Source organism: Blautia sp. AF19-1 (genome assembly GCF_003479155.1).
GTDB classification, from domain to species: Bacteria; Bacillota; Clostridia; order Lachnospirales; family Lachnospiraceae; genus Fusicatenibacter; species Fusicatenibacter saccharivorans.
Window position 1 is genome coordinate 1 of the sequence record NZ_QUGQ01000024.1, and the last position, 57,671, is coordinate 57,671.

General features: G+C 48.1%; 53 protein-coding genes and 3 pseudogenes (1 of these 56 running past the window's edge). 26 read left to right on the forward strand and 30 right to left on the reverse strand.

All coding sequences use genetic code 11. The features are described 5' to 3' along the window. Together DWX26_RS14230 and tnpA (DWX26_RS17760) are read right to left on the reverse strand one after the other, a co-directional pair. The coding region (locus tag DWX26_RS14230) for an IS200/IS605 family accessory protein TnpB-related protein (RefSeq protein WP_118601659.1) at positions 1-1,149 on the reverse strand (1,149 nt) is incomplete at its 3' end. A gap of 19 nt (positions 1,150-1,168) precedes the next feature. Next, positions 1,169-1,390: pseudogene (gene tnpA / locus DWX26_RS17760) on the reverse strand (IS200/IS605 family transposase); the annotation flags it as partial. A gap of 374 nt (positions 1,391-1,764) precedes the next feature. On the opposite strand from tnpA (DWX26_RS17760), the gene DWX26_RS14240 reads away from it, so the two are divergent. Beyond that, positions 1,765-2,976 (forward strand): IS110 family transposase, encoded by a 1,212-nt coding sequence (locus DWX26_RS14240; protein ID WP_118601660.1) that lies wholly within the window; start codon positions 1,765-1,767, stop codon positions 2,974-2,976. A 170-nt stretch (positions 2,977-3,146) separates the two neighbouring features. Here DWX26_RS14240 and DWX26_RS14245 read toward each other — a convergent pair whose 3' ends face one another. After that, positions 3,147-3,917: an ATP-binding protein gene (locus DWX26_RS14245; RefSeq protein ID WP_117762263.1), complete on the reverse strand. Its 771-nt coding sequence runs from the start codon at positions 3,915-3,917 to the stop codon at positions 3,147-3,149. Between the two features lie 168 nt (positions 3,918-4,085). Between DWX26_RS14245 and DWX26_RS14250 the strand changes: the two genes are divergently transcribed. Further along, the gene (locus tag DWX26_RS14250; RefSeq protein ID WP_055221747.1) at positions 4,086-4,733 is read left to right on the forward strand and encodes a TetR/AcrR family transcriptional regulator; all 648 of its coding nucleotides are present in this window, start codon (positions 4,086-4,088) and stop codon (positions 4,731-4,733) included. Here DWX26_RS14250 and DWX26_RS14255 read toward each other — a convergent pair. After that, positions 4,655-5,281, reverse strand: coding sequence for a DUF3786 domain-containing protein (locus DWX26_RS14255; RefSeq protein WP_118601661.1), 627 nt, complete (start codon positions 5,279-5,281; stop codon positions 4,655-4,657). The two genes, DWX26_RS14250 and DWX26_RS14255, sit on opposite strands and share 79 nt — an antisense overlap. A 230-nt stretch (positions 5,282-5,511) precedes the next feature. On the opposite strand from DWX26_RS14255, the gene DWX26_RS14260 reads away from it, so the two are divergent. The 7 genes from DWX26_RS14260 to DWX26_RS14295 all read left to right on the forward strand — a co-directional run bounded on the left by DWX26_RS14260 (position 5,512) and on the right by DWX26_RS14295 (position 12,021). Beyond that, positions 5,512-5,961, forward strand: a complete 450-nt coding sequence (locus tag DWX26_RS14260; protein ID WP_118601662.1) for an Rrf2 family transcriptional regulator — start codon at positions 5,512-5,514, stop codon at positions 5,959-5,961. 574 nt (positions 5,962-6,535) lie between these two features. Further along, the gene (locus DWX26_RS14265) at positions 6,536-7,429 is read left to right on the forward strand and encodes a DegV family protein (protein WP_118601663.1); all 894 of its coding nucleotides are present in this window, start codon (positions 6,536-6,538) and stop codon (positions 7,427-7,429) included. 334 nt (positions 7,430-7,763) lie between these two features. After that, on the forward strand, positions 7,764-8,315 hold the full coding sequence (locus tag DWX26_RS14270; RefSeq protein ID WP_055221761.1) for a stage V sporulation T C-terminal domain-containing protein: 552 nt from the start codon (positions 7,764-7,766) through the stop codon (positions 8,313-8,315). A gap of 265 nt (positions 8,316-8,580) precedes the next feature. Next, positions 8,581-9,525 (forward strand): ABC transporter permease, encoded by a 945-nt coding sequence (locus tag DWX26_RS14280; RefSeq protein ID WP_118601665.1) that lies wholly within the window; start codon positions 8,581-8,583, stop codon positions 9,523-9,525. 77 nt (positions 9,526-9,602) lie between these two features. After that, positions 9,603-10,406: an ABC transporter permease gene (locus DWX26_RS14285; RefSeq protein WP_022462692.1), complete on the forward strand. Its 804-nt coding sequence runs from the start codon at positions 9,603-9,605 to the stop codon at positions 10,404-10,406. Between the two features lies 1 nt (position 10,407). Then, entirely contained in the window at positions 10,408-11,286 is an 879-nt protein-coding gene (locus tag DWX26_RS14290) for an ATP-binding cassette domain-containing protein (protein ID WP_118601666.1), read from the forward strand. 3 nt (positions 11,287-11,289) lie between these two features. Further along, entirely contained in the window at positions 11,290-12,021 is a 732-nt protein-coding gene (locus tag DWX26_RS14295; protein WP_117510043.1) for an ABC transporter ATP-binding protein, read from the forward strand. Between the two features lie 2 nt (positions 12,022-12,023). Here the strand turns inward: DWX26_RS14295 and DWX26_RS14300 are convergent, their stop codons facing one another. Beyond that, positions 12,024-13,007 (reverse strand): dipeptidase, encoded by a 984-nt coding sequence (locus DWX26_RS14300; RefSeq protein ID WP_118601667.1) that lies wholly within the window; start codon positions 13,005-13,007, stop codon positions 12,024-12,026. Between the two features lie 285 nt (positions 13,008-13,292). Here DWX26_RS14300 and DWX26_RS14305 point away from each other — a divergent pair, with 285 nt between their 5' ends. The 5 genes and pseudogenes from DWX26_RS14305 (at position 13,293) to fucO (ending at position 18,036) form a co-directional block, all read left to right on the forward strand. Further along, the gene (locus tag DWX26_RS14305) at positions 13,293-14,690 is read left to right on the forward strand and encodes an alanine/glycine:cation symporter family protein (protein WP_117762264.1); all 1,398 of its coding nucleotides are present in this window, start codon (positions 13,293-13,295) and stop codon (positions 14,688-14,690) included. Between the two features lie 120 nt (positions 14,691-14,810). Beyond that, positions 14,811-15,947 (forward strand): annotated as a pseudogene (gene codB, locus DWX26_RS14310) (cytosine permease); the annotation flags it as partial. Positions 15,948-16,082: 135 nt separating this feature from the next. Further along, positions 16,083-16,664 (forward strand): TetR/AcrR family transcriptional regulator C-terminal domain-containing protein, encoded by a 582-nt coding sequence (locus tag DWX26_RS14315; RefSeq protein WP_022462686.1) that lies wholly within the window; start codon positions 16,083-16,085, stop codon positions 16,662-16,664. Positions 16,665-16,669: 5 nt separating this feature from the next. Next, complete coding sequence (locus DWX26_RS17955) at positions 16,670-16,777, forward strand: DUF6783 domain-containing protein (protein WP_416388165.1); 108 nt, start codon at positions 16,670-16,672, stop codon at positions 16,775-16,777. Between the two features lie 110 nt (positions 16,778-16,887). Continuing rightward, positions 16,888-18,036, forward strand: coding sequence for a lactaldehyde reductase (gene fucO / locus DWX26_RS14320; RefSeq protein ID WP_055267142.1), 1,149 nt, complete (start codon positions 16,888-16,890; stop codon positions 18,034-18,036). Positions 18,037-18,274: 238 nt separating this feature from the next. Here the strand turns inward: fucO and tig are convergent, their stop codons facing one another. Further along, positions 18,275-19,510, reverse strand: coding sequence for a trigger factor (gene tig, locus DWX26_RS14325; protein ID WP_158580616.1), 1,236 nt, complete (start codon positions 19,508-19,510; stop codon positions 18,275-18,277). 243 nt (positions 19,511-19,753) lie between these two features. On the opposite strand from tig, the gene DWX26_RS14330 reads away from it, so the two are divergent. Continuing rightward, positions 19,754-20,209 carry a hypothetical protein gene (locus tag DWX26_RS14330; protein WP_055221777.1) on the forward strand — a complete coding sequence of 152 codons (456 nt, stop codon included), beginning with the start codon at positions 19,754-19,756 and terminating at the stop codon, positions 20,207-20,209. 148 nt (positions 20,210-20,357) lie between these two features. Here DWX26_RS14330 and DWX26_RS14335 read toward each other — a convergent pair whose 3' ends face one another. The 8 genes from DWX26_RS14335 to DWX26_RS17765 form a co-directional block, all read right to left on the reverse strand. Continuing rightward, positions 20,358-20,810, reverse strand: coding sequence for a DUF1934 domain-containing protein (locus tag DWX26_RS14335; protein WP_022462143.1), 453 nt, complete (start codon positions 20,808-20,810; stop codon positions 20,358-20,360). Positions 20,811-20,849: 39 nt separating this feature from the next. Continuing rightward, the gene (gene murI, locus DWX26_RS14340; RefSeq protein ID WP_055221779.1) at positions 20,850-21,674 is read right to left on the reverse strand and encodes a glutamate racemase; all 825 of its coding nucleotides are present in this window, start codon (positions 21,672-21,674) and stop codon (positions 20,850-20,852) included. A 197-nt stretch (positions 21,675-21,871) separates the two neighbouring features. Beyond that, positions 21,872-22,618 carry a stage II sporulation protein R gene (gene spoIIR, locus DWX26_RS14345; RefSeq protein WP_117510034.1) on the reverse strand — a complete coding sequence of 249 codons (747 nt, stop codon included), beginning with the start codon at positions 22,616-22,618 and terminating at the stop codon, positions 21,872-21,874. A 96-nt stretch (positions 22,619-22,714) separates the two neighbouring features. Further along, complete coding sequence (locus DWX26_RS14350) at positions 22,715-24,451, reverse strand: GerAB/ArcD/ProY family transporter (protein WP_118601670.1); 1,737 nt, start codon at positions 24,449-24,451, stop codon at positions 22,715-22,717. Between the two features lie 3 nt (positions 24,452-24,454). Further along, the gene (locus DWX26_RS14355) at positions 24,455-25,987 is read right to left on the reverse strand and encodes a spore germination protein (RefSeq protein ID WP_118601671.1); all 1,533 of its coding nucleotides are present in this window, start codon (positions 25,985-25,987) and stop codon (positions 24,455-24,457) included. Between the two features lie 145 nt (positions 25,988-26,132). After that, positions 26,133-26,846, reverse strand: a complete 714-nt coding sequence (locus DWX26_RS14360; protein ID WP_055221789.1) for a GntR family transcriptional regulator — start codon at positions 26,844-26,846, stop codon at positions 26,133-26,135. Further along, positions 26,833-27,714 carry a 4-(cytidine 5'-diphospho)-2-C-methyl-D-erythritol kinase gene (gene ispE, locus DWX26_RS14365; protein ID WP_118601672.1) on the reverse strand — a complete coding sequence of 294 codons (882 nt, stop codon included), beginning with the start codon at positions 27,712-27,714 and terminating at the stop codon, positions 26,833-26,835. Before ispE ends, DWX26_RS14360 begins: the two co-directional genes overlap by 14 nt. 340 nt (positions 27,715-28,054) lie before the next feature. Continuing rightward, complete coding sequence (locus DWX26_RS17765) at positions 28,055-28,198, reverse strand: DUF6783 domain-containing protein (RefSeq protein ID WP_319638357.1); 144 nt, start codon at positions 28,196-28,198, stop codon at positions 28,055-28,057. Between DWX26_RS17765 and DWX26_RS17770 the strand changes: the two are divergent. From DWX26_RS17770 to DWX26_RS14380, 3 genes and pseudogenes are all read left to right on the forward strand, one after another. After that, positions 28,157-28,285, forward strand: a pseudogene (locus DWX26_RS17770) (DUF6783 domain-containing protein); the annotation flags it as partial. The gene DWX26_RS17765 and the pseudogene DWX26_RS17770 overlap by 42 nt on opposite strands. Further along, positions 28,282-29,025 carry an AzlC family ABC transporter permease gene (locus tag DWX26_RS14375; protein ID WP_022462149.1) on the forward strand — a complete coding sequence of 248 codons (744 nt, stop codon included), beginning with the start codon at positions 28,282-28,284 and terminating at the stop codon, positions 29,023-29,025. The pseudogene DWX26_RS17770 and the gene DWX26_RS14375, both read left to right, overlap by 4 nt. Beyond that, entirely contained in the window at positions 29,015-29,317 is a 303-nt protein-coding gene (locus DWX26_RS14380) for an AzlD domain-containing protein (protein ID WP_330423017.1), read from the forward strand. The genes DWX26_RS14375 and DWX26_RS14380 overlap by 11 nt, the downstream gene beginning before the upstream one ends. Positions 29,318-29,377: 60 nt before the next feature. On the opposite strand, the gene DWX26_RS14385 is transcribed toward DWX26_RS14380, so the two are convergent. Then, complete coding sequence (locus tag DWX26_RS14385; RefSeq protein WP_118601674.1) at positions 29,378-30,907, reverse strand: alpha-N-arabinofuranosidase; 1,530 nt, start codon at positions 30,905-30,907, stop codon at positions 29,378-29,380. A gap of 245 nt (positions 30,908-31,152) precedes the next feature. Here DWX26_RS14385 and DWX26_RS14390 point away from each other — a divergent pair, with 245 nt between their 5' ends. Beyond that, positions 31,153-32,442: an L-cysteine desulfidase family protein gene (locus tag DWX26_RS14390; protein ID WP_117762092.1), complete on the forward strand. Its 1,290-nt coding sequence runs from the start codon at positions 31,153-31,155 to the stop codon at positions 32,440-32,442. Positions 32,443-32,577: 135 nt separating this feature from the next. Then, complete coding sequence (locus tag DWX26_RS14395) at positions 32,578-34,248, forward strand: AAA family ATPase (RefSeq protein WP_118601675.1); 1,671 nt, start codon at positions 32,578-32,580, stop codon at positions 34,246-34,248. A 421-nt stretch (positions 34,249-34,669) separates the two neighbouring features. Here DWX26_RS14395 and DWX26_RS14400 read toward each other — a convergent pair whose 3' ends face one another. The 6 genes from DWX26_RS14400 to DWX26_RS14425 all read right to left on the reverse strand — a co-directional run bounded on the left by DWX26_RS14400 (position 34,670) and on the right by DWX26_RS14425 (position 39,950). Then, positions 34,670-35,296, reverse strand: a complete 627-nt coding sequence (locus DWX26_RS14400; RefSeq protein ID WP_117762094.1) for a GntR family transcriptional regulator — start codon at positions 35,294-35,296, stop codon at positions 34,670-34,672. 214 nt (positions 35,297-35,510) lie between these two features. Further along, positions 35,511-35,942: an RrF2 family transcriptional regulator gene (locus DWX26_RS14405; RefSeq protein WP_055226207.1), complete on the reverse strand. Its 432-nt coding sequence runs from the start codon at positions 35,940-35,942 to the stop codon at positions 35,511-35,513. A gap of 147 nt (positions 35,943-36,089) precedes the next feature. Continuing rightward, positions 36,090-36,458: a prenylated flavin chaperone LpdD gene (locus DWX26_RS14410; protein WP_118601676.1), complete on the reverse strand. Its 369-nt coding sequence runs from the start codon at positions 36,456-36,458 to the stop codon at positions 36,090-36,092. Beyond that, positions 36,452-37,027 carry a UbiX family flavin prenyltransferase gene (locus tag DWX26_RS14415; RefSeq protein WP_117762096.1) on the reverse strand — a complete coding sequence of 192 codons (576 nt, stop codon included), beginning with the start codon at positions 37,025-37,027 and terminating at the stop codon, positions 36,452-36,454. The genes DWX26_RS14410 and DWX26_RS14415 overlap by 7 nt, the downstream gene beginning before the upstream one ends. Positions 37,028-37,044: 17 nt before the next feature. After that, positions 37,045-38,445, reverse strand: a complete 1,401-nt coding sequence (locus DWX26_RS14420) for a subtype B tannase (RefSeq protein ID WP_055267175.1) — start codon at positions 38,443-38,445, stop codon at positions 37,045-37,047. Between the two features lie 35 nt (positions 38,446-38,480). Then, positions 38,481-39,950 (reverse strand): UbiD family decarboxylase, encoded by a 1,470-nt coding sequence (locus tag DWX26_RS14425; protein ID WP_055267177.1) that lies wholly within the window; start codon positions 39,948-39,950, stop codon positions 38,481-38,483. A 159-nt stretch (positions 39,951-40,109) separates the two neighbouring features. Here DWX26_RS14425 and DWX26_RS14430 point away from each other — a divergent pair, with 159 nt between their 5' ends. Further along, a complete protein-coding gene (locus tag DWX26_RS14430) occupies positions 40,110-40,991 on the forward strand; it encodes a LysR family transcriptional regulator (protein WP_118601677.1) in 882 nt (293 codons plus the stop codon). Between the two features lie 146 nt (positions 40,992-41,137). Here DWX26_RS14430 and DWX26_RS14435 read toward each other — a convergent pair whose 3' ends face one another. The 6 genes from DWX26_RS14435 to DWX26_RS14460 form a co-directional block, all read right to left on the reverse strand. Continuing rightward, a complete protein-coding gene (locus DWX26_RS14435) occupies positions 41,138-42,445 on the reverse strand; it encodes an O-acetylhomoserine aminocarboxypropyltransferase/cysteine synthase family protein (protein WP_055221806.1) in 1,308 nt (435 codons plus the stop codon). Between the two features lie 578 nt (positions 42,446-43,023). Continuing rightward, complete coding sequence (locus DWX26_RS14440; RefSeq protein WP_055267182.1) at positions 43,024-43,932, reverse strand: LysR family transcriptional regulator; 909 nt, start codon at positions 43,930-43,932, stop codon at positions 43,024-43,026. A 122-nt stretch (positions 43,933-44,054) separates the two neighbouring features. Beyond that, complete coding sequence (gene cysK, locus DWX26_RS14445; RefSeq protein ID WP_055267184.1) at positions 44,055-44,987, reverse strand: cysteine synthase A; 933 nt, start codon at positions 44,985-44,987, stop codon at positions 44,055-44,057. Between the two features lie 134 nt (positions 44,988-45,121). Next, a complete protein-coding gene (locus DWX26_RS14450; RefSeq protein ID WP_055267185.1) occupies positions 45,122-45,646 on the reverse strand; it encodes a spore maturation protein in 525 nt (174 codons plus the stop codon). Positions 45,647-45,771: 125 nt separating this feature from the next. Next, on the reverse strand, positions 45,772-47,982 hold the full coding sequence (locus tag DWX26_RS14455; protein ID WP_242857218.1) for a glycoside hydrolase family 36 protein: 2,211 nt from the start codon (positions 47,980-47,982) through the stop codon (positions 45,772-45,774). A gap of 135 nt (positions 47,983-48,117) precedes the next feature. Beyond that, positions 48,118-50,865, reverse strand: a complete 2,748-nt coding sequence (locus DWX26_RS14460) for an alpha-mannosidase (protein ID WP_243030696.1) — start codon at positions 50,863-50,865, stop codon at positions 48,118-48,120. Positions 50,866-51,227: 362 nt separating this feature from the next. Between DWX26_RS14460 and DWX26_RS14465 the strand changes: the two genes are divergently transcribed. Beyond that, positions 51,228-52,370 carry a substrate-binding domain-containing protein gene (locus DWX26_RS14465; RefSeq protein WP_118601678.1) on the forward strand — a complete coding sequence of 381 codons (1,143 nt, stop codon included), beginning with the start codon at positions 51,228-51,230 and terminating at the stop codon, positions 52,368-52,370. 232 nt (positions 52,371-52,602) lie between these two features. On the opposite strand, the gene DWX26_RS14470 is transcribed toward DWX26_RS14465, so the two are convergent. After that, the gene (locus DWX26_RS14470) at positions 52,603-53,634 is read right to left on the reverse strand and encodes a MerR family transcriptional regulator (RefSeq protein ID WP_117762101.1); all 1,032 of its coding nucleotides are present in this window, start codon (positions 53,632-53,634) and stop codon (positions 52,603-52,605) included. A 435-nt stretch (positions 53,635-54,069) separates the two neighbouring features. Between DWX26_RS14470 and DWX26_RS14475 the strand changes: the two genes are divergently transcribed. Further along, entirely contained in the window at positions 54,070-54,813 is a 744-nt protein-coding gene (locus DWX26_RS14475) for an SDR family NAD(P)-dependent oxidoreductase (protein ID WP_117762102.1), read from the forward strand. 60 nt (positions 54,814-54,873) lie between these two features. Here DWX26_RS14475 and DWX26_RS14480 read toward each other — a convergent pair whose 3' ends face one another. Together DWX26_RS14480 and DWX26_RS14485 are read right to left on the reverse strand one after the other, a co-directional pair. After that, positions 54,874-55,635, reverse strand: a complete 762-nt coding sequence (locus DWX26_RS14480; RefSeq protein WP_118601679.1) for a sulfite exporter TauE/SafE family protein — start codon at positions 55,633-55,635, stop codon at positions 54,874-54,876. Positions 55,636-55,667: 32 nt separating this feature from the next. Continuing rightward, positions 55,668-56,090: a MarR family winged helix-turn-helix transcriptional regulator gene (locus tag DWX26_RS14485; RefSeq protein ID WP_158568589.1), complete on the reverse strand. Its 423-nt coding sequence runs from the start codon at positions 56,088-56,090 to the stop codon at positions 55,668-55,670. A 213-nt stretch (positions 56,091-56,303) separates the two neighbouring features. Here DWX26_RS14485 and tnpA (DWX26_RS14490) point away from each other — a divergent pair, with 213 nt between their 5' ends. The 3 genes from tnpA (DWX26_RS14490) to tnpC form a co-directional block, all read left to right on the forward strand. Further along, complete coding sequence (tnpA, locus tag DWX26_RS14490; protein ID WP_243030698.1) at positions 56,304-56,702, forward strand: IS66 family insertion sequence element accessory protein TnpA; 399 nt, start codon at positions 56,304-56,306, stop codon at positions 56,700-56,702. Then, the gene (tnpB, locus tag DWX26_RS14495; RefSeq protein WP_055228707.1) at positions 56,696-57,037 is read left to right on the forward strand and encodes an IS66 family insertion sequence element accessory protein TnpB; all 342 of its coding nucleotides are present in this window, start codon (positions 56,696-56,698) and stop codon (positions 57,035-57,037) included. The genes tnpA (DWX26_RS14490) and tnpB overlap by 7 nt, the downstream gene beginning before the upstream one ends. A 142-nt stretch (positions 57,038-57,179) precedes the next feature. Beyond that, positions 57,180-57,671: the beginning of an IS66 family transposase gene (gene tnpC / locus DWX26_RS14500; protein ID WP_118601680.1), read on the forward strand. Its footprint extends 1,125 nt past the window's final position; only the first 492 of its 1,617 coding nucleotides appear in the window; the start codon lies at positions 57,180-57,182; its stop codon lies off the right edge, out of view.

Genomic DNA, 57,671 nt, shown 5'->3' on the forward strand with positions numbered 1-57,671 from the left:
ATCACAGTTGTATCTTTTTCCAGTCTGAAACGTACACAGACGATGATCCCGTATATCACGGGCAATCTCTCCTGATCCATCAAAGGCAAGCCTGCTCGTGTTCCAGGCACAGATTCGGGAAATTCGGATTCCCTTTCTGTGTGCCTGCTGTCTGCACCGTTTCTGGATATCACGTTTTCTCCACATCTGCAGTTTCTGCTTTTTCTTCCCAGAAAGTTTTCCTTTCATTTCCAGATATTCGAAAACAATCACATCTGCCTTCTTTTCTGACGCATACAGAACGATTTCCCTTGCAATCTTTCTGCCAAGCTCTGTATTCAGACGTTTTGCATATGCCCATCTTCCCTGCGCCTGACGCGATCCATGTTCCCGCTGAAATCTTCGGATCCGTCCCAGCACACGGTACATCCGGTCTTTGTCACTGGGAAAGTTAATAAACTTTCTTCCCAGGATAGTTCCGTCTGGACGCATGATGGTACAGACCGCATCCGTATTGATGCCGAGATCCACACTGCAGATCGTTTGTTCTTTGACAGGTGTCCGGCTTAAAGATACCTCTTCCGCATACGTAAAACGCAGAAAATACTTGTCGTGCTTTTTCTCCAACGTTGGCGCCGAAGCTTTTTTGCCCGACCAGTGTTTTCTTAAATACTCCATATCCGTATGTTTCAGCCGCACAGCAAACCATTTCCAGTCATGGCCATCGTACAGTTTTAAAAAGGCCGCATCTTTCTCTTCTGTGTTTTCACGGTACATGACATCGTGGTAAAAAACAGGCATGGCATACTGCTCACTTTTCAGATACGGCTTTCCTGTTTTCTGTCCCTCTGCTTTCCACTGTTCCAGACGCGTCCGATAAGAAGATACACTCCCAAGCGCATGCTGGACTGCCGCCCGTCTGAAATAGGATGGTATCTTGGGAAAGCAGAAATCAAAGTCAAACCGGGCCGGATTCCGTTTTGTTGTATGCACCAGATGTTCCGCTGCATTGAAACGTTTCTTACTTTCCTCAATTTGGGCCAGTTCTTCCCATACAGATTCATACACTTTGACCAGATAGCGGACAGTAGAACGGTAAATCTCCAGTGTCTGGCGGATCGGAATATTCTGTTTTCGTAATTCTACACCATAACTGGATATGATTTTCATTCGCTTTTTCCTCCGGGTTTTAACGGGATTTTTCCTTCTGCCCTTCTATGTAAGCAAGTACCTGTTCACGGCTCCGGTCACTGACCGTTACAGCACAATAAGACGGATTCCACAAATGTCCTCCCCACAACTCTTTCTTTAGCTCTGGATGTAAAAGGAACATCTGGTGTGCAAGATTCCCCTTCATGATTTTGATCATGTCTGAAATATAAAACTGTGGTCGGTAATCTACAAGCAGATGACTTCTTTCTTCATAAAAATAGTATACCATATGCATAGGAATAACTCAAACATTTGTTCCCATTTTGGTAAAAATTTTGCGCGTCTAACTCATCACTACTACAATATATTTATGGGTAATCCCCTTACTTCCAGTAAGGATTTATCCATCTCATTACTTAAACTGTTAGAATGTAGGATGCAATGGTATATCGACTTCATCACTTGGACCTCGCGTCCGTACTTTAGACTGATAACCGGCTCCTCATTCACAGTGTTCGTTTTATGCAGGTTGAATCACATTAGGTGCATTCGTGTCACACACAGTAGTTTGAACAGGTAATGAGTAAAACTGGTATTTATCCATTGTAATATTTTTTAAGGAGTGATAAATTTATGAACGCAGTAGGTATCGATGTTTCAAAAGGTAAAAGTATGGTTACAATTCTGAGACCATTTGGGGAGATTGTATCCTCTCCTTTTGAGATTAAGCACACATCCAGTGATATCCATTCACTTATTAAACTTATTCATTCTATCGAAGGTGAATCCCGGGTTGTAATGGAACATACCGGCCGCTACTACGAAGCACTTGCTCACCAGCTTTCAGCAGCAGATCTCTTTGTCAGTGCTGTTAATCCCAAGTTGGTCAAAGATTTTAATAACGATTCTCTTCGCAAAATCAAGTCCGACAAAGCTGATTCTGTCAAGATTGCCCGCTACGCTCTTGACAAATGGCAAAGTCTTGAACCGTATAGTATTACAGATGAATTACGCGCTCAGCTAAAGGTCATGAATCGTCAGTTCCATTTCTATGTGAAACAAAAAACGGCTATGAAAAATAATCTTATTGGCCTCATTGACCAGACCTATCCAAATGCAAATACTTATTTCAATAGTCCCACCCGCAGTGATGGTTCCCAGAAATGGGTTGATTTTGTCTCTACATACTGGCATGTAGATTGCATTCGTAAAATGTCTCTAAACGCTTTTGTTGAACATTATCAGAACTGGTGCAAGCGCAAAAAATATGCCTTCAATAAATCAAAAGCGGAAGAAATTTACACCAAAACAAAGGAACTTGTTCCAGTATTTCCTAAGAATGAAATAACCAAACATATCATCAGACAAGCTGTCAATCAGCTCAACAGTACTTCCGTTACTGTCGAAACAATACGCACTCTCATGAACGAGACTGCCTCAAAGCTTCCTGAATACTCAATTGTCATGCAGTTTAAAGGGATTGGTCCATCTCTCGGTCCACAGCTTATGGCTGAGATCGGTGATGTAACCAGATTCACGCATAAAGGAGCCCTTACTGCATTCGCCGGAGTTGATCCTGGGGTAAACGAATCTGGTTCCTATGCCCAAAAAAGCGTCCCAACATCCAAACGTGGATCTTCAAATTTAAGAAAGACTCTTTTTCAAGTAATGGATGTTCTTATCAAAACCATGCCTCAGGATGATCCTGTATATCAATTCATGGACAGAAAACGCACCCAGGGTAAGCCTTACTATGTTTATATGACTGCAGGTGCTAATAAATTTCTCAGAATATACTATGGACGAGTGAAAGAATATCTTTCTGTTCTTCCTGATCCAAGCTAATTCAAAACTTTTACTTTCAGACCAGCACTGGTTGTGGTGGCCTTATTTTAATGCCTAATTTTTAACCTGTAAAGTTTTTTAACTTTCTTCAATTTTAGTATTGACTTTTTATTTGCAGGCTGAAGTAACGAGAATGCGACGCGCAGTTTTCAAACTTCCAATCCTCCAACTCACAATCCTAACTTCTTTACAATTTCTCCCAGTGCACTTCTTACAGGAGAATCTTTCGGAAGCCGTATGATCGGCTTTCCATCACAGTCATACTGATATACCTGGTCATCATGTGGTACAACGCCTAACAGTTCCAATCCCTGATTTCGGATTTCTTCCAGAGTTCCGGCATCCAGTTTTCCATCCGGAACACGATTCACGATTAATCCAGTTTTCTGTGGTTTAAAGTTTAATTCATTCATCAGCTTTGCAATACGTCCGGCTGCCTGAACACCTCTTCTGGAACAGTCACTCACAAGAATCGCAACTTCCATCATTGGCAGAATTCCTCTGCTGATGTGTTCCATACCCGCTTCGTTATCAACCACAATATATGGATAATGGCTTTGCAGTTTCTGAACCTGGGTCTGTACAAGGCCATTTACAAAACAATAGCAGCCCTGTCCCTGGGTTCGTCCCATTACCATCAAATCATAATCGTCTTCTTCTGCAATCGCATCAGAAAGACGCATTTCCAGATATGCCTGTTTTGTCATACCGGAGGGAATCTGATATCGTGGGTCTATGCCTGCCCGCTCAATTTCTTCTCTCAGCTCCCCAAGTGTGACCTCCGGCTCAACACCGAGCACTTCGTTCAAATTTGCATTTGCATCTGCATCCACCGCCAGGACCGGACGTTTTCCGCTTTCACATAAATACTGGATCAACAATCCACAAAGAGTTGTTTTTCCTACGCCACCTTTTCCTGATACTGCAATTACATGTCCCATATTTTTCCTCCTAAAATTCTGAACAATCTGTTGACTTTTTCTTTAAACCTCATTATAGTTGTTACTATATAAATTACAATAATCAGTCTGTGAGATTTGTATGGTTACTCAACATATAAGAAAAATTGTTGAGGAATCATATGATCCCAAATAATACAGGAGTATATAATGTCAGAAAAAGCGAAAAAACAAGATCGCCGTACCCGCTATACCAGACAAACCATAAAAGATACGTTCTTAGAATTGTTAAAGCAGAAAAGTTTTACGAAAATTACAGTTACAGAGGTCTGCAAAAATGCTGAAATCAACCGTGGCACTTTTTATCTTCATTACTACGATATCTATGATGTATTATCAGATATTTTTAATGATATGACTCAGGATATGTTAACAACTGTAGATCATTTATTCTGTCTAAATCAAAAAAGCTGTTCCTATCCGTTCTGTCAGAAAATACAGATGGAATCACAATACAGGGCACTGTTTCTGGATGATGCAATTGCCCCTATTCTTCTGGAAAAAATAGCAGAAAATACAAAAGAAGGCTATGTGACCTGGCTTATGTCACACAGCCTCCTGACCTTTGAACAGGCAGAATCGGTTTTTTATTTTCAAATGAATGGCTGCCTTTCCATCAACAGACTGATGCTCCGCAATCATTGTAATGACTGGAAACAGATTCAGACAGTAATCGACAAATTTATCAAATCCGGGCTGGAAAGTTTTCTGATTCATGATCAGAGAGAAGAAAATGCTTCCGATAATTTTTGCAACAAAATTTCTCCAACTGTTACCGCATCTTCTACACTCAGATAATGATCGGCATGATCCTGAAGAAATATTTTGCCAGATGCAGGAAATTCTTCATCTGCAAACCATATCTTTAAAGTTACCGGATATCTTGGCAGAACTGGAAAAACAGCACACAGATCCGCCTTTGTCTCTGTGAATTCTGCACCCAGGTTTTTACATGCTTTCTGAATTTTCTCAGGATCTTTATCCTGCAAAAGCTTTTCCAGTTTCTGCTCTGCAGTCCGGTCAAACTTGGTTCCCCGTATCAATCCATCTTTCAGGTTACCAAAAGTAATGCGCTTCTGTGAGCCTTCTGTGCCATCGGCCATATCCAGATAATGCAACAACGTCAGATAATGCCATTCATCTATGTCTGAGTTAATATAGAATTCAGGAAGTTGAATTTCAATCGTTTCATAAAAACTCATTATCTCAAGTACATTCCGGCTGCTATGAAAAACAGCCCCGCTTTTTGCAGCAATCTCCTCTCCGGAACGATTTTGCAGCCGTTTTACTGCTGCCTGCAACATTTCATGAAATGCACGATTTTCTGTTTGATTTTTGTATTCCATAAGTTCTCCTTTGTGAACATTTATAGTATCTGTGTTGACTTTTCCTTTAATCTCCATTATAGTTGTAATTATATTATTTACAATCATCAAAGCATTAAAAAATGTACAGTTTATCAACACATTAAAAAGAACTGTTGAGAACTTAGGATGTTTTAAACAAACCAGAAATATTTTCATCCCAAAAACGTGAAAACAAGATCATTATATCATACTACAAGGAGTTTCTTATCATGAAATATTCAACGAAATTAAGTGATACTGTTCATGTGATGGTTCTGATTGCTATCAACCAGGAAAAATCCCTCTCCAGTGCCTCAATTGCAGAAAGTGTCCATACAAATCCCGGCTTTGTACGCCAGCTTATGTTAAAACTAAAAAAAGCGGAACTTATGACAAGTGTAGCCGGACATGCCCGTCCTTCTCTTTCAAAACCAGCCGATCAGATTACATTGCTGGATATTTATAAAGCAGTTGAAGGTGATAAACCATTGCTTCATTTAGATACTCATACCAATCCAGATTGTGGCGTTGGCATTAACATTCAGTTATCTTTGCAGGGATTTTATAATGAAATTCAAAAGGCTACCGAAGAAAAAATGAATACGATTACTTTGCAGGATATCATAGATACCTACTATCAGCGGATATCTATAGAAAATAACTTACAGAATATTATTTAACAGGAGAACACTTTCATGTACCTTCAGCAAATACGAAATGCTACCAAAACACTGTGGGAGAAGTAGACTATGAGAAAACAATCTGGTCAAGTTCATAGCAGGGAATCTTCTGCAACTCTCCAACTGACAGTAAGTTTACTCTATCCTTAATTGCTTAAGCTGGTTGTATATGAATAAAGAATGATGTATAGTATTTGCAAGAGGCACCTTCTTTCGTAAATGTTGCAAATGTTTGTTTCGTCACTTTCATTATACAACATCAAGAATCAAGGTGTCTTTCTTTTATGCAAAATCACGAACTTGCTCATTTATAGATAAAACGATTTTATTTCAAAAGCGGTTTTTACTAAAAATACGTCTGCCGTTTTTGGTCATTATTACTATGCATTGATACCTGGTCAAATTTCTTCCGAAAACAGATGATTTCAGGAATCAACTTGTCGGCACACTCCTTTGTAGTATGTTGTCTATCCTCCATTGAAATCCCTCTTCTTTGGTGATACAATATGTTACAATGCTTATCAAAAGTTACATCATTTTGGGGGACATTTACACTACAAAGGAGAATTTATTTATGTTTCAGGTTTTTGTTGATTCAGCAGCAAATCTGCCTGCTGTTACTGCGAAAAAATACGATATCCATGTCGTTTCTTTCGTCAATCTTGTGAATGGAAAAGAGCTGGTCTGCTTCGACCCGGATCTGTCACCGGAAGAGGAGCTTGCAAAAGGAAAAGAATATTACAATGCCATGCGCACCGGCTGTGAAATCAAGACCGGACTGATCAGCACCGCAAATTTTGCGGATGCGTTCCGCACCGCTCTTGAGGCAGATCAGGATGTCATCTATCTTTCCTTAAGCAAAAACATCAGCGGAACTTATAACTCCGCAAGACTTGCTGCAGAGGAGCTTCTTGAAGAATACGGCGGAAAACGTAAAATCCGCCTCGTCGATTCCCTGAATGCCTCTCTTGCACAGGGCATCCTCGCCATCTATGCCAGCGAGATGCGCGATCGGGGCATGAACGTAGACGAAGCGGCAGATCTTCTGGAAACCTATGTTGGCAAAATGAACGGTGTTTTCACCGTCGGCGATCTGAAATATCTTTCCCGTACCGGAAGAATCAAGGGAAGTGTCGCTGTGGTCGGAAATATGCTGAAAATCAAACCGATTCTGCGTGGAAGTGAAGATGGCTATATTGTTTCCTACAAGAATGTCCGCGGGCGCAAGGCCGTTTTAAATGAACTGATCCGTCTCTTCTGTGAAACGATCGAAGAACCGGAAAAGCAGATCGTCGGAATCGCACATGCAGATGCCTATGAGGAATCTCTTTATATGATGGAAGAAATCCAGAAAAGAGTGAAGGTGCGTGAATTTATCAATACTTCTTACGATTACTGCACCGGAAGCCATGTCGGACCGGATACGATCGCTTTGTTCTATCTCGGAAAAGACCGCAGTCTTCTGTAAAAGGAGCAACCAGACTAACCACTGCTGTTCCACTGTATTTTTTCCGAAATTGCTGTAAACAGCGGAAATACGTTTCTTCTTTCCATGCATAATTCCACCTGTTTTTCCACATACTACCCATACAACACAAATTATGGAAAGTATGTGATGTACTCTCGGAGTCTTTCTGTGCTTGATTTTGTGAGATGATTTCTTGCCCGTTGTGCCTAAATTTCTGAGGCGTACGCGGCGCGTACGTTGATGAAATTCGGGTGCAACTGGCGGAAAATCAGCCGCAAAAGCAAGTGCAGAAAGATTCCGAAAGTACATTGTAAAAACAGGAGGAATTTTTCATATGAAAGCGACGGGAATTGTTCGAAGGATTGATGATCTGGGGCGTGTGGTAGTTCCCAAGGAAATCCGGCGCACGATGCGGATCCGGGAGGGACAGGCCATGGAAATTTATACCGGACGGGAGGGTGAGATTATCCTGAAGAAATACTCACCGATCGAAGAGCTGGCGGAATGCGCAGCAGGGTTTACAAAATCGATTTCAACGGTGACCGGATGTCTCGTCTGTGTTTCGGATCAGGAACAGATTGTGGCGGCAAACGGGCCGGAACAGAAAAATTATCTTGGCAAGTCCATCAGCAGCCGGCTGGAGGAGGCGATTCTGAACCGGAAAACAGTACTTGCGCGTCCCGGTGAAAAGGCTTATTTTTCAATTTTGGAAAACACAGACAATACTACTCCTCTGCCGGAGCTCATTTTTCCGATTCTCTCCTCCGGTGATGCCATCGGTTCGGTCATTCTCTGCGGCAAAGACAGGGAGTCCCTGCCGGGCGACACGGAAAAGAAGCTCCTCCAGGTAGCGGCAACGTACCTCGGACGGGAAATGGAAAACTAAACAGGGGATTTATCGAAGGCAATTTATCAAAGGCTTTTTGCATCATCCGCACCGGTTATGCAAGAGGCCTTTTCCTGTTATTCTGTTATTCTGTAATTCGAGATATTCCAATTTTATCTTGCTATTTACACCTGCATTGTCTACAATAAAAATGACGTGCACGAAAGCCTTCAACCGATATGCCCGAAGCTTTTCTGTGCCTGCTTTTATAAGCCGGGAAAAATTCCCGGTGTATCCTACATTACACAAGGAGGAATTTCCATTCATGAAATACATTGCAAAGAAATTCGGCTCTCTCCTTCTTACGCTGCTTCTTGTATCCTTTTTATCGTTCTTTGCCTTTTCCGTCATACCCGGAGATGCGGCAAAATCGCAGCTTGGCACGGAGGCGACGCCGGAGCGGATTGAGGCTCTGCAAAAGGAAATGGGACTGGATCGGCCGGTTCTGGAACGGTATGCTTCGTGGGTAACCGGCTTTTTTCATGGAGATCTCGGCACCTCGTATTCGTACTCGATGCCGGTCGGAGAACTGATCCGCGATAAAGTTCCGATTACCATCGCTATCACCGTTATCGCATTCCTGATGATCCTTGTTGTCTCGATTCCCATCGGCATTTTCACAGCACAGCACGCCGGAGGCCATCTGGACCGGCTGATCATGACGATCAATCAGGTGATCATGTCTGTGCCGGGATTTTTCATCGGTATTCTGATCACGTATCTTTTCGGTCTGATTCTCAAATGGTTTCAGCCGGGCGCCTATGTGCCGATTTCTGAAAATTTTTCCGGTTTTATCGGTTATCTTGTTGCACCGTCTGCCGCCATTGCACTTCCGCGCTGTTCCATGGCTGTCAAAATGCTGCGCAGCTCTGTGCTCTCGCAGCTCGATGCCGACTATGTGCGCACCGCCTATTCCCGCGGAAACAGTACACACCGTGTTATGTATCACCATGTGCTGAAAAACGCCCTGATTCCGGTACTGACCTTCTGGGGCATGACAATCGCAGATATTGTGGCAAACAGCATTATTCTGGAACAGGTTTTTTCGATTCCGGGCATGGGCAATCTTCTGATCACTTCGATCTCCAACCGCGATTACCCCGTGGTTCAGGGCATCCTTGTACTGATCGCCGCCCTCATTATTATCATCAATTTCGTGGTAGATCTGCTGTATGGCAGAATTGATCCGCGTATCCGCGTAAAAGACTGACGGGAGCTTTCGATCATCAGCTCCCGCGACCGAAAGGTCGTGGGGAGCCGCCCACGACAAAAGAAAGGGTTTTCATTATGAAAAAGAAACGCAATCTCACGCTGATCATCGGAGCTGTTCTCACCGCTTTTATGCTTCTGTTTCTTCTGATCGGCTTTTTCTACACACCGTACGACCCGGATGCAATGAACGGCGCAGCCAAGTTTGCTGCTCCATCTCTGTCGCACCCGTTCGGCTGCGATCACTTTGGACGCGATATTTTCAGCCGCGTCTTAAAAGGAACCGGTACAACCTTCTTCGTCGCTTTCGCTACTCTGCTGCTCGGCGGAACCATTGGTGTTCTTGTCGGTGCGTTCACCGGGTATTTTGGCGGATGGATTGACGAAATCCTGATGCGCATAAACGATGTCATTGTTTCCTTTCCGGGAATCCTGCTGGCGCTGGTATTTATCGCGCTGCTGGGTCCCGGCAAATACAACGTGATCCTTGCACTCGGTATCGTATTCATTCCGAGCTTTGCACGTATCACCAGAAGCGAATTTCTCGCACGCAAAGATATGGACTATGTCAAAAGTGCCCGTCTGATGGGTGTTTCCCATCTTCGGATCATATTTGTACATATCCTGCCAAATACGGTCCCGTCCCTTCTTTCGATGGCAGCAATCGGTTTCAACAACGCCGTTCTCTCCGAGGCCGGCATGAGCTTTCTCGGCATCGGTGTCCAGCCGCCCGATGCCTCGCTTGGACGGATGCTCTCAGAATCCCAGACGTATCTGATGACTGCTCCCTGGGGCTCTGTCTTCCCCGGTCTTGCCGTCATTTTACTGGCGCTTGGCGTATCGCTCCTCGGCGACGGATTACAGAAGAAAGGCGGTAACTGATATGGCACTTCTCGATGTACGTGACTTAAAAATTGCATTTTACGATACCACGCCACCGACCGAAGTGGTAAAAGGCATCTCCTTTTCCTTAGAAGAAGGTGAGACGCTTGGCATTGTCGGGGAATCCGGTTCCGGCAAAACGCAGACAGCACTCTCCATTCTGCACCTTTTAAAGGAAAATTCCGCCGTATCCGGCGGAGAAATTCTCTACGAAGGTTCTTCCGTTGCGCACGCTTCCAGCCAGGATCTGCAGCGCATCCGCGGAAAAGAAATCAGCATGATTTTTCAGGAGCCGATGACCTCTTTAAATCCGGTTCTGACCATCGAAGAACAAATTGCAGAGGGACTGCTGATTCATGAGAGCTGCACACCGGCAGAACGTCATGAAAAGGTTCTTGCCATAATGCATGAGGTCGAGCTTCCCGACCCGGAAAAGCTTTGCAAAAAATACCCGCACCAGCTCTCCGGCGGTCAGCGCCAGAGGGTGATGATCGCTGCGGCGCTTATTACAGAACCGAAGCTTCTGATTGCAGACGAGCCGACAACAGCTCTTGATGTGACGATTCAGTCGCAGATCTTAAAGCTGCTGAAAAAAATCAATGAACGCCATCACACGGCGATTCTTTTTATCTCACACGACCTCGGCGTCATCCGTTCGCTCTGTGACCGGGTCATCGTCATGAATCATGGGACGATTGTGGAATCCGGCAGTGTAGACGATGTCTTTTTCCACCCGAAGGAAGACTACACCCGCCGCCTGCTCGATGCAATTCCGAACCGACGAACATCGTTGCGAAAGCGAATCAAAATCGCTCCAACAGCTCAATGGCCGACAGGCTCTGACAAAAAAGCTGCTCCGCCGGCGGAAAAGGAGGAATAACCCATGGAAGAAATCAGTCCGAACAACATTCTGAAAGTCAGCCATATTTCTGCCTCCTATCAGGAGGGAAAGCAGAGAAAAACGGTGCTTCATGATATCTCTTTCGAGCTTCATGAAAATGAAATTCTCGGTCTCGTCGGAGAGAGCGGATGCGGAAAATCGACACTCTCCAAAGTGATCTTAGGATTTATCCGCCCAGATGAAGGCGAAATAATTTCGCAGGTCGACCATCCGCAGATGATTTTCCAGGATCCGTTTTCTTCCCTGAATCCTGCGAAGAAAATCTCCTGGATTTTAGAGGAGCCGCTTCGGATGCAGAAAGTTCCAAAAGAAGAACGAAAAAAACGGGTTCTTGCGATGGCCGAAAGAGTCGGCCTCTCCGCAGAGCACCTGAAACGCCGCCCGCATGAGCTCTCCGGCGGCCAGCGCCAGAGAGTCAGCATCGCGGCCGCACTGATCCAGGGCTCACGCCTGATCCTTGCCGACGAACCGGTTTCCGCTCTCGATGTGACGATTCAGAAGCAGATCATGGAGCTGATGGTTCAGCTTCAGGAGGAGCTTCAGCTCTCGATTCTCTTTATCTCGCATGACCTCAACGTGATCTATCAGATGTGCGACCGGGTTCTCGTGATGAAAGAAGGCCGGATTGTGGAGAACGCGGAGACGGAAGAACTGTTTGCGCATCCGCAGAATGATTATACAAAGGAGCTTCTGGCGGCATCACCGGAGCTGTAGTTTTATTTCCAGCATTCTCTAAACACCCGAAGTACATTCTTGGAAAAGACCTTCTCGATCTTCTCATCTGTAAAGCCTTCGTGGCTCATCACATCTGCGAGATGCTGCATATGCGCGGTGTCCGGCACATCCGTTTCACCGCTGAAACCGTCAAAATCGGTTCCAAGGCCGATGATATCGATACCGCCGACGTTGCGCAGATATTTCATATGGCGCACCATATCCATCGTCGATGCCTTTTTCGCTGCCGGCTCCTCCTCGCGCAGAAACGACGGACAGAAATTGATACCGGTGACGCCGCCACGCTCTGCGAGCTGACGAATCATTTCATCCGAAAGGTTTCTCAGATGGAAGCACGCGCCGCGCGCATTGGAATGGGACGCAATGACCGGACCTCTCGTATGCGCAAAAACGTCGCGGATTCCAGCATCATTTAAGTGTGATAAATCGATCACTATGCCGAGCCGCTCCATCTCCTCGACAAAGGCAATACCGGTCGATGTCAGCCCGTTTTCAAGATCCGGAAGATATGGCTTTCCCTCTTCCTGCGCCGGGTTCGGAAATCCAAGCTCATTCGGAAAGTTCCAGGTCAGCGTGGAAATCCGCACACCGAAATCATACAGCGTATGCAGCTTCTCTATGCTTCCCTCGTAGACACCACCCTCTTCGACGGTCATCACCGCACCTATTTTTCCTTCCTTCTGTACCTGCATCAGATCCGCATACGTTTTGATCTGACAAATACGGTCCGGATACCGTTCCACCTCTGATTTCCAGAGATCAGCCAGCTTTCTCACATGCTCAAACGGTGTTTCGTCTTTCAGTCCCTTCAGGAACGTAAATAAAGAAAAGCACTGGCAGAGGCTGCCGCCCTTTTCCAGCTTATCCAGATTGATCTGAAGATCCGCATCCGCAAGATGCTCCTGTTTTTCCTTCCACTGCAGCGCCGGGATGGTGTCGCAGTGCATATCAATTACCTGAAACATGGCAATAATCCTCTTTTCTGTTTTTTCTCTATTCTATCATACTTCGCTGCATTCCTTCACAAAAACTGGAAGAAAACGTAAAAAACCGCCTGGCTCATGGTAAACCCATAAGGCTAGAGAAAATATATCTTTCCGGAATCGCAAAAAATTTGGGGGTCCGCGTTTTTTCTCGAAAAAAACTTGCAAATCTCGTCTGAGATGATATACTTTTTGCATTGTGTTACTTTATGAAAGCACTGATCTTCCAAGAAAGTGCTTCTGCTTATGAAAAAGAAAGAGGTATCTATGCTCCAACTGATTGAAACCATCAACAATGCCGTGAACAATTTTATCTGGGGTGTTCCGGCTATGATCTGCATTTTCGGTGTCGGCCTTTACCTGAGTCTGCGCACCCGTTTTCTCCAGATTCGAAAATTCCCGTATGCGATCCGCACAACGCTCGGAAGAATGTTCCGCAAACGAGATGCTTCCGATGGCGCAATTACACCGTTCCAGGCGGTCTGTACAGCACTTGCCGCCACGGTCGGTACCGGTAATATTGCCGGTGTTGCCGGCGCTATCGCTATCGGCGGACCCGGTGCCGTGTTCTGGATGTGGGTTTCCGCCCTGCTCGGCATGTGTACGAAATTTGCCGAGGTAACACTGGCTGTTTTCTACCACGAGAAAAACGCCAACGGGGAACTCGTCGGCGGACCGATGTATTACATCAAAAACGGTCTCAGCAAAAAATGGCATTTTCTGGCCTATCTTTTCGCTGCTTTCGGTGTACTGACTGTGTTCGGAACCGGAAATGCAACGCAGGTCAACACCATCACAACCGCAGTCAACTCCGCACTGATGAATTACCATGTGATCTCAAAGGACGCGATCCCGACCTCCAACCTGATTCAGGGTATCATCATTGCGGTACTCGTAGCGCTGATCCTGCTCGGCGGTGTCAAACGGATCGCACAGGTAACAGAAAAGCTCGTTCCGTTTATGGCTCTGTTTTATATTGTCCTTGCCATCGGTGTAATTTTACTGAATCTCAACCGGATTCCATCTGTTTTCGTATCGATCCTTGAGGGCGCCTTCCGTCCCTCTGCTGTTACAGGCGGTATCGTCGGAAGCATGCTCATGAGTGTGAAAAAAGGTGTGTCCCGCGGTATTTTCTCAAACGAGGCAGGTCTTGGTACCGGTTCGATCGCGCATGCCTGTGCCGACACAAAAAAGCCGGTCAAACAGGGTATGTTCGGTATCTTTGAGGTATTTACTGATACGATCGTGATTTGTACCTTAACTGCACTTGTTATTCTCTGCAGCGGTACTTCCATCACCTACGGACAGGCTGCCGGCGCAGAGCTGACCATCAGCGGTTTTACCCTTACATACGGAAACTGGGTTTCGCTGCTCACCGCGTTCGCGATGTGCTGCTTCGCCTTTTCCACGATTCTCGGATGGGGACTTTACGGTGCACGCTGCATCGAGTTTTTGTTCTCCGAAAGAATCACAAAATATTTTATGGCCGCCTATGCGCTGGTTGCCATCCTTGGCGCCACCGCAAATCTCGGCCTGATGTGGAGCATTGCCGAGACCTTCAACGGCCTCATGGCGATCCCGAACCTGATTGCGCTCTTCCTGCTTTCGGGCAAGGTTGTGGAACTTACAAAGGAATATTTTTCCGGAGAAGGCAAAACCCGGTAAAATTCCTTTTCTCGCGGCGCATTCCCTTCTTCTGTAAGAAAATCATGTAAATTCGCCTTTTCCCTTGACAATCAGGTTGCTACCCCTTACACTGTTAAAAGTTTATAGCTTGGCTTCACCTTCTTCTCGGCAAGCATGTGGGTAGGCCAGCAGCTCGCTGACGGCCTCGATTTCTGGGGCTTTTTGGGATCACTGATCCTTGGTGGAATCATTCTTGGTATTTATACCGGTCTGCTCGGCTACGTCGGTGCAAAAACCGGTCTGTCACTTGATCTTTTGTCCCAGAGAGCCTTTGGCGAAAAAGGTTCCTATCTGCCGTCAGCCATGACCAGCTTTACGCAGATCGGATGGTTTGGTGTCGGTCTTGCCATGTTTGCAATTCCGGTTTCCAAGGAGCTGCTCGGCGGAAGCACTGCGGCACAGTGGGGACTTGTTATTCTTGCCGGCGTCTGCATGACCGCCTCTGCCTATTTTGGTATTGAATCTCTGACCATCGTCAGCTATATCGCTGTACCAAGTGTTGCCATTCTCGGAACGATCGCCATGGTCATGGCCGTAATGAGAGGCGACGGAACGATCATCGATCAGTTTGCCAAATCCAGCGGATCGCTGACTATCATCGGCGGTGCCGGTCTTGTCATCGGCTCCTTCGTTTCCGGCGGAACCGCAACCCCGAACTTCGCACGTTTTGCAAAGAACGGAAAAGCGGGTGCCATCACCACGGTTGTGGCTTTCTTTATCGGAAATTCCCTGATGTTTTTCTTCGGTGCTGTTTCCTCGATCTTTGTCGGCGGAAACGATATCTTCGAGGTTATGGTCCGCCTGAACCTGTTCTACCTGGCTGTTCTCGTTCTCGGTCTTAATATCTGGACTACAAACGATAACGCCCTGTACACCGCAGGTCTTGGTCTTGCCAACATCTTCCATCAGAGGAAAAAACCGATGGTTCTCCTTTCCGGTATCATCGGAACGGTTGCCTCCGTATGGCTGTACTACAACTTCTGCGGCTGGCTCAACATTCTGAATTGTACCCTGCCGCCGGTCGGCACGATTCTGGTACTCGCCTACTTCATGAACAAAGAGGACTTTGAAACCGATCAGCCGAAGCTTAAAACCGTAGACTGGTTTGCGGTTGCCGGTGTCATTCTCGGTGCCATTGTTGCGAACCTCTTACACTGGGGCATCGCTTCCATCAACGGCATGGCTGTTGCCGCTGTATGCTACTGTGTCGGACAGGCCGTAAACAAAAGAAAATAACAATAACGCCCTTGGCATGTTTCTCGCTTTCATCCTGGAAACATGTTCAGGGCTTTTTATTTCTTCTGATTCGCGTTATAATGTATGCATAACTCTGCATAGTTACAATTTTCGAAACGAAAGGAAACTGCCCGGATGATCCATTCCACCGTATCTGCTCCCAAAGGAGAAAAAACAAAATACCGTCTTGCCGAATCCATGAAGGAGTGCATGAAAACAACACCCGTTGAAGAGATCACCGTGCGCCAGATCTGTGAAATCTGTGGTGTTACCCGCCAGACCTTCTACCGCAATTTTCTCGACAAATACGATCTGATCAACTGGTATTTTGATAAATTACTGACAAAATCCTTCGAACATATGGGTCGCGGAACGACCGTTTTTGACAGTCTGGAAAAGAAATTTACCTATATTCAGAAAGAAAAAGCTTTTTTCGCCGCTGCCTTCCGCTACGACAAGCAGAATTCTCTGCGTGAGCACGATTTCGACCTGATTCTCGCGTTCTACGAAAATCTGATTCACGAAAAAAGCGGCAGTCCGGTTTCACCGGAAATGCATTTTCTTCTCGAGATGTACTGTCAGGGTTCCATCACCATGACCGTAAAATGGGTGCTTACCGGCATGGATCTGACACCTTCCGAGTTTGCCGCTCTTCTCGTCCGAGCAATGCCGGAAGACTTAAAAAAACTGTTCCGGAATCTGCAGCTGCTCTCTTAGAGCGCGTGTCAAAGTGGGACTTGCAGATTGCGGAAATGGTTTTTCAGACACGCTCTGGTTATTTTTCACAAATTTTGTTCTGTTGTTTTTGTCACAATGGCGATTTTTTTTAAAGTGTTACACTTCGCTTCTTCTGTCACTTTCTTTTTCCCTTCCGGATTTGTTAATATAATAACAAGTTCAGTAAAACCATTCATTCATTTTAGAAGGGAGTTTTTCAATCATGGCAAATCGTATTAATTTAAATGCAACCTCTTATCACGGAGCAGGCGCTATTGCCGAGATCGCAAATGAAGCAAAGGCACACGGCTTCAAGAAAGCTTTCGTATGCTCTGACCCGGATCTGATTAAATTCAACGTTACTTCCAAAGTAACCGATATTCTGACCGCAAACGGACTCGACTATGAGCTTTACAGCGATATCAAACCAAACCCGACCATCGAAAACGTAAAACACGGCGTAGAAGCTTTCAAGGCATCTGGCGCTGACTATCTGATCGCCATCGGCGGCGGCTCTTCTATGGATACCTCCAAAGCCATCGGTATCATCATCGCAAACCCGGAGTTTGAGGATGTCAGAAGCCTTGAGGGCACCGCACCGACCAAAAATCCATGTGTACCGATCATCGCCGTTCCGACTACAGCCGGTACTGCTGCAGAGGTTACCATCAACTACGTTATCACCGACGTAGAAAGAAAACGTAAATTCGTATGCGTTGACCCGCATGATATGCCGATCATCGCAGTTGTTGACCCGGATATGATGTCCTCCATGCCGAAAGGCCTGACCGCTTCCACCGGTATGGACGCTCTGACTCACGCAATCGAAGGCTACACCACAAAAGCTGCATGGGAAATGACTGACATGTTCCATCTGAAAGCCATCGAACTCATCTCCAAATCTCTGCGCGGTGCTGTCGCAAACACCAAAGAGGGACGCGAAGGAATGGCTCTTGGCCAGTACATCGCAGGTATGGGCTTCTCCAACGTAGGTCTTGGAATCGCTCACTCCATGGCACACACCCTTGGTGCTGTTTATGATACCCCACACGGTGTTGCATGTGCCATGATGCTTCCGATCGTTATGGAATACAACCAGGAGTGCACCGGTGAGAAATACCGCGAAATCGCACGTGCCATGGGCGTTGCAGGTGTAGATGAAATGACTCAGGAAGAGTACAGAAAAGCAGCGATTGATGCTGTTAAGAAGCTGTCCGCAGACGTTGGAATCCCATCTGTTCTCGAGGCAGTCAAAGAAGAAGATCTGCAGTTCCTTGCAGATTCCGCACACGCAGATGCCTGCGCACCGGGCAACCCGAAGGATGCAAGCGTAGAAGATCTGAAGGATCTGTTCCGTAAAATCATGGCATAACGAACATAATTCGTTTCCCACATGCGAAGCGGATATTCGCAATCCGCTTCGCTACTTGCTCATAACCGAATAACTGCTCCGCAGTTTATCAGAAGGAGCTTGCACTCCTTCTGATACAAGCAAGTCCCCACCCACTGCTTATTGCTTTTCGCAATGGAAGCAGGGGACTTACTTGATTCGGTTAAATCACCCCGGAAAACAGAAGTTTTCATCCTGTTTTCCGGGGTGATTTTTCTTTTTATTTTACTGTATTTCCGTCTGCATCCACAGTCACGGTATTGACTGTTGCATTGTCGAGAACCATATTGATCATGCGCTCCATCATGATGTTGCGCACTACCGTATCTTCCCCGTAATAGTCATTGGCTGCTTTCAGGAAATCTTCCTGCGACATATTGGCATTGGCTGCCTCATCGTTTAAGATCTGCTGGTAATCCTGGTCATCTGTTGTCCAGCCTTCTGCCTCTTTTACGGCATCCAGAAGAAGGGCACTTTTTGCCATCGTTCCTGCATACGTTGCTTTCTCCTGATTGTAGGTCGCTCTGTCCGCATACTGCTCCAGATAGTCGTCCAGGGAAATGCCGTAATTCTGCAGATAGCTGGTATACCGTTTATCGTAATCCTCCTCGCCGAGAGTGACGTAGGATTTCGGGATTTTTGTGAAGGTACAGCTGTCTGCTACCTGCTTCATCGCATCGTCCTGCAAATTATTTTCCGCTGTCGTCTCATTTGCAGCCTCCAGCTCTGCGCGTTTTCCGGCACGGTATTCCTCCACAGTACTGTAATCTGTATTTTTTGCTACCCATGCATCATCGAGCTCCCATCCGTCAATGTTTTCTGCCGGGCGGGTAAACGCATTTACCGTAACGGTAAACACAACATCTTTTCCTGCCAGATCGGTACTCTGATAGCTGTCAGGGAATTTCAGGTTCAGATCCTTTGTCTCCCCTGTTTTCATTCCAATGACACCATCCTCAAATCCATCGATGAAGGTACCGGATCCGATCACCAGATTGTAGGAATCGCTGCTTCCGCCGTCAAACTCCTTGCCATCAACTTTGCCAACATAGGCAATATCGGCGGTGTCGCCTTTTTGTACGGTGGCATCCGGATCGTCCATGGTGACAGCTGTCTCTGCCATAATGGCCGTCTGTACGTCATCATCCGTTACCTGCTCTACTTTCTTTTCCAGTGTGAGCTTTTTGTAATCTCCAAGCGTTACACACTCTGCCGGATCAACTTCCTCATCGACAACCGGAATCCCGTCTACATCACTTGGGGAAGCGTATTCCTCAGAAGCTGTGCTGTCGGACGATGTGCTGCCTGCGCTCGACGCATCGGATGCTGAGGAAGCGCTTGTGCTGCTTGCGCTTGATACGGAACTGCTGCTTGTTGTATTGTTTTTTCCACATCCGCTCACACTGGCTGCTCCCAGTGTCATGAGCAGAAGCATGACTGCTGCTTTTCTTTTCATTCTTGAATTTTCCTCCATACTACACCGTTCCCGGCGCGTTGTAAATCTCATTTTACCATACTTGTCTGGTAAAAAAAAGGCTGGGGCTCCGATTTTAGAAATTCTTATGATTTTCGACCGTAAAATCGCCTGGATTGCGCTAAAATGTGTTTGCGTTTTGCCGAAATCAATGTTAGAATGTTCATAGACTGGCATTGTATGTTCCGATGCCCACATTATTTTTTGCAGAGGAGGAATAGAGGGATGAAACCCTGGATTATCGTATTAATCGTATTAGCTGTCATCGCTGTCATCCTTGGTCTGCTGTATTACTTCGGTAAAAAAGCACAGACAAAACAGGCCGCACAGCAGGAACAAATGGAGGCCATGAAACAGACTGTCTCCATGTTGATCATAGATAAGAAAAAGCTTCGCATGAAAGATTCCGGACTCCCACAGATGGTCATTGACCAGACACCGAAAATGATGCGTCGCGCAAAACTGCCGATCGTCAAAGCAAAAGTCGGTCCGAGAATCATGACCCTGATCTGCGACGCTGCTATCTTCGATCAGATCCCGGTGAAAAAAGAAGTCAAGGCTACCGTAAGCGGTATCTACATCACCGGCGTTCGCGGCATCCGCGGTTCTTTAGAGCAGCCGGAAAAGAAAAACGGCTTCTGGCAGAAAATGCTCCGCAAGGCACGCGGCGAGGAGAAATAAAATTTCATCTGAAACAAAAAGAAACACGCTTTGCGTGTTTCTTTTTGCTTTCGCGGCAGTCGCCAAGGTCTCGTGCAAGCCCGGACTTTGGCTCGTTGCTCGCGAAAATACCCGAGTTGAATGATTTTCATTCTTCCCGGGTATTTTTTTATAAATTCAGTTTTCCGCCTTCCCGCGGTCTTACCTCGATATCGATTACGCAGTCCCCCACGTAGCTGTCGTTGATGTCGAGCGCGTATTCTGCCTTCAGTAAAATCTGATCCGGCGTCTCTTTCATTCTGACCTTCGTCGCCGCAACTCCCATGTTGATCATGCCATATGGCGTGTGATAAAACGAAATGTTCTTTTTATCCTCCTCAAAAATCATATGGACATCAATGAGGCCGCGCTTGCGCACCTCGAGGGCATTTTCCGTAAATTTGATCATGTTGTGCGTCATCATGTCAAAGCCTTCGGTTGCCTCGTCATAGATCAGAAAGTGATGGCCGTTTTTCTTGTAGTACGAACCCGTCGTCATAACCTCCACCGGTTCTTGTTCGCCGGATTCCTCATCCATCAGATACTGCAGTCCGCGGATGCTGATGAGTACGTCTTTTTCCATCCTTTTCTGGTGTTCCTCTCTCTTTTCTGTATGTCGTTTTTAATAGTTTTCAATCTGTACCTGTTTCGTATCGCTGATCTGCTCCGGCAGAACGGAATGTGCGAAGGCATTGAACCGCTCCACGCCGTCGCTTGCGAAGAACTGGTATTTCTGACGGCCCAGCTCATCGTTTCCCGGATTCTCCAGATCCAGCTCCCGCAGCAGTCTGCGCAGTGCCTGTGAGGTTTCGTATGCCGGGTTGACGAGTGTTACTTTTTCTCCGACTACTTTCCGCAGCAGAGAACGCAGCAGCGGATAGTGGGTGCATCCCATAATCAGCGTGTCGATGTCTTTATCCAGAATCTCTGCCAGATAGCGGCGCGCCACTTCCTCGGTGATCGGATCTTTTGTCCAGCCCTCTTCCACGAGCGGCACGAACAGCGGACACGGTTTTCCGTAAACGGTGATCGCCGGATCTGCCTCGGTAATAAGCTGCTGGTAGAGGCCGCTCTGAATAGTGCTCTCGGTTGCGATGACGCCGACGCGCTTGTTCTGCGTCGTCTCGACGGCCATCTGTGCGCCCGGTTTTACCACGCCGATGATCGGGAGATCGATCTCTTTTTCGATCGTATCGAGTGCCAGCGCACTTGCGGTGTTGCAGGCGATGACGATTGCCTTGACCTGCTGGGTTTCCAGAAAGTGTACGATCTGGCGGGAATAACGGATGACGGTATTTTTCGATTTGGAACCGTACGGCACACGCGCGGTATCTCCAAAATATACGATTCGTTCGTCGGGCAGGTTTCGCATAATCTCACGCACTACGGTCAGTCCGCCGACACCGGAATCAAAGACGCCGATCGGCGCCTGTCTGTCTGCTTTCATACTTTCCTCCATTTTTCATCCGGCATTACTTTTTTGTCATGCCGAATGGGGTTCATTTCTATATTTAATATATCTGAATTTTTACATTTCTTTTTTCATTTCACGACCCTGGTTAAAATAGGTCGCTGATACATTATTTTAACCCGAATGGAGGAATATTGCAATCATTTCTCTTGAAAGTCTTTCGAAAAATCCGCTTAACGCCAGAAAAACCGGAACGAAATCCGGTCACTTTTCAGGATTTCGCGGTAGGCGGCGTCACTCAACAGATTCTGCAGCGGAATCCGGCTTTTTTCGACTTTTTCTGCACTTTCGCCGTCCTCGTTTACGGGACGCAGGGCATCCGAAAAGCAGATGGACGGGTACAGCATGCACCACCAGTTGTGCCCTTTGGCTCTGCCGATGTTGATCTGAAGAGCGTCGTACGTTCCGGCGGGGAGAATATAATTGCCCGTTTCTTTTTCCTCAAAACTGGCTTTTCCGTACGTTACGGTGATATCGTCAGTACTGCCTCCTGCGCGCAGCGTCTGAAGGGCGGCGGCACGGATGGAGGGCTCGTTTTCACGCAGGATTTCTTCGGTTTCTGCTTTTGTTTCGGCTCCGTGCAGGATCGTCTGTAGTTCTTCGGCAACGGCATCGCGTACCTGAAGCTTGATCTGCTGGTCGGAGGCGCAGTCGCTGTTGGCTCTTACGTGAAAGCGCACGATCTTTGCAGCGACCTCCTGCTGCAGACGGGACTCGCGGAGAAGATTGGCGGTTCCAGAAAGGATCAGCGCTGCAATGCAGACGGGGAGCCAGCGGCGGCAGAAAATTTGAAATGCCGCCTGGAATTGACTTCTATGCTGGTTCCCAAATGTATTTCGGGGCTGCGCCTGCCTGTCCCTGGATTTCTTCTGTGTCTGATTTTGATTCCGTTTCCGGCTCTGTACTTTTTTCTCATTCATATGCTGCCTCCTGTTTTTTCCAGTTTTGCCGGATTGCAAAACTTTTATACACAGACACTCACTATCCGCTCCGATATTCCATACACTTTAAACCTTTTACGGCGCTTTCGGAATCCACGGAATGCTCCTTTCGTTTTCCCACGCATAGCACAAGTCCGCCAGTGTCACCGCCTCTTTTCTTTTCACCCGGTTGTCATAAATTCCGCACAGGTACTCACCGACGGACTCCACCTGTTTTCCGTTCTGCTCCATGATATCTTCTGGTTTTTCTGCGTGAAACAGATAGGCACTGTGCCCAAGCGCACGGTCCTGTTCCAGGTACTTCAACAGTTCTTCCATCCGTCCCCGGTCACTGAGCAGTGCATCGGAAAATACAATCGCCTGGACGTGTCCGGTGTCGAGATCATATTCCTCTGTGCTGTCATATTGCTGCGCAATCTCCTCAAACGTCTCCGCTTCAAAGAACAGCGATGCGGGGTCCTCGTCGGTTCCCTCCTCCTGCTCATCCTTTCCCTGGCCAGTCACCACCGCAAGATTCGCAGGCGCATACCAGACGCGCCATTTACCGCCAGCCGTCTCCTTTTCTCCGCCGCTCTCACTGACCACCGTCCCGGTTTCTTCCCCAGTTTCACTGTTTTCCGGCGCAGTCGCCTCTTCCGACACATAATCAAAGGCAACCGCCAGTGGATACAGCCGCTTTTCCGGCTCTACTGCCCCGCAGGATGACAGGAAAATCATACTGCCCAGCGCCAGACACACAAGCCGCAGTTTTTTCATATGCTTCTGGCAGAAGCCGAGCAGCACCGTGATGGCAAGGAAAAACGGAAAGTAACCGTACCGGACCGACCAGCCGCTTTCCGCGCATGACAGCAGCCATATAAAAAGCACTGTACCGATCCGTACATAGAGATTCTGCGGTTTCCACAGTCCCGTCTTCTCTCCGATCAGCGATACGTAAAACAGCAGACTTCCCAGTGTGAACAGCAGTCCCATCAAAAGAAATGCCATCCACAGAATATCAAATCGCTCCAGAAATCCACCCGGCAGGCTCGTTCCTGCCATTAACAGTAAGAGCGGGTCCTGCGCCGCAGCCGTGCCGCACCGGCCGAAAACGCCAAGCAGCGCCATGCTTCCTGCAATTACAAGAAGCCCCGTTTTCCAGATACTCTGCGTCACCGGAAGAATGACACCCCTGTGCTCTTTCTGCACATGCCCCAGTAAAAACGGCAGCAGCGCAATCGGTGTTCCATTTTCCAGTGTTCTCCACACATTCCGCCCAAAAAGTATTCCGTTATCCACAATTTCAACAGACTTTTCTGTCTTCCAGGCATCCTCAAACGAGGAAACATGCATCTGCGGAACCGTCAGCAGAAGCAGAATCAAAATCCCGCCCACAATCCACGGATAGAGTGCTTCCGCCAGCCGTCCTCTTTTCTGTACTTCACTGCCGACACCAAACCCGGCCGCCGCGAGCAGAAACAGTCCGCAGAGCTCCTGCGGTACACCTGCTGTCAGATACGCGGCGGCAAGCTCCGCCATTCTGCGAAGCAGTGTTCCGCCGAGGAAAAGCAGATAACACAGATACATCACTGCCAGAAGGAGTTTCCCAGCCTTTCCCATCACGCTTTCCAGGCGGCAGTAAAGCCCGCCAAGGCGCACGAGATAAATGCACCACACCGCCAGCAGCCCATATCCAACGAAAATCCCTGCCATACCGGGCAGGCCGTCCGATGCGCCGTACGCTGCGAGCTGCCAGAATGCCGGGCAGAGCAGAACGAGCACGATCTGGCGTTTCATCTGGCGCTGTGAAATTCTGTCATTTTCCGAAAACATGCGTCACTCTCCCCTTTCCTGTTTTTCTTCCGGCTCCGCAGCTTTTCTGTTTTTCCGCAGCCGCACTCTCTGATCGCGCTTTGTAAAGACCGGCCGCTCCCGCATCTGATGCATCGGCGGCCGCCATACGGAATCCTTCGGCGCATGGTAGCCCGCAAGTCCTTTCCCGACGAACGGCATCAGATAGGGAATGCCAAAACTCGTAAGCCCGGCGAGATGACCCGCGAGAAGAAATGTGCCGAGCACCATGCCGAAAATGCCGAGCCATCCGCCGAGCAAAATAAAGCCAAATTTCAGCAGCCGGAACGGTGCGCCGAACTCTTCGTTCGGAATCGCCAGCGAACAGAGCGCCGAAACCGCAACCACAACGACGGTCATCGGGCTCACCAGATTGGCGGAAACCGCCGCATCTCCGATGATCAGTCCGCCCACAATTCCGATCGTCCCGCCAAGCGGCCCCGGCATGCGCACACCGGCCTCGCGGATCAGTTCAAAAGCAAATTCCATCAGAAGAATTTCCAGAATGCCGGGGAACGGAACGCCTTTCCGCGCTTCGGCGAACGCCAGCAGGAGTTTGGTCGGAAGCACCTGCGTGTGAAAGCCCGTGACAGCCAGGTATCCGCCCGAAATCCATAGGGCGAGAAAGACCGCCGCATACCGCAGCAACCGCTCAAATGAGACGATCAGAAAATGATGATACCGGTCCTCACTGACCTTTAAAAAGCTGTCAAATGATGCCGGGAAGAGAATCCCGACCGGGGAATTATCACATAAAAGCAGGATTCTTCCGTCCAGAATCTCCATCGCCGCGCGGTCCGGCCGTTCGGTCGTCTCGAAGCGCGGGAACGGCGATTTCCACTGCGGTTCGCAGAGCTGCTCGACCATGCCGCTGTCAAAAACGCCGTCCACTTCCCAGCCGGCAATCTGCTGTTTTACCTCTTCCAGAAATTTCGGATAAATCAGCTCTTTCTCATACACCAGAGCCAGAACCGTATCAGAACGCGCACCAAAATGTATCTCCTCCACTTTCAGATCGGTGGTCCGCAGACGCTTGCGGACGAGTGCTGTGTTGGTTTTGACGGAATCGGAAAAGCCCTCGTTTGAGCCGCGCAGCACTTTCTCGGACTCGGCTTTCTGGACTCCCATATTTGGATATCCCTTCGAACCGATTTTGACGGCGCAGTCGTAACCGTCCACAAAGAGAACGGCGTTTCCCGCCAGCATCGAGGCAAAGGCATCCTCGAGGGTGTCAAATTCCAGCGTGTCCGAAATTCCGAGCTGATTTTCCGAGAGAACCCCCGGGATATCTGCCTCGGGAACCTCCATCAGACGGTTCAACAGCTTCCCGATCACGGAATCCTTCAACATAACGCAGCTCACCGCCACTTCTACGTAGATCAGCAGCGCACCGGTTCCGCCCGTTTTGCCGAGTTTCATCGGGCGGATCTGAATATCATCGCAATTTTCACACCATGTACGGATCACGCTTTCATTTTCCGCCAGGGTGAGTGAAATCTGCGTCTTCTCTTTTTCCATGCCTGCGTCCCTCCTTCTCCTCCTTTTGAAAGCTTCCGAAAAACCATCTGGAGAAATATACTCTGCAAAATTCCATAAAAAAACATTCTGTCACGATTTTTTTACTCTGTAACAGAATGTTCCTTTTTCGAAATTTTATACGCTTTTATTTTTCTTCTACACCCGTCATGCTCTGGTGATGTACGGTCTGCATAATACTCTCCTGCTGTCGCTCGATATGCTCGCGGATCATCTTCTGTGCGCCTGCAAGATCCCGATTTTTCATACGTTCATAGAGGGCATCGTGCTCCTCAACCAGGGAACGTCGGGATTTTACATCCTTTAAATATTCAATCCGGTAACGGTACATTTGCTCCCGCAGATTGTTCAGCAGCTGAATCAGGCGCTCGTTGTTCGTCGCCTGATAAATCACATCATGGAATGCCACATCTGCCTGTGCAAGCTTCTGCAGATCATCCGTCTCTGTTGTCTCCAGCATTTGTTCAAAGCTGCGCGATGCCTGATAAAGCTTCTGCAGTTCGCTCTCTGTAATCCGCTGACACGCCAGTTTTACCGCCAGCTCCTCCAGTCCAAGCCGCACCTCCAGCACATCGTTCAGGTCTTTTTCCGTGATCTGTGCTACCTGCGCACCCTTCCGCGGCACCATGATCACAAGGCCGTCCAGCTCCAGCATACGGATCGCCTCGCGGATCGGGGTACGCGAAACGCCGAGCTGATTTGCCAGCCGGATCTCCATCAGCCGTTCACCCGGCTTTAACTCCCCGCGCAGAATCGCCTGGCGCAGCGTGCGGAACACGACATCGCGGAGCGGAAGGTACTGATAATCCTCCATCTGCAGGTCTAACTCATTTTTTGCCATACTTTGTACCTCCCGGTTTTGATACTGTAGTCAGGAATGTCTGTTTCGACAGTCCGCTTATTTTTAACTGATCGCGGGCAAATTCTGCCTTGTCCGGATCGTCGAAAATGCCGAATACGGTCGGGCCGCTGCCGCTCATCATCGCATTGACCGCACCGTTTTTCATCATCTGTGCCTTGATCTCATCGATCACCGGATACGCCGGACACGTCACGGATTCCAGCACATTTCCCATGCGGTCCGTGATGCCGTACAGATCGTGATTCCGGATCGCCTGTACCATGCCATCGATATCAGGATGATCTGTCACCTCGTCAAGATGCAGGTTTCCATAGACAAATTTCGTCGAAACATTGATGCCCGGTTTTCCGATCAGCACGTAGCACATCGGTACGCCGGGAAGGGATGTCAGCTTTTCGCCGATTCCTTCTGCCAGCGCTGTACCGCGCATCACACAGTACGGAACATCCGCACCGATCTGCACACCCCGCTCCATCAGCTGGCGTTTCGTCAGACCCAACTGAAACATGCGGTTAATTCCTACCAGTGCTGCTGCCGCATCCGAGCTTCCGCCCGCCATGCCGGCCGCTACCGGGATAAATTTTGTCAGGTTCATATCGACACCCTGACGGATATCGAATTCATCCATCAGAATCTTTGCCGCTTTGTATACGAGATTTCCGTCATTACACGGAAGAAACGGCAGATTGGTTGTCAGCCTTATGCCGGGTTCTTTGCTCTCCTTTATTTCCAGCTGATCGTACATCTGGATCGTCTGCATTACCATGCGGACTTCATGGTAACCATCCTCTCTTTTTCCGGTCACATCAAGACCAAGATTTATTTTTGCAAGCGCACGCAGTTTCATCGTAAGCACCACCTTCGGTAATGTTTTTTGTATACATAGATATTAATGGATTTTTCTTCTATTTTCAAGCTTTATCTTCTGTTTTTGTACATAATTTTATACAATTCAGTTCAACAGACTTAGAAACGCAGGCGTAAGCAGTGGCTGCGTGAAACGACCAAGAACAAAATAAGAGTTTACGAACCTGTCGAAACTTGCTATAATTTTCATCAGATATCAGGGCAAAAGATCAAAAAGCCGGTGCAAGCTCGCTTGCAAGAGGATTTTTGATCTCTTGACCCCAACATTTTTGCCAGATGCCAGAGCATGTCTGAAAAAAACTTTTCGTAAGCTGCGAATCTCAGATTACGGAAAATTTTCTCAAACACGCTCTAGAGCGTGTCTGAAAAAGGCTTTTCGCAAGCTGCGAGTCCCAGTTTGTGGGAGATTTTGTCCGAATGAGGGCGGCGTAGCGGGCTACGGCAACCGAATGAGGGCAAAATATACCATAAAGTGGGGCTTGCAGATTGCGGAAATGATTTCTCAAACACGCTCTAGCTTCTGCGAAGGAAAAGGAAGTAGCTTTTTATGAGTTCACAAAGATCTTATTCATTTTCCCGCCAGGTTCTGGTCAACGGAATCCGCGATGGCATTCCGATCGGGCTTGGCTATTTTGCGGTCTCGTTTTCGCTCGGCATTGCAGCGCGTAAGGCAGGTCTTAGTCCTTTTCAGGGCTTTCTCGCCAGTCTTTTCAACAATGCTTCCGCCGGAGAATACGCTGCCTTTACACTGATTGCCGCCAACGCAGGCTATCTGCAGGTCGCTATCATTACGCTCATCGCCAATGCGCGGTATCTTCTGATGAGCTGTGCGCTTGCCCAGCGCTTTTCGCCGGACACGCCGTTTTTCCACCGTTTTCTCATTGGTTACGATGTAACGGATGAACTGTTTGGCATCACAATCGCGCGCCCGGGCTGGCTGAATCCGTATTATACATACGGTGCCATTCTCGTCGCTGCTCCCGCGTGGTCGATCGGCACGGCTCTTGGCATTATTGCCGGAAATCTGCTGCCGCTGCGCGCTGTCAGTGCCTTAAGCGTGGCGCTGTACGGCATGTTCCTTGCAATCATCATTCCCCCGGCGCGAAAGAGCCGTGTGGTAGCGGGTCTTGTTGCCGTCAGCTTTTTCTTAAGCTTTATCTGCAGCTATCTCCCGGGCATCTCCACTCTCTCCGACGGAACCAGAACGATTCTGCTCACCGTTCTGATTTCCTGCGCCGGAGCTATCCTGTTCCCGGTAAAGACAGAGGAGGAAAATGCTGATGTACAATAATTATATCTATATCGCCGTCATGGCCCTGGTTTCCTACACCATCCGGATTCTGCCGCTGACGCTGATCCGGAAGCCGATTAAAAATCAGTTTATTCAGTCGTTTCTGTACTACGTTCCATACGTGACGCTGTCCGTCATGACCTTCCCGGCGATTGTCCATGCAACACAGAGCCCTGTTTCCGGCGCACTCGCGCTTGTCGTCGGCATCGCAGCCGCATGGTTTGGTGCAAGCCTGTTTCAGGTTTCGGTGGTATGCTGTGCCGTGGTGTTTGTGATTGAATTGTTTTTGTAATAGAAATGAGCCGCCCTGTGGGAACAATCCTTTTCCCCGGGGCGGCCCGTTTTGTATGTATTACTTTTCTGTTTCTGTTTTTCTGAAATGATAAACGCTGACCGAAGCCGCCGGCAGTGCAATCTGGAAGGAGTCTTTTTCCCGTGCAGGTGCTTTTCCTTCTTTGCAGCGGACTCGGTTCGGATGTTTCGCATCATTGTAGTTCTGCGGATCTTTGGAGTACAGTGTTTTGGCCTCAACAAATTCCGGACACTGTTTGAATTTCAATTCGATTTTCTTTGATTCGCTGTAGCTTGTATTTACGAGGTTGACGTAGATATCATCATTTTTGATCGAAGCAAAGATGCAGACCTCAGGATCTTTGTTCTTTTCCTCAAAGCCAAGCGTATACGCACCCTGATGCACCTGATACATATCGAACACATCGTAGTTTGGTGTCAGAATACAATGCTCACCATCCGTCAGGAACAGGGAATTCAGGACATTGACAGACTGTGCCACACATGCCATGCGCACATCCCCGGTATTGCGGTGGAAGATGTCGAGCGTCAGTGCAGTTGTAACGGCATCGCGCATCGTACACTGCTGATACAGCGCCGGGCGCGCATTAAACGCACTGCTGTGCCAGTTGCCCCACTCACCGACAATCAGTTCACATTTTCTCGGTGCCGCCTGGAACGGACCCTCCGGTTTCGGAAGTGCCTCAAGACCAGCGTCTATCAGGCGGCGCTGCTCGTGAATGACATTTTCCAGCTCTTTGCATCCATTGATCACATCATACCACTGTTTTTCATCAAACTTTTTCTCTGTCTGAAGCTGTTTCAGGTTCCAGTTGTAAAAATGAAGATCATAGCCGTAAAGCGATGGCATACGGTATTTTCCCATCTCCTTAAAAAAGTCTTTCGTCCACGCAGCACGTTCTTTCGGCTTATTTCCATCCGGGCCGCTGGCGATGCATTTCATGGAAAATGCCTGATCGCCGCCTCCAAACGACGGACAGGAGGAACTGAATTTCCGGTATTCGTTCGCATACATCTGCGGCGTCATTTTTCCACCGCCGTCCCATACTTCATTTCCGATACCCCAGTATTCAATCTCGAACGGTTTTTCATGGCCGTTTGTTTTTCGTTCCTGCGAAAGTGCCGTCGGCTCTTTGCGGTTACAGTACTCCATCCACTCTCGCATCTCGGATGGAGAGCCGGTCATCATATTGATATTAAACCATGGCTTCGCGCCGATCATCTCGCAAAATTCCATCATCTCGTGTGTACCGAACTGATTGGGATCCGTCTCGAAAGTACCGAAGTTTTCATTGTATGTAACCGGCCGCTGCTCCCGCGGGCCAATACCATTCCGCCAGTGATACACATCCGCAAAGCATCCGCCCGGCCAGCGGATCACCGGCGGGTGCAGCTTCTGAAATGCATCCACAAGGTCTTTTCGGATTCCATGATAATTCGGAATTTCCGAATCCTCTCCAACCCAGATTCCATCATAAATACAGGAGCCAAGAAACTCGATAAAGTGTCCCTGCAGTTCCGGGTAAATATATTTTTCTCCAGCTAATTTTCGAAACGTAATCTTCTGCATAAAAATCCTCCAAATGAAAGCGTGATGTGTATTTTTGCTACTTTTCAGTATAGGACACTTTGAAAGGAAATACAATTTAATCTAAAAAAAGTCTTATGGATTCCTGTTTTTCACGGTATTTCTCTACATATTGCAATTCTCTGCTTGACATCTAATATTATCAGTGATATATCAATAGTATAATCAGAGCAGATACAAGATTTACAACTTACGAACAATAGAAAAAACTACACAGGAGAATTTTCATGGATCAGAAATTATATGACAGTTATGTAAAGATTTTAAAGAACGAGCTTGTTCCGGCGCTTGGCTGTACAGAGCCGATTGCCATCGCCTATGCGGCAGCCAAAGCACGCGAAGTGCTCGGAGAGATGCCAGAATCGATTGAGCTTTGCTGCAGTGGAAACATCATCAAAAACGTAAAGGGTGTTAAAGTTCCAAATTCCAACGGTCTGAAGGGCATTGATGTTGCGGCAACGCTTGGCGTCGTCGGAGGCTGTGCCGAACGCGAGCTTGAAGTACTTGAAGATGTGACCGAGGCAGATATTGAAAAGACAAAAGAACTGGTACAGCAGGGATTCTGTACCTGTACTTTAAAAGAAGGCGTAGAGAATCTTTACATTGTTGCAAAAGTCATTGCCGGAGAGCACAGCGCGGAGGTAACGATTGTAAACCGTCATACCCTGATTTCACGCATCGTAAAAGATGGTGAGATACTTTATCAAATTGCGGCTCATGAAGATTCCCCTGAATACGTTGATAAAAGTGTGCTGAACGTCAAGGATATTCTCGAATTCGCCGATACTGTGAAGATCGAAGATGTCAAAGAAATCCTCGACCGCCAGATCACCATGAACTCTGCGATTTCTGACGAAGGTCTCCGCCACGCTTACGGTGCACAGGTCGGCCGCACTCTGCTGAATGAGTACGGCGATGACGTAAAAATCCGCGCCCGCGCCCATGCAGCTGCCGGTTCCGATGCCCGTATGAGCGGCTGCTCTCTTCCGGTCGTCATCAATTCCGGCAGCGGAAACCAGGGCATGACCGTTTCCCTTCCTGTCATCGAGTTTGCAAAAGAATGGAACGTTTCCCAGGAAAAACTGTACCGCGCACTCGTTGTCAGCAACCTGATCGCGGTTCATCAGAAAAAATATATTGGAAGTCTTTCCGCTTACTGTGGCGCCGTCAGCGCAGGCTGTGGAGCCGGCGCCGCCATTACCTATCTTTCCGGCGGATCCTATGAGGATGTTAGCCTGACGATCGTCAATACCATTGGAAACGTCGGCGGTATTGTCTGCGACGGGGCAAAATCCTCCTGTGCGGCGAAAATTGCATCCGCTGTTGACGCTGCTATTCTCGCCCACTACATGGGCCAGCATCACAGAAGTTTTCAGCCGGGCGAAGGTATTGTTCGGGAAGATGTGGAAGATACGATTAAAAGTATGGGATATATCGGAAGAGTCGGCATGAAAGATACCGATACGGAAATTCTGAATATTATGATTGACCGGGTGGATGTGAACGAGGTCTGCTAATAAAAGAATAACTGATTTTGCTCAATTGATACATGCCTTGTTTTATGGTAACATATACATAAGTTTTGATACTATGTCTAAAAAGCCAGCATGCATAGTCTCTGGCGCGTGTTTGACAAGAAAGGAATGACCGAAATGAGCAAATTAAGTATTCCCGTTGGCATCTCAAATTTCGAAAAAATCCGTAATGGTGGATTTTACTACATTGACAAAACAGGTCTGATTGCAGAACTTGTGAGATCATCAGCAGAAGTGACATTAATTACACGACCCCGACGTTTCGGAAAAACGCTTGGCATGAGCATGCTGGAGAGTTTTTTTGACATCCGCAAAGACTCAAAAAAACTATTCGATGGCCTCGAAATTTCACACCAAAAGAATTTATGTGAGAAATGGATGAATCAATGGCCTGTTGTGTTTTTATCGCTCAAAAATGTTGACGGTATTCATTTTTCAGATGCTTACCAACAGCTGGTCTATGAAATTTCCCTTCTTTATCAGCAGCATGATAACCTTTTGAAAAGTACAGCTTTAAGTGATCGGGATAAGTTTCTTTTTAAACAGCTGCAGGAACGACAAGCCGGAAAAACGGATATTATGCGTTCCCTCCAGTTTCTTACGCGGCTGTTGGAACAGCATTATGGAAAAAAAGTGATCCTGCTGATTGATGAGTATGATGTGCCAATCGCCAAGGCGAACAGTCACGGATACTATAATGAAATGATGGATGTTATAAAGGGATTGATGCAGGCATTAAAAGATAATCCATCTCTTCACTTTGCTGTTATCACAGGATGTCTGAAAATTGCAAAAGAAAGTATCTTTACAGGAACAAATAACTTTGTCTCGGATACAATTACCAATTCCCGACTGAATGAATATTTTGGCTTTGTTCAGCATGAAGTCGACCAGCTTCTCCTTTCTGCAGATTTTACAGATAAAGCATCTGCCATGAAGGAGTGGTATGACGGCTATCATTTTGGTACTTTCGATGTTTACTGCCCCTGGGATGTGATGAATTATCTTCTGGAATTGCAGCGAAATCCCCAGGCAAGTCCTGTCAGCTACTGGAAAAACACGAGTGACAATGCCATCATCCGGTCTTTCATTGACTACGCCGGAAGCAGTATTACAAAAAAACTCGAAACTTTAATGGCTGCCGGATCCATTGTGCAGCGTGTAGATGAAAATCTAACGTATGATTATCTACATTCCTCTGAAGATAACCTCTGGAGTCTGCTGTATCTGACAGGATATCTTACAAAAGCCCAAACTACGATTGATACAGATGAACTGCCTCCAGGAATGATGGAGCTGAAAATTCCGAATGCTGAAATCAAAGAAATCTTTGAGACAACAGTGGTCCGCTGGTTTGATGAAAGTGCAAAAACCTGGAACCGGAAAACACTGTTTGATGCCATCTGGAGTGGTGACTGCGATCGTATTACGCAAGAACTGACGGCTCTTCTTCGAAGAACGATCAGTTATCACGACTATCGGGAAGACTTTTACCATGCATTTCTTGCCGGAATCTTTACCGGGGCCGGTTACATGGTAGATTCTAACAAAGAACACGGCGAAGGCCGCAGCGATGTCGTTTTGTATGATTCCATTAACGGCCGGGTGGCAGTTTTTGAAGCAAAATATACGAAGGCTCTGGAAAATCTGAGTTCCGCATGCGACAGCGCCTTACAGCAGATGAACGAGAAGATGTACGCAAAGGAATACGAGGATGACTACGATCAGATTTTCTGTTATGGAATTTCATTTTTTAAGAAACGCTGTCTGGTAAAAAAGGTACTGTGAAAGATCTCTTCTCCCGCAGAAAAGTTTTCTTTACAGCATGCACAGGTCTCTATCAAAAACGTCAAAAGTACAATTCTATTTTTCCAGATATCATTGGTATATAATAGAATCTTGACTTCTGACGTTTTTTCGTTCTTTTTTAGATCTTTTGTCTTTATCCTGTTTTATTTTACTCTTCCGCTATTCCATTCGGAATTATACCTCATAATTTCAAAATGACATGACCTCTTTAAAAAGCAAGGATGATGTGCTGACGCTGTTCGTTCACCTTGGGTATCTCGCTTATGATAAAAAGACACGGGAAGTATTTATTCCAAACAAAGAAACACTGGAAATTTGCAAAAGAAATAGTCTATATACAAAAACAGTCGTCCAAGCTATATCATAGCCGACGACTGTTTTTCTATGTAATTACGTTTTCTCACCCGCAAAAATCCGCCAGATCCTCTTTCAGATAATTCAGCGTTTTCTCCAGATCTTTTTCCCGAATACTCTGCATGATATCGGTATGATGTGCAATATCCAATGCCGGATTCACGTTGGACCATGTCTGCCAGTAAAACTGAGCATAAGCACGTTTTAAGACGTTCATGGTTCGCTCGAGTTCCTGATATGCATAAGCATTTCCGGAGAAGGAGATTAATTTCAGATGAAATGCCGTATTCGCCTCCCAGTGATCCCATACGCTGTCGGTGCTCTGTTTGCATCTCTCATCAATCTCGGCAAGCTCCGCCAGATTTTCTTCGGTGATATGTCCGATCGACTGACGAAGATATCCGCCCTCGAGAACAAGGCGGAAATCCAGAATATTCTGTGCCTCTTCGCGGGACACGCTGACAACCTGGTAGCCGAAGCGCGGGAAGCTGCGGAGGATTCCCTCATTGCAGAGCGTCACAAGGGCTTCACGGATCGGTGTCTTGCTGCAGCCGAATTTCTGTACCAGCTCCTGCTCGTTGATAATTTGATTGGGTTTATATTCATCGGTAAAAATGCCGTTCAAAATGGCCTGATATACCATATTTTTAAGGCTTTCCTGTTGTTTTTTCATAAGGGGAAACTCCTTATCTTTTATTTTCTTCACTTTTGCGCATCCTGATTTTTTTCTTCTCCAAATGCGCCCTGTTTTTTATCTTAACAAATTTTTTTTTGCTTGTAAATGCCGTGCTCCCAGATTTTTACCGGTAAAAAAGAGGAAAATGATGTTTTCACCATTTTCCCTCTTCTGTTCCCTCATTGGACGTTATCGCTTATTCTGTCTGCCGTCAGATTACATACTCATTCGACTTCTGCATCTGCCATTCCACCAGATCTGCCAGCGTAATATTGTCCACCACACTGTTGATGGCATCGTTCAGTTTTTTCCAGAGCATCACCGTAACGCACTGATCTTCCCTGCCGCAGTCGGCGCCGTCTTCTACACAGTCCACCGGCGCAAGGCTGCCCTCGGTCAGACGCAGGATCATGCCCACGGTATATTCTTCCGGCTTTCGTTTCAGGGAATAACCGCCCGCCGGGCCGCGCACACTTTTTACGAAACCAGCTTTATTCAAAATCGAGATGATCTGTTCCAGATATTTTTCCGAAATCTCCTGCCGCTTTGCCACATCTTTCAAACGCACCGGTTCGCCGGTATTGTTGAGTGCCAGATCCAGCATCAGACGAAGCGCATACCGTCCTCTTGTCGAAACTTTCATTTTATTTCCTCCGAATATATGTCATGATAAAAATACCTTCTTTTATTTTATTCCATATTCTCTACATATTCAATAGGAAATATAACACAAACCCAAAGCATGTCCGAAAAATGCAATAACTTTTTATCCGCTTTCCATGCTTACTTATCATCTCAAATCCTGCGCAATCTCTTCTCCCATCTTCTCTACCGCATCCACAATCTCCCGGATCTGCTCTCCGGTAATTCCATCGATATGCACGCCACCGGTGCAGACGGTCACGGTACGGCAGGCACAACAGATTTTTTCCGCCAGCATCCGGCACAGTACCTCATCTTTATGTCCGGTGCGGTTCCATACCGAGGAAGTCGCACTCCAGCTCCCGTCTCCGGTCAGCGATTCCCGTGGTACGGCCTGCACCACACAGCCGATATGCGGCTTTTCTCCTCCGGCGAGACAGATCTGAAAATCTTCACCGATCTTCATTACCGTCACTTCCATCGTGCCTCCTGTAGCTGTTGTCTTTTTTGTCAGCATCCTTTCCATCTCCGGTACTCCTTTACTTCCACGCCGAACGGCAAAAGCAGTTTGGCCGCAAGATGTGTCACCATATCGTCGATGGACTCCGGTTTCTGATAAAAGGTCATCATCGGCGGAACAATCCATACATTTGACAATCTCGACAGTTCGTACAGATTCCGCAGATGAATTTCACTCATCGGTGTCTCCCGCGCTGCCAGTACAAGCGGGCGTTTCTCCTTGATCGTCACATCCGCCGCACGCAGCAGCAGATTGTCGGTGTATCCGCTTACAATTCCTGCCGCTGTTTTCATGCTGCACGGCACAATCACCATGCCTTCTGTCCGGTACGACCCGCTCGCCGGGCCTGCACCGATGTTGTCCTGCTCGAGCACTTCATCTGCCAGCGCTTCCACCTGCGAAACACTCCAGTCTGTCTCCTGTTCCAGCGTCAGCTTTGCACTGCGGCTCATCACCAGAAGGGAACGGTATTCTTCGTTATCCTGCAGAATTTCGAGACATTTGATCAGCAGCGGCATTCCGCTCGCCCCCGATGCGCCGACTACAATTCGTTTTTCCACAGCCATCCGTCACACGCCTCCCTTTATCCACAGATTCCGTCAATCCATGCGAATAACTCGTCGAGATCGTAGTCGCCCGCATGCGGTGTATTCCATGGGGAATGATAATCCACCTCACAGCCTGCCTCACGAAGTTTTAATACCAGCATCGCCGAGATCACCAGCGAGGTATCGCGGTCGCACTCGCCGTGGCGGATGCGGAAATGGTGTGCCTTTTGCGCCATTTCATCCATGACATATTCCATTGGATTCAGCATTTTCACGATCTTTTTTTCTGCGCGCTCACCCTGCACTTTGGTGTTGGCCGCACTGTATTCCGTGAAATGACGGCAGTTCGTCATCTCATTTCCAAACAGATCATTCTCCGGGCTTTCCAGATCCAGCGCATCGAAGGCCGGTGCGGTTTTCATGCGGGTGATGTCTTTGACATACGCCGCAAAATCCATGCTCTGCACTTTGCCGTTTTCGATGGTCAGCCACGTTTTATCCGCTAAATCCACGCCGCCGTCAAGCGCTCTCTGTGCGGATTCCATCACAATGTGTTTGACATACTCTTTCAAAGAACCTTCGCCGTCCGCATCGAGCGTCAGCGGAGCTCCGTTTTCGTCTTTTAATCCAAGGCTGCTCACATACGCCGGAAACAGGGCTTTTTCCTCAACGGACACGCGGATCTGTTCTTCCGTCATCTCGCCGTCCACCGGTGTGAAAACCGGGCGGCCGCCCTCGTCCATTTTCATGTTTGCGCGGTGGAAATCATTCACACTGCAGAACTCCCACTCATACGCCATGTCCGCGTGCTCCAGATTGATGATCGGGCAGTAACAGGAGGCCGCAAACACATCATCCCCAGCATCCGCTGCGCCGAGCGCCTGCAGATACGGCTCGTAGTCAGGGTGGTTTCCCGTGCTTCCCATCAGGGATGACAGTGCGCCGCCGGCACTCGTTCCGTTGGTGATGATTTTATTTTCATCGCCAGGCAGCTCATCCGCCAAAAAGTGAAGATACCGCACAGCCGCTTTATAATCCACTACGCACGCAGGTGCTTTCCCATTATAATGACCGTCCTCACCCTTCTGCACTCTGCCGCGGATCGCTGGAGATGCTACGACATAGCCGTGCTGTAAGGCGCGGAAAATCGTATTCGGTTTTCCCTGTAAAAACGGATTCGCTCCCGGCTCGTCCGCCGGACCCGGCATATAGCCGCCAACAGTATTCGGCATGAAAACCGGCGCGCTCAGTAAATCGTAACCGTTGATGGACGTTCCCTCATAATAACTCTCCGGCACAAAGAGATTCATTTTCTGAAACTCCACATTGACCGGTTTTTCCACATAAACCAGGTCACGGAACGCCCGAAACCGGACCGTCTCCCCGCACAGTGTTACTTCTTCTATGGTATAATGATTTTTCTTAAATTTCAGCATATCACAATGCTCTCCCTTTCCCAAAAACGTATTCTTTATTCCTCATCCAGCCAATGCTTCGGATCGACTTCCATAAATCTCGCCCGCACAAACCGTTCTTTTTGATCGTACGGCACCGTACAGTCGAAAATCGTCTTGCATGCAATCCCATGATCGCGGATCGACGGTGAACACGTCGGATCGTTCGACGGATCGAGCGGATGGCACCGCACGCCTGGAATTGTGATGATGTCCGCGTCACCCTGGAATCTCGTATTCATTGCCCAAATCACATCGTTCATATCAAAGCAGTCCACATCCTCGTCCACCAGAAAAACGTGTTTCAGCTCACTGAACGCCGAAAATGCCAGCAATGCTGCCTGACGCTGTCTTCCCTCGTCGCTGGGACTCAGTTTTTTGAACTGGAGAACCGCCATATACTTTCCGCCGCCTGCGGAACCGCAGTACACATTCTGGAGCCGTCCCGGCATCGCTTTTTCTACCATGCTGTAGATGCTCGCCTCGGTCGGAATACCAGCCATCGAAACGTGCTCTTCACTTGGTCCGATGCAGGTCTGCATAATCGGACTGCGGCGGTGTGTCACGGCTTTTACTTTAATCAGACGGCACTGATCACTTGCCGGGCCGGTGTAGCCCGGGAACTCCGGCATCGCATAGCCAGTGTGGCTGTTCTGGTCCTCCTGCACACGCACACCCGGGATGACCTCGCCCTCGATGACGTACTCTGCATTTGCAATCGCCATCTCCTTCACGGAAACGCAGCGGCACAGTTCTACCGGCTCTTTCCGCAGTGCACCCGCAACGGAAAGCTCATCGTAACCGAGCGGTGTTGTCGGCGGCTCGAAACAGGAACCGATCTCAATCGCAGGATCAACACCGATACTGATGGAAATCGGAAGTGTCTGTCCCAGTTCCTCCGCGCGGTCTGCCATTGCGCCGATGTGGCGTGCGCCCGGGGTGAAGAAAATCGAAAGCTCGTCTTTTCCCTGAATGCAGAGACGGTGAATCGTCACATCATGCAGTCCGGTGTCCGGATGGGAGGCGTAGCACATGCCGAGCGTGATGTACGGGCCGGCATCATCCGGCGTATTCGTCGGCGCCGGGACGAGACGGTTCAGATCAAAATCGGGATCGGTCGCCAGATGTACCACTTCCTGGCATGGCGGCGCGCCCTGAAATTCAACCGGTGCAATCGGCTCTTCTACGCTGTGATACAGCATTTTTCCAAGACTCTCCGGCTCGCAGTCCAGCAGGGCAGCCACGCGTTTCCGGCTTGCCAGAACACCAATCGCAACGCTGGCGTCCGGGTGCCCTTTTACGTTGCGAAAAATCATCGCCGGGCCTTCTTTCGTCGGACGCTTTACGGTCCCGCCCGCACCGACGTAACGGTAAACACCGGCAAGCTCCGCCATCGGATCAACCTCAACGTCTGTCTCGGCAAGCTGTCCCGGCATATTTCTCAATCGTTCCAGCGCACTACGCAGATCTCTTACTTTTTCAGCCATAGTTCTTCTCCTTTTATTCTATCGACGGCGCCCCGAAGGATGCCTTTTCATCCTCATTTTCTACCCTTATTGTAAAAAGAAACCTTTGTGGAATCAATTCGATTTGTGGTACAATTGTTTCCAGAATGGAATGAATCAAACGAAAAGGAGGCTCCCCTTATGACTCTGGAACAGATCGACTTTTTTCTGATGGCCGTTCGATGCGACACCTTTTTAGAGGCCGCGGAAAATCTTCATATCGCACAGTCCACGCTCTCGAAACAGATCCAGAAGCTCGAGACTGAATTGAATCTTCCCCTCTTCGACCGCACCCGCCGCCAGGCCGTACTGACTCCGGCAGGCGAACTATTTCTGCAGGAAGCCGCGGAGCTCTCCCTCCAGTATCACCAGATGCTGCAAAAAATGCATCACTTCCAGGAAACCACGCGCCAGCCGCTCCGCGTTGGCTCTCTTCCGTTTCTGACGCAGTATCATCTCACTTCCCGCATCCGTGCCTTCACGCACGCGCATCTGGAAATTGAGCTGACTCTGGAAGAATGCGAAGAGACTGAGCTGATGGACGGCCTGCAATCAGGCCATTTTGACCTTGTGATCGCGCGGGATTCCATGATTTCACTGCAGAAATACCACTTCGAACCCATCACAGAAGACCGCCTCTGCGTGATGCTGCCCATCGATCATCCATTTGCCGAAAAGCCTGCTCTTACCATCGCTGATCTTGCCGCCGAACCGCTGATTCTCATGCACCCCTATACCTCGATTTATCAGCTCTGCATGCAGCTATTTGAAAAGGCAGGTGTAAAACCGCAGATCCTGCGCACGGCCCGCCTGGAATCCACGATCAGCTCTGTGGAAATCGGCGAGGCTTTCAGTCTCTTTGCCGAGAGCAACTTTGAACTTTTCCGCCATCCAAATGTCACCGCCGTTCCTCTTCTCGACGCACCACCGCTTGTAATCGGTGCAGCGTATCCGCTCCGAACGGAAACAATGAAAAAACCAGCATTAAAATCTTTTTCCTCTTTCATTCAAGATCCCACATAACCAAAACTCGCTTCACTCGTTATCGCGGCATTCGTCAAGGTCTCATGCAAGCACGGACTTTTCCTCATTGCACGCGAAAAATACGCCCCTGACACTTTGAACTGTGCCAGAGGCGTACGTTTTATTTACTATAACCTGTTTTCCAATTACTGAACTGCCTTAAATGCCTCATCCAGATCCTCGATAATATCATCGACATTTTCGGTACCGATGGAAAGACGGATGGTGTTTGGTTTGATTCCCTGATCCAGCAGTTCTTCCTCGGTGCACTGGCTGTGCGTGGTGGTTGCCGGATGGATTACCAGAGATTTTACATCGGCAACGTTAGCCAGCAGGGAGAACAGTTCCAGATTGTCGATGAAATCTTTTGCTTTCTGTGCATCGCCTTTGATTTCGAAGGTGAAGATGGAACCGCCGCCGTTCGGGAAGTATTTTGCGTACAGTGCCTGCTGCTTGGGATCGTCGGATACAGACGGATGATGTACTTTCTCAACCTGCGGCTGGCTCTCCAGATATTTTACAACTTTCAGTGCGTTCTCAACGTGACGCTCTACGCGGAGAGACAGGGTCTCAAGTCCCTGCAGAAGCAGGAAGGAGTTGAACGGAGAAAGCGTAGCTCCGGTATCACGAAGAAGGATCGCACGTACTTTTGTAACAAACGCAGCAGGTCCAACTGCTTTTGTGAAGCTGATGCCGTGGTAGCTCGGGTTTGGCTCAGTCAGGGATGCGAATTTTCCGGATCCCTCCCAGTCGAATTTACCGCTGTCTACGATCACACCGCCAAGAGTAGTTCCATGGCCGCCGATGAATTTGGTTGCGGAATGAACAACGATGTCTGCGCCGTACTCGATCGGACGAACGAGGTATGGAGTTGCGAAGGTATTATCGACAACCAGCGGAATCTTGTTCTCATGTGCAATTTTTGCAAGTGCTTCGATATCGACAACATCAGAGTTCGGATTTCCGAGGGTCTCGATGTAGATGGCTTTTGTGTTCTCCTGAACGGCTGCGCGAACCTCATCCAGATCGAATACATCAACAAATGTGGTGCTGATTCCGTACTGCGGAAGAGTGTGCGCCAGCAGGTTGTAGGAACCGCCGTAGATGTTCTTTGCAGATACGATGTGGTCGCCCTTCTGCGCCAGGTTGATGATGGTGTAGTTGATGGCTGCTGCTCCGGAAGCTACTGCAAGTGCCGCAACGCCGCCCTCCAGTGCTGCCATTCTCTGCTCGAAAACGTCCTCGGTCGGGTTAGTCAGACGACCGTAGATGTTTCCTGCATCCTGGAGTCCGAATCTTGCTGCTGCGTGATCGGAGTTATTGAATACGAAAGAAGATGTCTGATAAATCGGCACTGCTCTTGCTCCGGTTGCCGGATCTGGATTTTCCTGTCCTACGTGAAGCTGTAAGGTTTCAAATTTAAGATTTCTTTCTGCTCTTGTTTTTTTGCTCATGATTGTATTCTCCTGTTCTGTTTTTCGTTTTTCTATTTCTTTTCATGTTCGATTTTCTATTATCTATCGGAACCGGTTGTCATCCTGTTCTGTCCATGCTGCAATGCGGCTCCGTTTTCTTTCGGTTTTATCTGCTTACGCTGCAACACATGACATCATAGATCACGATTCGATTCTCTGCGAAAACTGCTCTCATTCTCTTCGCTTCCTCTCGTTTTTGTGATATTTCCTATCTGTTTACAAGGATTATTATAGCGACAGTCTTCTGCTTTGTCCAATATAGAAAATTGATGGCCAGTTATAGGTCTTTCCTATAACCATTCTTTATCTCCACTCTTTTTTCTTCTAAAATTCCTATATCCAATCACGCTGCATAAAACAAGGTAACAAACGCAATTCATCTCCCACAGACTGGGACTCGCAGCTTGCTCATAACCGAATAGCTGCTTCGCAGCTTATCAGGAGTGGCTTGTACCACTCCTGATACAAGCAAGTCCCCACCCACTGCTTATTGCTTTTCGCAATAGAAGCAGGGGACTTACTTGATTCGGTTAAAGTCTTCTTGTTTCTCCCTTTTCTTACAGCACAAGCTCCTTATATTTCCGAATTTCTTCCAAATACTGCTGTCCCAGTGCGCTGACCGACATACCCTTCCTGGAAACATAACCGATCATCATGTTTTCCTCTGCATGAAGCGGCACCGCGCGGTAATCACTGCCGTTTAATTCCTCACAGATAATGCCGGAGCAGAGCGTATAACCATTCAGTCCGACCATCAGATTCAGCATGGTCGCGCGGTCATTTGCCTTAATGATTCTCTTATATTCATACGTCGAAAGCACTTCCTCTGCCAGGAAGAACGAATTGTTGCTTCCCTGATCAAATGACAGGCATGGATATTCCTTCAGCTCCTCCATAGTGATCTCTGCCTGATCCGCAAGCGGATGATCTTTCCATAGATAGACGTATGTTCCGCAGGAAAACAGGTCGTGGAACTCAAGGTTATTGTCCTTCAGCAGCTTGTTCAGCACCTTCGCATTAAAGTCATTCCGATATAAGATCCCAAGCTCGCTCTTGAAGTTCTTTACATCCATCAGCACATCATACGTTCTCGTCTCATAAACCGCAAACTCGTACTCATCCATACCAAACTGCTTCACCAGCTCCACAAACGCCTTTACGGCAAAACTGTAATGCTGCATCGACACGCTGAATTTTTTCTTTCCCTTGGTGCGATAAATATAGCGGTTTTCGAGAAGCTGATACTGGTCTGTGACCTGACGTGCGTAACCCAGAAACTCCTCTCCCTCCGGGGTCAGTACTGTTCCGTGGCTGCTGCGCTTGAACAGCTCAATTCCGATCTCTTTTTCCAGCTCCTTGATTGCTCCAGAGAGACTCGGCTGTGAAATATAGAGTGCCTTTGCCGCCTCATTCATGGATCTGGAATCTGCGGCCTGAATTACGTAGCGAAGCTGTTGTAGTGTCATAAGTAAAGTTCCCTTTCTGGTATAAATTAATATGCGAAACTGCCATTCGCGGTGGAGAGAAAGTGCCGCGGATGGCAGTGTTCACTGATATCTATTATTTTAAAATCTGAGGCTGTTCTCTTTTATTTGGCAAACAGAGCTGTGGAATAGTATCTGTCTCCGTTATCCGGCAGGAGCACAACGATGGTTTTTCCTTTATTTTCCTCACGTTTTGCCAGCTGGATCGCCGCATACAGAGCTGCTCCGGAGGAAATTCCCGCAAGAATAGCTTCCTCGGCTGCCAGATCTCTGCCGGTCTTGAAAGCGTCTTCATTTTCTACCTTGATAATCTCATCGTAAATGCCGGTATTCAGCGTCTCCGGCACAAAGCCTGCACCGATTCCCTGAATCTTATGAGGTCCGGAAACACCCTCCGACAGCACCGGTGAGGATGCCGGTTCTACCGCTACCACTTTTACTTCCGGTTTTTTCTCTTTTAAGTACTCACCCGTTCCGGTAATGGTTCCACCGGTACCAACGCCCGCAACAAAGATATCAACTGCTCCATCGGTGTCTTCCCAGATCTCCGGTCCGGTTGTCTTTTTGTGTGTCTCCGGGTTTGCCGGGTTCACAAACTGTCCTGCGATAAAGCTGTTCGGAATCTCTTTTGCAAGCTCATCGGCTTTCTCGATAGCGCCCTTCATTCCTTTTGTTCCATCCGTCAGAACAACCTCTGCGCCGTATGCCTTTACGATATTCCGGCGCTCTACACTCATCGTTTCCGGCATAGTAAGGATCATGCGATAGCCTTTTACCGTTGCTGCCGCTGCCAGTCCGATTCCGGTATTTCCGGAGGTCGGCTCAATGATAACGGAGCCTTCCTTTAAGAGACCTTTTGCTTCCGCATCCTCGATCATCGCTTTTGCAATACGGTCTTTGACACTTCCTGCCGGATTAAAGGATTCTACTTTTGCGATCAGTTTCGCCTGCAGTCCTTCTTTTTCTTCGATCCGTTTCAGCTCTACCAGCGGAGTTTTTCCTACAAGATCTAAAATGCTGTCATATACCTTTGCCATCGTTCATTTCCTCCTTATTCTGCACTTTTTATTTCCTTATTTCCTATTGACTTTGTATGTTTTAAGTTGTTTCCATCTTATTCCAATCGTTTTGAAATGTCAACACATTTCACTGGTATGATCAGAAAAAATGGTCAGATCAACCGTGCAAGCAAAACACCGACTGTCATTCCAACAAGAGAAGAAAACAAGGCGCCAGCCAGAGTATACCGCGTTTTTTTGATCCGAACCGCACCAAAGTAAACCGTCATCGTATAGAAAACGGTCTCGGTACACGACATGATAATGGAAGCTGCCCGTCCAGCAAAGGAGTCGCAGCCCGCCTCCTTGTAAAGATCCAGCAAAAGGCTCACCGCCGCGCTGTTGGAAAACAGACGCACAACACTGAGCGGAACCAGCGCAGATGGGATTCCCGTCGGTTCCAGCACAGTTCCGAGCAGGTTTCCAAAATCCTCCAGAAATCCCGATGACCGCAGAACCCCGACCGCCGCCATCAGCCCGATCAGCGTCGGCACAATCCCGATCACAGTCCGCATGCCATCCTTTGCCCCGTTCAAAAAATCTCCAAACACATCCTGCTTCATCAAAAGCCCCAATCCGACCACATAAAAGATCAGCAGGGGAACCATAAGATCTGAAAGTACCGTAAGAATACGCAAAAAATCCCCTCCCCGGAAAACATTGCTGAAGATACACTCCATACAATTTATTCCGTGGGTGGGGATTTATGTTTTTATTTCGTAACGATTCAGCGCCATGCGAAATGGGGCTCTCAATCGTTACTTTATTTCACTTTAATCTGAAACAGCCGCGCCATATACGTCTCCGGAAAATGGACCTTCAGTTTTTTGCTGTAATCATCGTAATGGAATACATCTCCGCACGCTTTCGGATAAATACAGCTTACTTCCAGCTCTTTTCCCGGAAAAGCACGATCAAGCGGAACTTCAAAATCCGTCTCTCCGCCGCGTCTCCATACACCAAGATAAATCACATCTCCGGGTACCCGGATTCCGGCTGCAAGATGCTTGTCCTCATTGTCCGCCCATCCCATTGGCCAGAACGGAACACCATCCTTGATTCCACTGCGGATCTCTTTGTAGCAGTCGATTCCCTCTTTTACCAGTGCAAACCGCTCCGGCGAAATTTCTGCCAGATGACCGCTCTGATGAATGCGAAGCAGAAGCGCGTTGACCATGTTGAAAATAACTTCCTCTTCGGTACCATCCCGCAATGGGTACGACCAGATCGCAGCCTGCTCCGGCGTTACACCAATCGCCGCATTCGCCGAAATCGTCGCGTAGTTACGGTAATCCTCCTGATCACTGGTGGACTGAATACTGTTTCTTGCCAGCATCGCATAATCCATCCGAAGACCGCCGCTTGAGCAGTTCTCGATCACGAGATCCGGGTATTTTCTGTAAATGCCATCCAGCCATGCCAGATATGCTCTCTCATGCTCTAAGAGACCATCTCCAAAGCTGTCTGCATCTACTTCTGTACCGATACCAGGTTCGATATTGTAATCCATCTTAATATAGCCGACACCATAATCTCTGACCACGCGGTCGATCACTTCCGTTACATGCTCAACGACCAGCGGATGACGGAAGTCAAGCTGATAACGGCTTCTGTCATACACACGTTTTCCATGGCGCAGGAAGAAACACTCATCCGGCAGAATAGAAGCCTTTTTACAGTTAATACCCATAACCTCAAGCTCCAGCCATACGCCGGGAATCATACCCTTGGAACGGATATAATCTGTCACTTCACGAACGCCGTTCGGGAAACGTTTTCTGCTCTCCTGCCACTCGCCGACACTGTCCCACCAGTTGCCGTCCGCATACCAGCCGGCATCGATGACAAAGTATTCACATCCTGCTTTTTCGGCAGCATCCACCAGCGGAAATTCTTTTTCTGTCGTCGGATCTCCAAACAGACAGTTCATGTAATCGTTGAAAATAACCGGCAGGTTCTCATTGTCCTTATTCGGACGGCGAATTCTTCTGCGGTACTTCGTTAAGGTACCGATTGCCTCCTCAAAATCATCATGACCGACACCGACAGCCACCGGCACGGTTGTAAAGCTGTCTCCCGGCTTCAGGTTTTTCGACCAGTGCGACTGGATTTCCGTCGGGCCGCTCACAGCCAGGTAAAAGTGGCAGTTCTGATCTCCAATTTCATAATGCCAGGAACCGCTGTGGTCAATCTCAAAAAACAGGCTCGCATCTGCTGCGCTATTCCCAATATATCCCATCGGAACATATTCCTTCGCCGACCAGTTACCCGTATTTGTAATCTCAATCGTCTTCGATGTTCTCTGATAGTTGTGCGGCTGCGTCTGCGCCATGCCAAGATCTGCAAAGCGGTATTTTTTCACCGTCAGCTCCTTCTGCCAGCCATTGTGAACCACTATCATCGACATCTTATCATCTGAGCTGATAAACTCCGGAATGCCCTCTTTCTGCTCTTTTTCGATGCCCCAGTAGCTGAAGCTTGAGATATATTCCAGTGTCTGGTTCTCACTGCCCTCATTCGTCACGGTATTGTACATTCTTGCAACCGGAAGACCGTCATAAAACTGCATGACCGACTCTACCCTCGCGCCCGTCACATCATCCTTCTGTACAATGCGAAGCAGATCGCCATCTTCGTTTCTTTCTTCCGAAATCGAGTCAAATTTCAGCATAAAGCCCGGCGCTGTCACAATGTACTTATTTCCGTGCTTTTCATACGGCCGGTTATAACCGGAAAAATTCACCTGTACCAGCTGGAAGCTCTCTTCGATCTGAGCCTCCCGCATTCCCTCCATCGGCCACCAGTTATCCGGCTTCCGGCAGAGATTCTCTGCATCAAACGGTGCACTTGAAAAATGAAACAGCTTTAACGCCTTCTCTTTTGTCACCCCAAACACAATGTGAATTCCATTCACATCATAACAGATCAGCTCCGCCTGAATCGGAGTTTCCATTCGGTCTGTCCATTTTTTCATGTAAAAACCCTCCTGTAAAAAATCATTTTTTACTTATACCAAAAGCATATAACTTGTCTGCCCTAAAGTCCACCTTATTCTTGCTTTTTCCCCGTTTTTTGCAACGATCGCACGCCCTCCTGCCGAAGCGTCCGCTTATCTCACAACCCCAAACGTAGCAATCTCAAATTCCCTCAGCGACACATGATAAATACCGTCCGCATCCGGGGTCAGCACATCGTTCTTCTCTTCGATGACATTGCTGCGATAAACCTCTTTCATCCAATCTTCTTTCTTAAAAGAAAGGATCTCTCCCTGCTCCATATGATTCACGAACCGCACAAACAGATCGTCCTTCTTCTGACCTTTCTTAAATGCAGTCATATGAATACCATTGCCTTCAAATGCAAGAAAACTCATCTCTAACGGAAGTTTACCTTCAATCAGCTCCGGCTTTACCTGACCCGGTTTCCGAAGGAACGCTCTCTCCAGCCCGGCCTGTGCCACCGTCAGATCCTGCTGGAACGCATAGCCTTCCTCAAATGCAGTGCCGGTCTCCCCGGCCGCATATGGCACAACCTCAAACTCCAGACAGAATGTTCCAAGCTGCTGTGCCTTCGGTGTCGGGAAATATCCCCAATCGCCCATCTCCGCAACACAGCGAAGCAGCGTCACCGCAATTGCATTGTCCTGCTCTTCCAGAATCTCATACTCATACAATCCGCGGTTTGCAACCAGAAGGCCGCCTTTTTCGTCCTCCATCGCCGCAAAACACTGCTGTCTCTCACATCCGCATGGATTTGTCCAGGTATCGTTATGACGGTTATTTCTCCGAACCACCTCAAACGCAGAATCCGCCATATGCATCGATGTATGCAGTCCCGTCGGAAAAATCACACGAACCCGGTGATCCTTCGCCTGATTGCAGATGGTGGTAGCCACACGCAGCCCTTTCGCCGATTTTTCCAGCGTAAGCACCGTCTTCACATCCATTTCAACCAGCTCAAAAGAGCGGTTTGCCACCCGCGTATATGGATCAATACACATCTCGCGCTGCCGCTGCAGCTCTTCACCCATTCCGGACGGAACCATCATTTTGTGGCGGATTTCAACCACTGTACGGAACGCATTTCGCTCCACGCAGGAAACCTCCGCCTTTCTGCCCTTCGTGGAAATCACCTGTTTTCCGGTATCCTGAATATAAATATACTCATTGCCCATATCCCCGGTGTCTTCATAGCAACCCAGGTTCTCATACGTTCTGCCCGTCTTCTTGTCCAGAAGGCTGTAAGAACCATCCTCGTTCACAACAACCTTCATTGCATCATTTTCAAGCACATTCGCGTCACCGGAAACTACGTCCACGTTTTGCAGCTGTTCTGCGGTTTCCAGATAATACGTACGGTATCCAAGAGCCGGAACCTCTGCCTCAAACGTCACCCGTACCTTCTTCGCCATATATGGCTGACGGAACCGGTCATCCGGCAGATCGTATCCGAACGCAATCCCCGCATCCGCAATCTTCGCCGGAACTTCATTTCCGTCCGCATCGCGCAGCACCATTGCCGGAAGCTCCACCTGTTCTGCCGCCTCATAGCCATCCCACACAAACAGATTGTAATCCCGGAACAGGTGAATTTCTTTCTCCACCACCTGTGTTTTCGCCACTCCCGATGTATTCCATACCACAAACGGGATTTTCTCGCCGTCCCCCGGAAGTGCCGCCGTGTTTACCTTATTCGTCAGATACTCCACGCTCTCCTCGTAAATTGCATCCGCAACCTGTCTGCTCTTTGCAAAACGAGTCTTCATTTCTTCGTTGACCTCGTCCACACTGCAGCCGCAGATGCTGTCATGCGGATGATTCTGCATCAGCTTCTTCCAGCTGTAGGTCATCTGGTCCTCCGGATATGTTTTTCCAAACACCTGTGCCATTGCAGCCGCAGGCTCTGCTTTTCGCTCCAGCGCCGTCTCTCCCGCGCGGTTGTCCTGTTTTAATCCGATCCAGGAAGACGCTGTATTTGCCAGCGTCCATCTTCCATCGGTTTCCTGGCTTGTCAGCTCACCCTTAACCGTAGAGAAGTTCTCAGAGATTTCCTTCTCCATTGCTTCTACATATTTTTTGAAATCAGAATGAATAAACTCGATGTCCGGGTACAGCTTTCTTGCCACGCGGATTGCTTCCGTAATGTTCTTCTGCAGCGGCTGATGATCGCATCCGTTCATCAGCAGAAGCTGATGCGTTGCAGCAAATTTTCTCGCATCTGCCAGCTTTTTATCCCAGTAAACCTTCGCTTCCGCCTCGTCTACCGGAATTTCAACGCCGTTGTTATACCAGTTTGCAAACAGGATGCCCGGCAGCTTCGTTCCATCCGGGGATTCCCACATCATCTCAGAATATGTAGACTCATACTGTCCGCCGGTAACTTCGTTGTTCGGTCCGATCGGTTTGACACCCCGCCCGAAGACAACTGCCTCCATGCCTGCCTGCTTTAATACCTGCGGCATCTGACCTGCGTTTCCAAACGCATCCGGGAAATAACCAACATTCCCGACTGCACCGTACTGTTCTGCTTCCTGCATGCCGACCTGAAGATTGCGGACACATGCCTCTCCGCTCGTCAGGAACTCATCCTGCAGAATATACCACGGACCGGTTTGGATTTTGCCCTCGCGGATGCATTTTTCCACCTGCGCACGCTTCTCCGGACGGATTTCCAGATAATCATCGATTGCGATGACCTGTCCGTCGAGGAAAAAGCCTCCAAACTCCGGGTCGTTTTCCGCCTTATCCAAAATATTGTCCACCAGCTCAATCAGTTTCATGCGGTGTGTTTCAAAAGACTGATACCACTCTCTGTCCCAGTGGGAATGGGAAATAATATGTACGGTTGTTTTCATCATGATCTGTTTCCTTTCGTTTCTTTGCAATCTGGTATCAAATGGTTCAAAATACCTTTCGACCTATTTGATATATCATATTATAAAAATCAGACGATATTCTGTCAAGTATTTTACACTTCTTTTCTATATGATATATCAAGTTGCCATTTTCTCATGTCACACCTGATCTGGCAATAAATCGTGTTTGAAAAGGCCTGTTACAATTCACGCAGCACCGGAGCACTTGCTATTCCGGTGTGCAGGAAAATAATTCCGGCGCGAGCAGCTCTTATTTGACTTGCTTTTTTGCATTCGTTATAATAACAAAAGAAACACGCAGACAAAGTCAACGTTTTTATATCTTTTTATCCCAGAGGAATTTTATGGATTCACAGACCAGAAAAACAAAACCAAAATATGAAATCATCAAAGAAGCCCTGCTTGCACGCATTCACGCCGGAGACTTTTCGTTTGACGAATCCTTTTGCACCGAAAAAATGCTGTCGGAGCAGTACCACGTCAGCCGGATTACCGCAAAGCGTGCCATCGAGGATTTGGAACAGCAGGGGATTCTGTACCGGAAGCGCGGTGTTGGAAGCTTTGTTTCGCGAAGCCTTTCACCGGACAGCAAAGCAACCGATACGCCGAAAATGATTTCTCTTCTTCTTCCGTTCGCCACCACACAGGGAAATATTTCGGAGGCAATCGGAAGCTTAAGCGCTGTGCTGGCTGAATGTGGCTATTTTCTAAGCATTCACGTCACCGGCTCTTCCTCACCGAAGGAACGCACAACACTGGAACTGCTCCGGTCTCAAAATATTGCCGCGCTTGTCTATTATCCGAAGCGCGACAACATTCACCTGGAAAAGCTGAACGATTTCATGTTCTCCGGCTGTCCGATCGTCATCGTTGACAAGCAGACGGACTGTCCGTATCTGAACAATGTTGTCTGCGACAACTATGACGGCGGACGACAGGCAGCGCGCCATCTGCTCGGGCAGGGACACCGAAACATCGCGTTTTTCACCGCGGCGCCACTCTCTGAGACTTCATCGGTACGCGACCGCTTTGCCGGATTTCTGCATGAAATGAAAGCCGCCGGGATCGCGCCGGACCCGCATCAGCTTGTCACCTGCTGCGAGGAGCTTTCCGATGATGCCGCACTTTCCACAAAACGCACACCGTTTCAGCAGAAGCTTCTTGCCATGCACAGCGACGGCATCACCGCCATCATTGCCGAAAATGACCGCATCGCCGAGCTGATTTTCCTCGCCTGCCGCACAATCGGTCTTCGCATCCCGGAGGATCTCTGCCTCTGCGGCTTCGACGATACAAATGTCAGCCGAAGCCTCGGCATAACCTCCATCCATCAGGATTTTGCCGGAATCGGACGCGAAGTCGGACGGATTCTGCTTTCCGCCCTCAAAAATCCCGCCGCCGAGACGGAAAAAATCATTCTTCCGGTAACGATCGTTCCGCGCGCATCGTCGAAAAAAAATCTGTCTTCCATTTCCGAGCATGATTGAAGAATCTTTTTTTATCATGCTCGAAAACCGCAATCGCCTCATGGGCTTCCGACCCGTGAGGCGATTGTCTATTTTGTTTTGTATTCCCATTTGACACAAACTCTGTTTCCGAAGCAAGGTCAGATGCTCAGTCAAAGCGGATACTCGCAATCCGCTTCGCTACTTGCTTGATTCCGTTAAATTTTGTTTTCATATTCTCGCAAAAAAGAAACACTAAAATGGATTCAGAAAATTACCCTTCCACCCCTGCCAGAAATTCACGGATCTGTTCCGGTGACAGAAGTGCATAAATGCTTTTGTGAAATGTTGCCGCCACTTCGAGTTCGCCGTAGTAACCGGTGCGCACATCGCAGTTTCCGTTGAATGCTTTGTTCAGCGCAGCATTCAGTAAAGCTCCCTCCGGACTGTCCATGAAATCTTTCAGCATGCGGCAGCAGGTGTGCGTGTTTTCATAATAGCGGCGGTATGCCGGGTGGAACTCGCGCATCCAGCCGCTGACAGAGACGCAGAAAGCGGCGATCGGATGGATGAGCGGCTGGTAGAGGAGACTCCATTTTTCCTGCTGTACCGGGTCAGAGGCAAACGCAAGGAGAGAAGTTTTCAATTCTTCCACAAACGTCGGATAATCCGCCCCCGTGAGAGCAATGATTTTCTGGTTCCGCAGATACTGGTTAATATTCGTCGCATCAATCCGCTCCGGGGAAATAGACTGCAGATAACGGGACATCATTTTCAGATCTGTCCGCGCATGTTCCATGGTCTGCTGCATGATTTTCTGCCACAGAAACTGCTGATACTCCGTGACCGGCGTGTCCAGATAAGCCATCCAGAGATACTGCGCCAGCAGCCTGGCATCTCTCGATTCCATCTGAAACTGCGGCGGCTCATCGGGGCTGAAATTCGTGTCTTCCAGCATTCCCGCAAGCTGGTCGAGCGACTGGCAGACCGGGAGCTGGCCGCTTAAGCGGTCCATCTCGCTGATCGTTTTCTGTATCGTAAGCATCTGCGTCTGCAGCTCATTCATCTGCTTATGAAGATAAAACGGCGTTGTTCGCGGCTTACGCAGAATTGCACGGATATCCGCAAGAGAAAGCCCCGCCTCCCGCAGCTTTCGGATAATAAAAAGCTTCTGTACATCCTCCCCTGTAAAATCATGATACCCATTGCCCTCATTCACCGGGGGGATAATTAATTTCTGATCGATGTAATAATGGATCGTCCGTCTGGACAGTCCCGTTTTTCCCATTACTTCCTGTATTCTCATGAATTCACACCTTGTACATCATTTTCCCTTTTTGTCAGTTTCCCTCATCTTTTCCGGAGCATCGAACGTCTTCCAAAGCGAACCCTATCATCTGCCGCGCCGTCTTGTTTGCTCCCGGCACATTCAGAAAATATTTTCCAAACAAGAAAGTCGCAGCCCGCAAAACACCTTTTTCTGATACGTTCTGCTCAAAGTGTACACTTACTGGACACTTTTTTAGCTTTATTATAACTATTTATGGCAAAGAAATCCACACCGCAATTTCATCTACCCGCAAAAATCGTCGTTACAGTTTGCTGATCTCCGGCGCACTGTAACAACTCGTCTGATTTTAAGAAAAATTCACTGTTTTTTCCGGCAAAAAATATGTATTGACTGTTCACCAACGGAATCCATTATGATAGAAATAAGAAAATAGATTGTGAGGTGGTTTTTATGTTACAGAATAAAATAGCAGTTGTTACCGGTGGAACCAGGGGAATCGGCTATGCCATTGTTCAAAAATTCTTACAGAACGGCGCGAAAGTTGTACTTTTTGGCTCCCGCGAGGAGACCGTTGTAAAAGCGGTTGCTTCCCTGAAAGAAGAAAACCCGGACTGGGACGTTTCCGGCGCATGGCCAAAGCTGACCGATGCGGCCGCCATGGCAGATGAGATTGCTAAAATCAAGGAAAAATACGGAAGAATTGATATTCTCGTAAACAATGCCGGCGTTTCCGACAGCACACCGCTCGACAAATACACCGCAGAACATTTCGCCAACGTAATGGATCTGAATGTGAACGCCATGATGAACGGAATCCTGCCGGCCGCTGCTATCATGAAAGAGCAGGGCGGCGGATGTATTCTGAACACCAGCTCTATGGTCAGCATCTGTGGCCAGCCAGGCGGCGTTGCCTATCCGTCCAGCAAATATGCTGTCAATGGTCTCACCTGGTCACTTGCAAGAGAACTCGGACCGTTTCACATCCGCGTGAACGCCGTTGCCCCCGGTATCACCAGAACTGATATGGTTGCAGCACTTCCGAAGGAAATGATCGATCCTCTGATCAGCCACATCCCGCTTCGAAGAATCGGCGAGGCAGAAGATATCGCAAATGCATTTCTCTTCCTGGCAAGCGACATGGCTTCCTATATAACGGGTGAAATTCTTTCCGTGGACGGAGCGATGAGAACCTGATTTGCATGCTTTCATAGTAAGAAAAAATCCTGTCCGGTTTTGTATTGGACAGGATTTTTTTCAGAAGAACAGCATCACCATTCCCAGCACGCACAGCAGGATTCCGGTTACGCGATTCAGCATTTTTACGTTTGCGCTGTTCGCCCATTTTGCTCCAAGCTGCGCGAACACCAGTGTGCTGATCACACAGGCAATCATAATCGGAAGGTTCGGTTTTCCGCCGATATAGAAATGTGAAACAGCTCCGGTCAGCGCAGTAAAGGTCATGATAAAGACGCTCGTTCCAACCGCCGTTTTTAACTCATAGCCAAGCACACTTGTAAGCACCAGAAGCAGCATCATACCGCCGCCGGCACCGACAAAACCGCAGATAAAGCCAATTAACACACCGCAAAGAATGGACTGCCGGATTTTCTGTTCCTCGGATTTGTTTGCCTGTACTTCCTTCGTTGTCATGATCGGGCGAATCATAAATTTGAGGCCGACAAGCAGTGTCATACCTTTTGAAAATCCGCCCATTGTTCCGTTTGGCACAAGGGAGGAAACGAAGCTTCCGATCAGTGTAAAAATCAATACGGAGATCAACATAATCACGCCATGGCGAATGTCGATATTTTTGTTTTTCTTGTATGTCCACGCACTGACCCCCGACGCGAGGACATCCGATGCAAGTGCTATCCCGATCGCCTGGTACGCCGGCATATGCAGAAATGTGATCAGCATAGGCGAAACGACCGCCGCCGCAGAAAGTCCCGCAAGACCCGTTCCAAGGCCGGCACCGAGGCCGGCCACAATACATACGATTAATTCTGTAATAGTCATGAAATTCCTTCTTTCTCCATTCTTTCTCCATTCTATTTCCCGATTACATTTTTCCGGATCAGCTCACAGAGCCGCAAAAATTCTTTTTTATCTTCCTCTGAAATTCCGCAAAACAGAGATTCTCCAAATTCCTTCTGACATTTCTGTCCGTAACAAACGCACTCTGCCGCAGCCGGTTCCAGCTTCAAATGCACTTTCTTCCGGTCTGCCATATCGCCCTCTTTTCGCAGGTAGCCTTTTTCACACAACCCGTTTACGGCCAGCGAAACGTGTGATTTCTGCATTTTCCGCACACGTACAATATCTGTTGCAAGATCAAACTGACTGTTATTTGCAAGAAACAGCAAAATATCTACTTCTGCGGCAGACAAATGATAACGCATCATCACCTTTTTGCGGTACTGTGCATATTCCCGTTCTACTTCCACGGCAAACTGCCACTGCTCATCAAACATGCTTCCACCTTCCTCTTGTTCTAATTTGAACTTCTTGTATTTTAGTTCTAATTTGAACATTTGTCAACCCACAAAAATGGATATCCAGCGATAGAGTTTCCCCTGTAAAGTAAGCGCCAAGTATTCCTGCGGATTTTCAAATCCTTAGATTTCCCCTATAATTGCAGCTGATAGATACTTAGATTATTTCACTACAATTATGGAGGATAGGTTATGGCAGGTACTCGCAAGACCCGCGTTCCGATGGTGGAACAGATCAGACTTATCAATGAATGCCGTCAGAGCGGCATGACAGATGCTGACTGGTGTCGTGAAAACGACATTGCAGTAAGCACCTTTTACAACTGGGTCAGCCGTTGTCGGAAAACAGCAGCGGATCAGATCCCAGCGGCGAATTATGGTCATCTTGAGGTTCCACGCCCGAAACAGGACGTGGTTCCCATTGACATTGTTCCGGAACAGCATACCGCATCGCAGATGCTAAATTCGAACCTTGACAATCCACATACGATTGAAGTTTCTATGAAGGATATCACAGTCCGCATCAGCAATGATGCGGATCCTGTTCTGCTCACCAGGACTTTTCGCATGCTTCAGGAGTTTTCATGTTAGGTGATGTTTCCGGACTTGAGAAGATCTACATTGTCTGTGGCTACACGGATATGAGGAAATCTATTGACGGACTCTGCACCGTTATCGAAGACCAGCTTAAGATGGATCCGTCGTCCAGTGCTCTCTTCCTTTTCTGTGGAAGAAGACGGGACAGGATCAAAGCCTTGTTCCGCGAACCGGATGGCTTCGTTCTGATCTATAAGCGATTGTCTGTCCGCGGCGGTTATCAATGGCCCAGAAAGCAGTCAGAGGTCCGGAATCTTTCCTGGCGGGAGTTTGACTGGCTGATGTCCGGGATTGATATTGACCAGCCAAAAGCCCTCAAAGCAGAATAAAAAGCTCGTGGATCCTGGCAGAAATCCTGCATAGAAAAATCCGGAAATCCCTTGTAAATTCGGCATTTTTCAGGCGTTGTTTTCCTTTAGTAAAAGCCCCATTTCTGGTATAATAAAGGAATCAAATCCGAGGAGAGAAACGATGGCTTCCAGTGCAAAAGATATCCAGCTTCGAGAGCTGAAAGATACCGTATCACAACGGAAAACAATGATAGCGGAGCAGACGGAACTGATTAAAGCTCTCCGTCTTATTATTGACGAAAAAACCAGTCATGAGAAAGCTCTTCAGGAACAGGTAGATTATCTGACAAAAAAACTCTTTGGTCCCTCCAGCGAGAGAAGATCTGATGATATTCCGGGACAGCAGAATCTCTTCGATGAAGCAGAAGTGGAACAGGATCCATCCCTGTTGGAAGGCGAAACGGTAATCCGGGAGCATACCCGTAAAAAGAAGGCAACACATGAGGAACTCTTCAAAGGCCTGAAAGTTGAAAAAGTAGTGGTCCCACTTCCGGAAGAGGATCAGATCTGTCCGGTATGTGGTACGCAGATGGTCCTGATCGGCGAGGAATATGTCCGCCGGGAACTGGAATTCATTCCTGCCACCTGTAAAGTGATCGAATACTACAGCCAG

Coding starts and splice junctions, on each gene's coding strand:
- DWX26_RS14240 (WP_118601660.1), top strand. CDS start 1,765: ATGAACGCAGTAGGTATCGATGTTTCAAAAGGTAAAAGTATGGTTACA.
- DWX26_RS14245 (WP_117762263.1), bottom strand. CDS start 3,917: ATGGGACATGTAATTGCAGTATCAGGAAAAGGTGGCGTAGGAAAAACA.
- DWX26_RS14250 (WP_055221747.1), top strand. CDS start 4,086: ATGTCAGAAAAAGCGAAAAAACAAGATCGCCGTACCCGCTATACCAGA.
- DWX26_RS14255 (WP_118601661.1), bottom strand. CDS start 5,281: ATGGAATACAAAAATCAAACAGAAAATCGTGCATTTCATGAAATGTTG.
- DWX26_RS14260 (WP_118601662.1), top strand. CDS start 5,512: ATGAAATATTCAACGAAATTAAGTGATACTGTTCATGTGATGGTTCTG.
- DWX26_RS14265 (WP_118601663.1), top strand. CDS start 6,536: ATGTTTCAGGTTTTTGTTGATTCAGCAGCAAATCTGCCTGCTGTTACT.
- DWX26_RS14270 (WP_055221761.1), top strand. CDS start 7,764: ATGAAAGCGACGGGAATTGTTCGAAGGATTGATGATCTGGGGCGTGTG.
- DWX26_RS14280 (WP_118601665.1), top strand. CDS start 8,581: ATGAAATACATTGCAAAGAAATTCGGCTCTCTCCTTCTTACGCTGCTT.
- DWX26_RS14285 (WP_022462692.1), top strand. CDS start 9,603: ATGAAAAAGAAACGCAATCTCACGCTGATCATCGGAGCTGTTCTCACC.
- DWX26_RS14290 (WP_118601666.1), top strand. CDS start 10,408: ATGGCACTTCTCGATGTACGTGACTTAAAAATTGCATTTTACGATACC.
- DWX26_RS14295 (WP_117510043.1), top strand. CDS start 11,290: ATGGAAGAAATCAGTCCGAACAACATTCTGAAAGTCAGCCATATTTCT.
- DWX26_RS14300 (WP_118601667.1), bottom strand. CDS start 13,007: ATGTTTCAGGTAATTGATATGCACTGCGACACCATCCCGGCGCTGCAG.
- DWX26_RS14305 (WP_117762264.1), top strand. CDS start 13,293: ATGCTCCAACTGATTGAAACCATCAACAATGCCGTGAACAATTTTATC.
- DWX26_RS14315 (WP_022462686.1), top strand. CDS start 16,083: ATGATCCATTCCACCGTATCTGCTCCCAAAGGAGAAAAAACAAAATAC.
- fucO (WP_055267142.1), top strand. CDS start 16,888: ATGGCAAATCGTATTAATTTAAATGCAACCTCTTATCACGGAGCAGGC.
- tig (WP_158580616.1), bottom strand. CDS start 19,510: ATGAAAAGAAAAGCAGCAGTCATGCTTCTGCTCATGACACTGGGAGCA.
- DWX26_RS14330 (WP_055221777.1), top strand. CDS start 19,754: ATGAAACCCTGGATTATCGTATTAATCGTATTAGCTGTCATCGCTGTC.
- DWX26_RS14335 (WP_022462143.1), bottom strand. CDS start 20,810: ATGGAAAAAGACGTACTCATCAGCATCCGCGGACTGCAGTATCTGATG.
- murI (WP_055221779.1), bottom strand. CDS start 21,674: ATGAAAGCAGACAGACAGGCGCCGATCGGCGTCTTTGATTCCGGTGTC.
- spoIIR (WP_117510034.1), bottom strand. CDS start 22,618: ATGAATGAGAAAAAAGTACAGAGCCGGAAACGGAATCAAAATCAGACA.
- DWX26_RS14350 (WP_118601670.1), bottom strand. CDS start 24,451: ATGTTTTCGGAAAATGACAGAATTTCACAGCGCCAGATGAAACGCCAG.
- DWX26_RS14355 (WP_118601671.1), bottom strand. CDS start 25,987: ATGGAAAAAGAGAAGACGCAGATTTCACTCACCCTGGCGGAAAATGAA.
- DWX26_RS14360 (WP_055221789.1), bottom strand. CDS start 26,846: ATGGCAAAAAATGAGTTAGACCTGCAGATGGAGGATTATCAGTACCTT.
- ispE (WP_118601672.1), bottom strand. CDS start 27,714: ATGAAACTGCGTGCGCTTGCAAAAATAAATCTTGGTCTTGATGTGACC.
- DWX26_RS14375 (WP_022462149.1), top strand. CDS start 28,282: ATGAGTTCACAAAGATCTTATTCATTTTCCCGCCAGGTTCTGGTCAAC.
- DWX26_RS14380 (WP_330423017.1), top strand. CDS start 29,015: ATGTACAATAATTATATCTATATCGCCGTCATGGCCCTGGTTTCCTAC.
- DWX26_RS14385 (WP_118601674.1), bottom strand. CDS start 30,907: ATGCAGAAGATTACGTTTCGAAAATTAGCTGGAGAAAAATATATTTAC.
- DWX26_RS14390 (WP_117762092.1), top strand. CDS start 31,153: ATGGATCAGAAATTATATGACAGTTATGTAAAGATTTTAAAGAACGAG.
- DWX26_RS14395 (WP_118601675.1), top strand. CDS start 32,578: ATGAGCAAATTAAGTATTCCCGTTGGCATCTCAAATTTCGAAAAAATC.
- DWX26_RS14400 (WP_117762094.1), bottom strand. CDS start 35,296: ATGAAAAAACAACAGGAAAGCCTTAAAAATATGGTATATCAGGCCATT.
- DWX26_RS14405 (WP_055226207.1), bottom strand. CDS start 35,942: ATGAAAGTTTCGACAAGAGGACGGTATGCGCTTCGTCTGATGCTGGAT.
- DWX26_RS14410 (WP_118601676.1), bottom strand. CDS start 36,458: ATGCTGACAAAAAAGACAACAGCTACAGGAGGCACGATGGAAGTGACG.
- DWX26_RS14415 (WP_117762096.1), bottom strand. CDS start 37,027: ATGGCTGTGGAAAAACGAATTGTAGTCGGCGCATCGGGGGCGAGCGGA.
- DWX26_RS14420 (WP_055267175.1), bottom strand. CDS start 38,445: ATGCTGAAATTTAAGAAAAATCATTATACCATAGAAGAAGTAACACTG.
- DWX26_RS14425 (WP_055267177.1), bottom strand. CDS start 39,950: ATGGCTGAAAAAGTAAGAGATCTGCGTAGTGCGCTGGAACGATTGAGA.
- DWX26_RS14430 (WP_118601677.1), top strand. CDS start 40,110: ATGACTCTGGAACAGATCGACTTTTTTCTGATGGCCGTTCGATGCGAC.
- DWX26_RS14435 (WP_055221806.1), bottom strand. CDS start 42,445: ATGAGCAAAAAAACAAGAGCAGAAAGAAATCTTAAATTTGAAACCTTA.
- DWX26_RS14440 (WP_055267182.1), bottom strand. CDS start 43,932: ATGACACTACAACAGCTTCGCTACGTAATTCAGGCCGCAGATTCCAGA.
- cysK (WP_055267184.1), bottom strand. CDS start 44,987: ATGGCAAAGGTATATGACAGCATTTTAGATCTTGTAGGAAAAACTCCG.
- DWX26_RS14455 (WP_242857218.1), bottom strand. CDS start 47,982: ATGAAAAAATGGACAGACCGAATGGAAACTCCGATTCAGGCGGAGCTG.
- DWX26_RS14460 (WP_243030696.1), bottom strand. CDS start 50,865: ATGATGAAAACAACCGTACATATTATTTCCCATTCCCACTGGGACAGA.
- DWX26_RS14465 (WP_118601678.1), top strand. CDS start 51,228: ATGGATTCACAGACCAGAAAAACAAAACCAAAATATGAAATCATCAAA.
- DWX26_RS14470 (WP_117762101.1), bottom strand. CDS start 53,634: ATGAGAATACAGGAAGTAATGGGAAAAACGGGACTGTCCAGACGGACG.
- DWX26_RS14475 (WP_117762102.1), top strand. CDS start 54,070: ATGTTACAGAATAAAATAGCAGTTGTTACCGGTGGAACCAGGGGAATC.
- DWX26_RS14480 (WP_118601679.1), bottom strand. CDS start 55,635: ATGACTATTACAGAATTAATCGTATGTATTGTGGCCGGCCTCGGTGCC.
- DWX26_RS14485 (WP_158568589.1), bottom strand. CDS start 56,090: ATGTTTGATGAGCAGTGGCAGTTTGCCGTGGAAGTAGAACGGGAATAT.
- tnpA (WP_243030698.1), top strand. CDS start 56,304: ATGGCAGGTACTCGCAAGACCCGCGTTCCGATGGTGGAACAGATCAGA.
- tnpB (WP_055228707.1), top strand. CDS start 56,696: ATGTTAGGTGATGTTTCCGGACTTGAGAAGATCTACATTGTCTGTGGC.